General features: G+C 42.1%; 36 protein-coding genes (1 of these 36 cut by a window edge). 19 read left to right on the plus strand and 17 right to left on the minus strand.

The window, feature by feature from the left end; all coding sequences use genetic code 11:
* Positions 1-1081, plus strand: the 3' portion of a protein-coding gene (locus F8N35_RS05485) for a DUF3078 domain-containing protein (protein WP_293050326.1). It extends 326 nt beyond the left edge of the window; the window shows 1081 of its 1407 coding nt (coding positions 327-1407); its start codon lies beyond the left edge, outside the window; its stop codon occupies positions 1079-1081.
* Here F8N35_RS05485 and F8N35_RS05490 read toward each other — a convergent pair.
* Positions 1060-1593, minus strand: a complete 534-nt coding sequence (locus F8N35_RS05490) for an HDIG domain-containing metalloprotein (RefSeq protein ID WP_293050327.1) — start codon at positions 1591-1593, stop codon at positions 1060-1062. The genes F8N35_RS05485 and F8N35_RS05490 overlap by 22 nt on opposite strands.
* Before the next feature lie 94 nt (positions 1594-1687).
* Between F8N35_RS05490 and F8N35_RS05495 the strand changes: the two genes are divergently transcribed.
* The 9 genes from F8N35_RS05495 to F8N35_RS05535 all read left to right on the plus strand — a co-directional run bounded on the left by F8N35_RS05495 (position 1688) and on the right by F8N35_RS05535 (position 14475).
* Positions 1688-2533, plus strand: coding sequence for a mechanosensitive ion channel family protein (locus F8N35_RS05495; RefSeq protein ID WP_293050328.1), 846 nt, complete (start codon positions 1688-1690; stop codon positions 2531-2533).
* 44 nt (positions 2534-2577) lie between these two features.
* Positions 2578-4353: a chloride channel protein gene (locus F8N35_RS05500; RefSeq protein WP_293050329.1), complete on the plus strand. Its 1776-nt coding sequence runs from the start codon at positions 2578-2580 to the stop codon at positions 4351-4353.
* 92 nt (positions 4354-4445) lie between these two features.
* Positions 4446-6569, plus strand: coding sequence for a Tex family protein (locus F8N35_RS05505; protein ID WP_293050330.1), 2124 nt, complete (start codon positions 4446-4448; stop codon positions 6567-6569).
* A 158-nt stretch (positions 6570-6727) separates the two neighbouring features.
* Entirely contained in the window at positions 6728-7156 is a 429-nt protein-coding gene (locus F8N35_RS05510) for a hypothetical protein (RefSeq protein ID WP_293050331.1), read from the plus strand.
* A 404-nt stretch (positions 7157-7560) separates the two neighbouring features.
* Positions 7561-8259, plus strand: a complete 699-nt coding sequence (locus F8N35_RS05515) for a hypothetical protein (protein ID WP_293050332.1) — start codon at positions 7561-7563, stop codon at positions 8257-8259.
* Positions 8260-8566: 307 nt separating this feature from the next.
* Positions 8567-11002 (plus strand): sodium-translocating pyrophosphatase, encoded by a 2436-nt coding sequence (locus F8N35_RS05520; protein WP_293050333.1) that lies wholly within the window; start codon positions 8567-8569, stop codon positions 11000-11002.
* 627 nt (positions 11003-11629) lie between these two features.
* Entirely contained in the window at positions 11630-12583 is a 954-nt protein-coding gene (locus tag F8N35_RS05525; protein ID WP_293050334.1) for a hypothetical protein, read from the plus strand.
* A gap of 418 nt (positions 12584-13001) precedes the next feature.
* A complete protein-coding gene (locus tag F8N35_RS05530; protein ID WP_293050335.1) occupies positions 13002-13355 on the plus strand; it encodes a hypothetical protein in 354 nt (117 codons plus the stop codon).
* Positions 13342-14475, plus strand: coding sequence for a TlpA disulfide reductase family protein (locus F8N35_RS05535; protein ID WP_293050336.1), 1134 nt, complete (start codon positions 13342-13344; stop codon positions 14473-14475). Before F8N35_RS05530 ends, F8N35_RS05535 begins: the two co-directional genes overlap by 14 nt.
* Before the next feature lie 203 nt (positions 14476-14678).
* Here F8N35_RS05535 and phoU read toward each other — a convergent pair whose 3' ends face one another.
* The 7 genes from phoU to F8N35_RS05570 form a co-directional block, all read right to left on the minus strand.
* Positions 14679-15362: a phosphate signaling complex protein PhoU gene (gene phoU, locus F8N35_RS05540; protein WP_293050337.1), complete on the minus strand. Its 684-nt coding sequence runs from the start codon at positions 15360-15362 to the stop codon at positions 14679-14681.
* Between the two features lie 60 nt (positions 15363-15422).
* On the minus strand, positions 15423-16172 hold the full coding sequence (gene pstB, locus F8N35_RS05545; RefSeq protein WP_293050338.1) for a phosphate ABC transporter ATP-binding protein PstB: 750 nt from the start codon (positions 16170-16172) through the stop codon (positions 15423-15425).
* A 42-nt stretch (positions 16173-16214) separates the two neighbouring features.
* Positions 16215-17072 (minus strand): phosphate ABC transporter permease PstA, encoded by an 858-nt coding sequence (pstA, locus tag F8N35_RS05550; RefSeq protein ID WP_293050339.1) that lies wholly within the window; start codon positions 17070-17072, stop codon positions 16215-16217.
* Between the two features lie 22 nt (positions 17073-17094).
* Positions 17095-18300 carry a phosphate ABC transporter permease subunit PstC gene (gene pstC, locus F8N35_RS05555; protein ID WP_293050340.1) on the minus strand — a complete coding sequence of 402 codons (1206 nt, stop codon included), beginning with the start codon at positions 18298-18300 and terminating at the stop codon, positions 17095-17097.
* 128 nt (positions 18301-18428) lie between these two features.
* Positions 18429-19241, minus strand: coding sequence for a phosphate ABC transporter substrate-binding protein (locus F8N35_RS05560; RefSeq protein WP_293050341.1), 813 nt, complete (start codon positions 19239-19241; stop codon positions 18429-18431).
* A gap of 437 nt (positions 19242-19678) precedes the next feature.
* On the minus strand, positions 19679-21022 hold the full coding sequence (locus F8N35_RS05565; RefSeq protein WP_293050342.1) for a hypothetical protein: 1344 nt from the start codon (positions 21020-21022) through the stop codon (positions 19679-19681).
* Positions 21023-21244: 222 nt separating this feature from the next.
* Positions 21245-23089 carry a von Willebrand factor type A domain-containing protein gene (locus tag F8N35_RS05570; RefSeq protein ID WP_293050343.1) on the minus strand — a complete coding sequence of 615 codons (1845 nt, stop codon included), beginning with the start codon at positions 23087-23089 and terminating at the stop codon, positions 21245-21247.
* Between the two features lie 121 nt (positions 23090-23210).
* On the opposite strand from F8N35_RS05570, the gene F8N35_RS05575 reads away from it, so the two are divergent.
* Together F8N35_RS05575 and F8N35_RS05580 are read left to right on the plus strand one after the other, a co-directional pair.
* Positions 23211-23780 (plus strand): sigma-70 family RNA polymerase sigma factor, encoded by a 570-nt coding sequence (locus F8N35_RS05575; RefSeq protein WP_293050344.1) that lies wholly within the window; start codon positions 23211-23213, stop codon positions 23778-23780.
* A gap of 1 nt (position 23781) precedes the next feature.
* Entirely contained in the window at positions 23782-24915 is a 1134-nt protein-coding gene (locus F8N35_RS05580) for a carboxypeptidase-like regulatory domain-containing protein (RefSeq protein ID WP_293050345.1), read from the plus strand.
* Positions 24916-24957: 42 nt separating this feature from the next.
* Here F8N35_RS05580 and F8N35_RS05585 read toward each other — a convergent pair whose 3' ends face one another.
* From F8N35_RS05585 to F8N35_RS05595, 3 genes are all read right to left on the minus strand, one after another.
* Complete coding sequence (locus F8N35_RS05585) at positions 24958-26649, minus strand: DEAD/DEAH box helicase (protein ID WP_293050346.1); 1692 nt, start codon at positions 26647-26649, stop codon at positions 24958-24960.
* A 278-nt stretch (positions 26650-26927) separates the two neighbouring features.
* A complete protein-coding gene (locus F8N35_RS05590; RefSeq protein WP_293050347.1) occupies positions 26928-28187 on the minus strand; it encodes an ATP-binding protein in 1260 nt (419 codons plus the stop codon).
* A 20-nt stretch (positions 28188-28207) separates the two neighbouring features.
* Entirely contained in the window at positions 28208-28891 is a 684-nt protein-coding gene (locus tag F8N35_RS05595; protein WP_293050348.1) for a response regulator transcription factor, read from the minus strand.
* Between the two features lie 290 nt (positions 28892-29181).
* Here F8N35_RS05595 and F8N35_RS05600 point away from each other — a divergent pair, with 290 nt between their 5' ends.
* Positions 29182-30975 (plus strand): AraC family transcriptional regulator, encoded by a 1794-nt coding sequence (locus F8N35_RS05600; protein ID WP_293050349.1) that lies wholly within the window; start codon positions 29182-29184, stop codon positions 30973-30975.
* Positions 30976-31302: 327 nt separating this feature from the next.
* On the opposite strand, the gene F8N35_RS05605 is transcribed toward F8N35_RS05600, so the two are convergent.
* The 4 genes from F8N35_RS05605 to F8N35_RS05620 all read right to left on the minus strand — a co-directional run bounded on the left by F8N35_RS05605 (position 31303) and on the right by F8N35_RS05620 (position 34137).
* Positions 31303-32715, minus strand: coding sequence for a M56 family metallopeptidase (locus F8N35_RS05605; RefSeq protein WP_293050350.1), 1413 nt, complete (start codon positions 32713-32715; stop codon positions 31303-31305).
* A gap of 13 nt (positions 32716-32728) precedes the next feature.
* On the minus strand, positions 32729-33094 hold the full coding sequence (locus F8N35_RS05610) for a BlaI/MecI/CopY family transcriptional regulator (RefSeq protein ID WP_293050351.1): 366 nt from the start codon (positions 33092-33094) through the stop codon (positions 32729-32731).
* Positions 33095-33238: 144 nt separating this feature from the next.
* Positions 33239-33922: a LysR substrate-binding domain-containing protein gene (locus F8N35_RS05615; protein ID WP_293050365.1), complete on the minus strand. Its 684-nt coding sequence runs from the start codon at positions 33920-33922 to the stop codon at positions 33239-33241.
* Positions 33886-34137, minus strand: a complete 252-nt coding sequence (locus F8N35_RS05620; RefSeq protein WP_293050352.1) for a LysR family transcriptional regulator — start codon at positions 34135-34137, stop codon at positions 33886-33888. Before F8N35_RS05620 ends, F8N35_RS05615 begins: the two co-directional genes overlap by 37 nt.
* A gap of 114 nt (positions 34138-34251) precedes the next feature.
* Between F8N35_RS05620 and F8N35_RS05625 the strand changes: the two genes are divergently transcribed.
* The 4 genes from F8N35_RS05625 to F8N35_RS05640 all read left to right on the plus strand — a co-directional run bounded on the left by F8N35_RS05625 (position 34252) and on the right by F8N35_RS05640 (position 38381).
* Positions 34252-35502 (plus strand): N-acetylmuramoyl-L-alanine amidase, encoded by a 1251-nt coding sequence (locus tag F8N35_RS05625; protein WP_293050353.1) that lies wholly within the window; start codon positions 34252-34254, stop codon positions 35500-35502.
* A gap of 39 nt (positions 35503-35541) precedes the next feature.
* Complete coding sequence (locus tag F8N35_RS05630) at positions 35542-36453, plus strand: MlaD family protein (RefSeq protein WP_293050354.1); 912 nt, start codon at positions 35542-35544, stop codon at positions 36451-36453.
* Between the two features lie 96 nt (positions 36454-36549).
* Positions 36550-37542, plus strand: coding sequence for a thioredoxin-disulfide reductase (trxB, locus tag F8N35_RS05635; RefSeq protein ID WP_293050355.1), 993 nt, complete (start codon positions 36550-36552; stop codon positions 37540-37542).
* A 62-nt stretch (positions 37543-37604) separates the two neighbouring features.
* The gene (locus F8N35_RS05640) at positions 37605-38381 is read left to right on the plus strand and encodes a patatin-like phospholipase family protein (protein ID WP_293050356.1); all 777 of its coding nucleotides are present in this window, start codon (positions 37605-37607) and stop codon (positions 38379-38381) included.
* Between the two features lie 111 nt (positions 38382-38492).
* Here the strand turns inward: F8N35_RS05640 and F8N35_RS05645 are convergent, their stop codons facing one another.
* A complete protein-coding gene (locus F8N35_RS05645) occupies positions 38493-40241 on the minus strand; it encodes a phospho-sugar mutase (protein WP_293050357.1) in 1749 nt (582 codons plus the stop codon).
* A gap of 302 nt (positions 40242-40543) precedes the next feature.
* Here F8N35_RS05645 and F8N35_RS05650 point away from each other — a divergent pair, with 302 nt between their 5' ends.
* Together F8N35_RS05650 and galE are read left to right on the plus strand one after the other, a co-directional pair.
* Positions 40544-41452, plus strand: coding sequence for a nucleotidyltransferase (locus F8N35_RS05650; protein WP_293050358.1), 909 nt, complete (start codon positions 40544-40546; stop codon positions 41450-41452).
* Positions 41453-41525: 73 nt separating this feature from the next.
* Complete coding sequence (galE, locus tag F8N35_RS05655; protein ID WP_293050359.1) at positions 41526-42554, plus strand: UDP-glucose 4-epimerase GalE; 1029 nt, start codon at positions 41526-41528, stop codon at positions 42552-42554.
* 105 nt (positions 42555-42659) lie between these two features.
* On the opposite strand, the gene F8N35_RS05660 is transcribed toward galE, so the two are convergent.
* The coding region (locus F8N35_RS05660) for a hypothetical protein (RefSeq protein ID WP_293050360.1) at positions 42660-42893 on the minus strand (234 nt) is incomplete at its 5' end.

The following is a 42893-nucleotide window of genomic DNA, read 5'->3' on the forward strand; positions in this document are numbered from 1 at the left end:
CGATAAGAACGTGTCCGGATATTTTTCCCCTGATTTCTACGTGATGAATTACATGGACAGTCTTCGAGAGCAGCAGAAAGAAAAAATAATAGCTACTGATCCACTGAAGATTAAGAATCATATGTGGAATCTTCCTGATCCGAATGAGTTCGTTATTACTAATATTGCATCTCCGGGGCATAAGGATATGTATATCAAAAGAAAGCTGGATCAATTCAGACCTAAAAAAATGAAGGTGAATGGTCTGGAAAAAGATCCATGGTCGACTAAAGGCAATCTGGCTTTGCAGTTATCTCAAAATTACACGTCTTCCAACTGGTATCAGGGCGGGAAAAGCAATCTGGCAACCTTGGGTGTATTAGAAGCCAGTGCTAACTATGATAATCAGAAGGATATTCAGTGGGATAATTCAGTCTCGATAAAAATGGGGCTTCAGAGTGAGAGCGCGGACACTGTACGTCATTATTCGGTTACAGAAAACCAGATTCGTCTGTCAAGTAAATTTGGGTTGAAAGCGTTTGAAAACTGGTATTATAGCTTGTCAGGTGAGTTTACAACCTATTCTTTGACGGCTTACTCAGCGCTGAATTCGAAAACGAAAGTGAATGGCTTTTTGAAACCTTTTCGTTTAGATCTTGGTATTGGTATGGACTATAAATACAAGCAGCAGCTTTCTGTTTTGGTGACTCCGTTGTCGTTCAAGTATGTTTGCTTTACCGATACAATGAATTACAACAAGGCAAACTTTGGGATTTTGCCGGGTAAAAATTCGTTACATGAGTTCGGTAGCATGATCAAGGTGGAATACAACAAGAAACTCTCCAGTACCGTGGATTTGTCGACACGGTTCTCTTATTATACCAACTACAAAAAGATAGAAGTAGATTGGGAAACTACCACCAACTTTATCCTAACCCGTTACCTGTCGTTCCGTCTGTCATTGCATCCGAGGTATGATACAGCTATGATTGCAGCAGGTGATAAGCATGCCAAGATTCAGATGAAAGAATTGATGAGCTTTGGGTTTGCCTATAAGTTCAATAACATTAAAGCCAAGCCTCAAAACAGATTGTTCCATTGATCAAACTTAGCTAATACAGATTCGCCGTATTTGCGCAATGATTCCCGTACGGTTTCTAAGGGCAATTCAATGTTGTGTTTTGATTTGGAAAAAAATTTGTCAGCATAGCAAATGATTTGTTCTTCGATGCTGACGGGTCTCAGATCCCGAAGCGGGAGCGGTAAATTGTTTTCCCTGATGTATTCCACGCTCAGGCCGGTGCCCGTATGTCGCTCGCATACCAGCGCATGTCGGGGAAGGCCCTCGGTTCGCAGAATATCGGCTCCTAAATATCCGTGTTCAATATATTGATGCTTGCCGTAGCATTCAATTTGCGGCGCATTGGTGAGGAAAATACCGATGTCGTGCAACATGGCCGCTTCTGCAATAAATTCGGTGTCGGCATTTAATTCCGGATGTTTGAGTGAAATTTCTACTGCTTTGTGCGTTACGGACTGACTGTGCTGTAGTAAAATGGTGTATAGACGACTGTCGGTATCATAATATTTGGAGAGAATGGACAATGGGCTCATTTTTTTGTTGTATTTTTGATGTTCAAATATACACAGAAAACTCTTTTGAAAGGAAATTAACGTCAAACTCTTTAATATAAACTGCAAAAATAATATGGGACACGGCGCAATGAATCTGATGGAAGAGGCTATTTGGATTGGCGGAGCCATCATTATTACTTTTTTTGCTGTCAAAACATCTTCATGGTTGCTGAGAAGGGCATTTAAGCGTGCAGCCGTAAAGATGAAAATGGATCCGACCAACTATTCTTTTCTGAAAAATACAATCAATTTTTTCGTAGTTGTTATAGGCGCTCTGTTTTTATTCAATAAAATTCCGGAGTTCAAGGCAATCGGGAAAACCATGCTGGCGGGAGCGGCTATTTTGACAGCAGCTATCGGGTTTGCGGCTCAACAATCAGTAGCCAACATTATTAGCGGTATTTTTATCATTCTTTTCAAACCGTTTAGAGTCGGTGATACGGTTATTCTGCCGGATACAAATCGGGGTACTGTTGAGGATATTACGTTGCGACATACTATTATACGCGATCCCGAGAACAGGAGTATCATTGTTCCTAATACCACCATCAACTCATCTACTATTATCAATTCTACTTTTGCCGACCAACCGGTATGCGCTTTCGTGGAAGTGGGAATTGGCTATTCCGCCGACATTGACAAAGCTATTAATCTGATTCGTGAAGAGGCGATGCAACATCCTTTGTTGGTTGACAACAGGACGAAAGAACAAAAAGAAGCGGACGCGCCGATAGTGAATGTAAGAGTACTTGAACTTGGCGATTCTGCCATTAAACTGAGAGCATGGGCATGGGCTTCAAACACGGGGAATGCGTTTGTTATGAAATGTGATTTGCTGAAGTCTGTAAAGGAACGGTTTGATAAAGAGGGGGTAGATATTCCTTACCCAACGCGGAATATTTTAATTAAGAATCAATAGCGGATAGCTTCTGATTTGAAAAGAAGAAAGGTTTTGAATTATATATGACATCAAAAAGCAGATATCTCGAATTGATTGCCTGGCGGGAGCAACACATAAAAGAGCGCCAATTTGTGTTGTTCCTAAGCTTTTTGGTTGGGTTATTTACCGGATTGGCTGCTTTTGTTCTGAAAATGTCAATCCATGGAATTCAAACTTTGCTTACTCATCGTTTTGCATTGGATTCTGCAAACTATTGGTACTTGATTTTGCCGGTTGTTGGTATTTTTATAGCAGGGTGGTTTGTCCGGAATATAGTACGTGATGATATTGGTCACGGAGTAACTAAAATTCTGTATGCCATTTCTCAGCGGAAAGCGATTATAAAATTGCATAATGTCTGGAGCTCGGTAGTCGGTAGTGCCATTACTATTGGTTTTGGGGGGTCTGTTGGAGCTGAGGCTCCAGCCGTTTTGACCGGATCTGCCATCGGATCCAATCTTGGAAAATTTTTCAAGATGAACCAAAAAACACTGATGTTGCTCGTGGGGTGCGGTGCTGCCGGAGCTATCAGTGGTATTTTTAAGGCTCCGATTGCCGGCGTGTTGTTCACTTTGGAAGTGCTGATGGTCGATATGACCATGGCTTCAGTCGTGCCATTGATGATCTCTTCTATCACAGCAGCCTCTCTCACCTATTTCCTGATGGGCGACCAGATTATGTTTCATTTTACTGTTTCCTCCCCATTCTCGATTGACAGAATTCCTTATTTGATTATTCTTGGTATTGTTTGTGGATTTGTCTCTCTCTATTTCACTAGAGGAATGAATGCCCTCGAAAATGTCTTTCGGAAACTGAATACTCCTTATCGCAAACTGGCATTCGGAGGTGTTATGCTTAGCCTGCTGATATTTCTGTTTCCCCCATTGTATGGAGAAGGTTATGAGGTTATCAGTTCTCTTTTAGCCGGAAATTCGGAGACATTATTCGAAAAGAGCCTGTTTTATAATCTGAGATTCAACGCCTGGGCAATTATTCTTTATCTGGCGGCTGTTATTTTCTTTAAGATTTTTGCCAGTACCGCAACCAACGGAGGTGGTGGCGTCGGAGGGGTGTTTGCTCCCAGTTTGTTTGTGGGGTGTGTTACGGGTTACCTCGTCGCTTTTGTGATGAACCATTTTCTTGGATTTAAGCTTCCGGTCGAGAATTTTGCTTTTGCCGGAATGGCAGGCGTGATGTCGGCTGTAATGCACTCACCGTTAACGGCTATCTTCCTCATTGCCGAACTGACGGGTGGATATTCCTTGTTTATGACTTTGATGATCACTTCTGTCATCGCCTTTTTGACGATTATGGTGTTTGAGCCACACAGCATCTATGCAATGCGTTTGGCAAAAAAAGGCGAGCTTATTACGCACAATAAGGATAAGGCGGTGCTGACACTGCTTAAAATGGAGAATGTGATTGAGACCGACATGGACATTGTGCGGCCTGATAATACTTTGGGAGATTTGGTCAAGGTGATTTCCAATTCTAACCGTAATATCTATCCGGTGGTTGATTATAGCGGAAAGTTATTGGGAGTAATGCCTTTAAGCGAAGTCCGGAATATCATGTTCCGGCCTGAGCTGTACAATCGTTTTAAAGTTAGTCAGTTAATGATCTCTCCCCCGGCATTACTATCGTCAAAAGATTCCATGGAAACGGTCATGAATGTTTTCGAAAGCACTCAGGCCTGGAATCTTCCGGTAGTCGACAATGGAAAATATATGGGTTTTGTTTCTAAAGCCAAAATATTCAACGCTTACCGGCGTGTGCTCGTTCATTTTTCCGATGAATAGAGAATGCCGGATTGCATATCTTTCTCTTTAATTATTACTTGATATTCTGCAACAGACCGCTGCAGAATTAGTTGCATCTTCAAACTCTTTTTATGCTTTCATTCAGTGTTATCGTTAGCGGAGAACTTCAGCTCCGTGAACAGCAGGTAAAAAACACCATCGATTTGCTCGAAGAAGGAGCTACCATCCCGTTTATCAGCCGTTACCGTAAAGAACGTACCGGTTCTCTGGACGAAGTTCAGATTGCGGCCATTAAAGAACGTTACGAAAAATTGTGCGAACTGGAAAAACGCAAACAGACAGTCCTGAATTCTATTGAAGAACAAGGTAAACTGACTGACGATCTACGCGATAGGATAGATAAATGTTTGTCGATGACCGAGCTGGAAGATATTTATCTGCCTTATAAACCAAAACGTCGTACAAAAGCCGAAATTGCACGGGAAAAGGGTTTGGAGCCTTTGGCAAAAATACTGATGAGGCAGGTTGACAATGACGTTGAAAGTAAGGCATTGTCGTTTGTAAAAGGTGATGTAAAGGATGCTGATGATGCTCTGAAGGGAGCTCGTGATATTATTGCCGAATGGGTGAATGAAAATGAAGTGGCACGAAATTCAATACGTACGATTTTTTCAAGAGAGGCAATTATCTCTTCCCGTGTGATCAAAGGGAAAGAGGTTGACGGAGATAAATATCGCGATTATTTTGAACTGGAAGAGCCTTTGCGGCGTTGTTCGTCGCATCGCTTACTGGCAATGCGTCGCGGTGAGTCGGAAGGTATTCTGAGGGTTGCCATTCAGCCGGAGGAAGAACGCTGTCTGGAGCGGTTGGATAAACTGTTTGTAAAAGCTCGTAATGCAGCTTCAGATCAGGTTTCAATGGCAATTGGCGATAGTTATAAACGCTTGTTGAAACCCAGTATAGAAACCGAATTTGCCGCAGCAAGCAAAGAAAAGGCAGATGCGGAGGCCATCCGTGTGTTTGCTGAAAACCTGAAACAATTGTTGCTGGCTGCTCCGCTTGGTCAAAAGCGGGTGATGGGAGTAGATCCCGGTTTCCGTACAGGTTGTAAAATTGTTTGTCTCAACGAGCAGGGAGTCTTGTTGCATCACGATGTGATTTATCCGCATCCACCCCAAAGTGACGTTTCCAAAGCTTCTGACAAAATAATCCGATTGATTGCCCAGTTTCAGATCCAGGCCGTGGCTATTGGAAACGGAACCGCCAGTCGTGAAACCGAACAATTCTTTCAAAATTATATTCCGCAGCACGACTTGCAGGTGTTTGTCGTGAGTGAAAACGGAGCATCCGTATATTCGGCGTCCAAAATTGCCCGCGAAGAGTTCCCGGATGAGGATGTTACTGTGCGTGGCGCGGTATCTATTGGTCGACGTTTGATGGATCCGCTTTCCGAATTGGTAAAGATAGATCCTAAGTCTATAGGGGTAGGACAATATCAGCACGATGTTAATCAGACCGAGCTGAAGACAGCCCTCGATCAGACAGTTGAGAATTGCGTGAACAAAGTGGGCGTGCAGGTAAATACTGCGAGCAAATATTTATTGACGTATATTTCAGGGTTAGGACCGCAGCTTGCACAAAATATTGTAGACTACCGTACAGCAAATGGAGCATTCAAATCGAGAAAGGAGTTGATGAAAGTGCCTAAGATGGGGGCAAAGACATTCGAGCAGGCTGCCGGTTTTTTGCGCGTGGAGAATGTTGGCAATCCATTGGATAATTCGGCAGTGCATCCTGAAAGTTATCCAGTGGTAGAGCAGATGGCAAAGGATTTGCAGTGTACAGTTGCTGATCTTATTGGTAGTGAAGAACTGCGTAAAAAGGTGGATGTAAAAAAGTACGTAACAGAGAAAATCGGGTTGCCTACTTTGGTTGATATTATGGAGGAATTGGCGAAACCGGGGCGCGATCCACGCCAGCAACTGGAAGCTTTCGCTTTTGATCCGACCATTAAAGATATTCAGGATCTTAAAATCGGACAGGTTTTACCGGGAGTTGTTACAAATATTACCAATTTTGGAGCTTTTGTTGATATCGGAATTCATGAAAACGGTCTGGTGCATGTTTCTCAAATAGCTGATAGATTCGTTAGTAATCCGGCTGAAGTTTTGTCACTGCATCAACATGTTACCGTCAGAGTACTTGATGTGGATTTGGTACGTAAGCGGGTGTCTCTTTCAATGAAACAAGCCTGAAATTGACGGCTTACTGAAGCTTATAAACGGGTTGGTTTATCAGAAAAATAAGGATTTAAATTTCTGTTTGACGAAATAAAATGGTCATTATTTCGTTTAGTTTTTGCTGATACACGCGATTCGTGTAGTATCTTTGAAAGTTATTAAATGTAATAATTATGAAGAAAACAATTGTTATTTTTTTAGTTTCATTTTTTGTGGCTGCATTCGCAAATGCTCAGGATAATGCCCTTGGTGTTCGCCTGACGAGTGGTGCAGAAGTTTCTTATCAACGTTCGCTGAATGATATCAATCGCTTGGAGTTTAACCTTGGTTGGGGTTGGAATACAACATCTCTTACAGGTTTCTACCAGTGGGTTAATCCGATTACAGAGGGATTCAAGTGGTATATTGGACCCGGAGCAGGATTGGGATTGTTTAATTCCAGTACTATAATTGGTATTGGGGGAACTGTAGGTATTGAATATAATTTTGCAATTCCACTTCAATTGTCATTGGACTGGCGTCCGATGTTTAATTTTGGGAGTTCCCATGATAGTAACTACGGATCAGCAAATGTTGGTCTTGGTATCCGTTACAAATTTTAGCAATAAAAAACAAATTAGCGGGAGAAATTGTTAAATAAATAATTTCTCCCGTTTTTTTATGCGCTTTCATCCGGCAATGTTCATTCGCTTGTTTTTAGTGTTAAGAAGTTTGTATTTAGTGCTTTAATTTGAAGTTGAAATTAAAACGGCGACATCTAAAAGCTAATCAAAAATCGTTAAATGTGTGTAAATTTTGCGATTTGAAAATTTAACATAACCATGATGGTGTATTCCTGTTTTACAAGTAACTTTGTTAGACTTGTTGTAGTGTGCAAAATTGGCAGGATATCAACCCTGATTTGCTTGCTCAGGCAAGTTTTCTGAAGTAATTTATTTCTGCTCTTTTTATACTCAATAATTGGTTTTGAGAAAAATAACGTGATGTTTATAGCATGAAAAGGTATATGCTTGCATATAAATTCGTAGCATTGGGATTAGCGTTATCCTTATCAGGAACGACTATCTCCGGTGCTGAATATCGGGGCGACCAGTCACGATCACCTTTTATGCGTTTTCTTCATAATCTTTTTTGGGGAGGATCAGGTACGGCCAGTACTTTTAACCACCAATCACAGGGACAAACTTACCGCTTTTCTGCCTTGTCGCTAGGATCAAGTAAAACCGGAGCAAGCGTTGCTTCCGGATCATCTACTCAACAAGATATATGGGCTGATTATGGCAAGGATAATTCTTCCGTTGTAACTAGCCGAAAACCGGTTTCTGGTCGTGTGGGAATTTCTGGTAGAGTTGCTGTCAATGGTGCTGTCTCTGCAACGGCTCAATCTGATGGATATATCAGTCCTTTGGCTTCAGCGGCCGCAGTATCTTCAGCGACATCTTCCTCAGGCTCTGTGTCTTCTTCTTTTGCCGAAGCAACTTCCGTAGGAATGCCCTCTTTATTGGCCTTTCAAACTACAAAGCAAACTTTGGCAACAACATCTGTAAGCAAAGCATCTCAAGCTACAACCAACGGTGACGGTTGGGGCGATGATCCGGCAGAACCAATGCCCGTTGGTGACGGAACGATGACCATGATAATTCTTGCTGCTTTGTATGTATATTTTAACCGAAAGCGATTGGTTCTGCAGGTAAATCCAATTTGAAAGGTTGCCAGATCTCTTCATTCTTCTCCTTGTGTTTTCTCCTTTTTTGAATAATCGGTGTATTTTTATGCTCTGGTTGATTTTTCGTGTTTTTTCATTAAGAATTTTTGTGCTAAACCCCGACAAAAGCAACATTTTTAATGGAATCTAATCATAAAATAAGATGGGAATTCCGTATTTTAGCGGTATTAATCCAAGAAGGTTTTTTTTGAAATATAACGGTTTTGAAATGAGTTTCTTGGATGTTGTCTTGCAAGAATATGCATCTCAATATTATTAACCAATTTAATTCTTTATTTACCATCTTATGAAAAAACTGTTTTTGTTGGCTGCTTCATTGGCGTTTCCCATGTTGACATGGGCCAGCGAAGCTGACCTGAAGATCCCGAACCTCTCACCGGAACAAAATCATTTGTTGGTGTGGGGTTTTATTATTTGTATTCTGGGGTTGGTATTCGGTTTGTACCAGTTCCTGAAAGTAAAGAAACTGAACGCTCACAAATCGATGCTGGACGTTTCCAGTGTAATTTTCGAAACCTGTAAAACCTATCTTTTACAACAGGGAAAATTCCTTATCTGGCTGTTTTTGATTATTGCCGCGTGTGTCACATTTTACTTTGGATTCCTGCAAGATAAAGGATTTGGCGGAGTTGCCCTGATTCTCACATGGACGGTCATTGGTATTCTTGGTTCTTACGGTGTGGCATGGTTTGGTATTCGCATGAATACGTTGGCTAACAGCCGTATGGCCTTTGCATCACTTGAACGTAAGCCTCTGAAACTACTCAATATCCCTCTACATGCCGGTATGAGCATCGGTGTGGTACTCGTTTGTGTTGAGCTTATCATGATGTTGATTATTCTGATGTTGATGCCACGTGCATTGGCAGGTGCCTGCTTTATCGGTTTTGCTATCGGCGAGTCGCTGGGTGCCTCTGCATTGCGTATTGCCGGAGGTATCTTTACCAAAATTGCAGATATCGGTTCCGACCTGATGAAGGTGGTGTTCAAAATCGGAGAAGATGATCCCCGTAACCCGGGTGTGATTGCCGACTGTACAGGTGATAATGCGGGTGACAGCGTTGGTCCAACCGCCGATGGCTTTGAAACATACGGCGTAACCGGTGTTGCTTTGGTTTCGTTTATCGTACTTGCGGTAGGTTCACTTTCCGGTAATAAATTCCTTGCTAATCCTGACTGGCAGGCGACTTTCCTGACATGGATTTTTGCAATGCGTATTTTAATGATTATTACTTCAGTGGTTTCGTTCTGGATTAATGGAGCCTTAAATAAAGTATTGTACAGCCAAAAAGAAGATCTTGACTTTGAGAAGCCTTTGACGAACCTCGTTTGGATTACCTCTATTTTAAGTATCATCGTAACGTTTGCGGCAAGTTATTTCCTTGTAGGTCCTGCTTCAAATGTAGGTGCTATCAATCCTAACCTTTGGGTAGTTTTGTCGGTAATTATCAGTTGCGGTACTCTGGGTGGCGCGTTGATTCCTGAATTTACCAAACTATTTACCAGTCCGAAGTCGTCTCACGTTCAAGAAGTGGTAAAATCCAGCAACGAAGGTGGCGCGTCATTGACAATTCTTTCCGGTTTTGTTGCCGGTAACTTCTCTGCTTTCTGGATGGGTATGGTATTTGTTCTGCTTATGCTGATTGCTTATCTGGCCAGCACTTTTGGTCTGGATCAATTTATGGTTTACTCTTCAATCTTTGCATTCGGTTTGGTGGCATTCGGTTTGCTCGGAATGGGTCCTGTTACCATTGCTGTAGATAGTTATGGCCCTGTAACGGATAATGCACAGTCTGTTTACGAACTTTCGTTGATCGAAGACGTTCCTAATGTAGCTGAAGAAATTGAAAAAGATTTTGGCTTCAAACCCGATTTTGAAAAAGCAAAACATTTCCTCGAAGCAAATGATGGTGCCGGAAATACCTTCAAAGCTACAGCTAAGCCTGTGTTGATTGGTACTGCCGTAGTTGGAGCCACTACGATGATTTTCTCGTTGATTCTGGTTATCAAGAACGTATTAGGAGTTGCTCCCGAAACTATTCTGAATATACTTAACCCCTGGACAATCCTCGGATTCCTTTGTGGTGGTGCTGTGATTTACTGGTTTACCGGTGCATCAACTCAGGCTGTAACTACAGGAGCTTACCGTGCTGTAGAATATATCAAACGCAACATAAACCTTGACCCGGGTGCAGAAAAGAAAGCTTCTGTCGGAAAATCGAAAGAAGTGGTAAAAATCTGTACTCAATACGCTCAACACGGGATGTGGAATATTTTCCCCGCAGTGTTCTGCTTTGCTTTGGCGTTTGCCTTCATTTCTGGTACAGAATCGAGCGGTTCGGGTCAATTTGCAGCAGCTTCGTTCTTTGTAAGCTACCTAATTGCTATTGCCGTATTTGGCTTGTATCAGGCAGTGTTTATGGCTAATGCCGGTGGTTGCTGGGATAATGGCAAGAAAGTGGTGGAAGTGGATCTGAAAGCTAAAGGAACACCGTTGCACGATGCTACTATCGTTGGTGATACTGTGGGCGATCCGTTCAAAGATACCTCTTCGGTGGCTATGAACCCGATTATCAAATTTACCACCCTGTTTGGTTTGCTGGCTATGGAAATTGCCATTTCAGAGGCTTTCCGTCCGGTAGCGCCTTATGTTGGTGGAGTATTTTTGGTGGTTGCTCTCTATTTTGTATGGCGTTCGTTCTACAAAATGAGAATTAAATAAGTTCTCCGAAAAACGATTATCGACGGGCTGTTTCCTACGGGGGACAGCCCGTTTTTTATTGGCAAAAAAAGAGACCTTACGTTTTTCAATCAATCGGATCTTATTTAAATGAAGTCAACGAAATTTGAGTATTATCCCTTGTATTGTTAAACATAAGTAAATATTTGGCTTTTTAGCTTTTCAAAATGAGGCATTTAGAAGAATTGCTCTATCTTTGGTTTGATATTTTATTGTTAGTTCATATAAAAAATACTTTCACTAATTAAAATCAAATAGACTTTTGCCACAAAGGAAAAATGCACGGCTATACATGTGAATTTACTATAATGTTTCATCTTAAGACAGTGTGTCTGTGTCAAATTTGATTTCTGCCGCGTTTTCGGAAGAAGACAAAAAGAAGTAATGGAGTGATTGTCCAAACTCAAAGCAAAATTTCCGTGCGGCAGCCAGAGCGGGTTTCTGACAGGCTGCAGGATGTAACGTTGAATGTAACGTTGATGCCCATCAGATTTTACGATATGTACGGCATAACTTTTATTCAAAATAAATCTTTCCTGAGAGTCTTTTGTTTTCTGTAGCACAAGATTATCAGGATGGGTTTATTATTACTTAAAATAATATTCCAAGATGATAAAGCCAACAAGAGTCCATATATGCATTGTCTGTTTACTCATTGCGGTGAGTTCTGGGCTTGCACAGAAAATGAGTATTCCATTCTATTTTTCTGCCCAAAAGATTATTTTACAATATGCAATTAAAGGGCAAAGCATAAAACTGTTTTTTGACACAGGGTGGAGTAGAGATGTTATTGATATCAATAGGGCAAACAAACTCAATTTATTGCCGCATCAGAAATACAAACAAGTTACCCAAACAACTATCAACGGTACCGTAATTGACACATTCTTTCCGGAGGGATCATGCAACTATTTTGATAGTCTTTTTTTTAGAGGCTATTGTCTCTCCGATATGAAACAGATGAGGCAAAAACTACATCTGGATAATGATATTGATGGAATTGTGGGGTTTGATTTTAAACACAGTAAATATGTGATGGAGCTTGATTTCAAACATAATCAGTTGTGTTTTTGGGATTCACTTCCACAAAATTTTTCAAGAGATAAGGGCGTTTTAAAAGTAGATTTACTGCCAACCGATTATAGGAATGAAACAAAAACGTCTAAGTTTTTTGCAAGATATCCAGCCATGAAGGGTTCATTGCTGGTAACGGATACAGTTCAATTATGTCCTCTCTTTTTCTTCGATACCGGCAATACAGCGGCATATTTACAAGTCGTGGTAGCTGATAGTCTGTTATTCAATAGAATGTTAACCTACAAGAAAAAGATAAGTCAAAAATATGGCAACACTTACCCGACCACACACTTACAATTACCTGAATTGGGCATCGATTCTTTATATGTGAACTTATCAATGCTGCCTGTCAATAACGGAAACAGTAGCCGTATGGGAGGGAAAAATAAAGTCATAGGATTTTTAGGGATGGACTTTTTCTTGCAGTATGAAAGAGTCTTGTTCGATTGCAAAAACAAAATCGGATATTTTGTTGAAAAAGAGTAATTGACCCTTCTCCAACTTTATGCCGTACCCTGCGATCCTATTGTCAAAATAACAAACAGTAAAGATATTATCTCATGTAATGTAAACCATTAACCATCAGGAAATGAAAACAGCAAAAACAGCCTTGATAATTTGCAAGGCACACTCAGCCGGGCCGAGATAAAGAACATGCAGGCAGGGGAAGCGGTTACGATCAGACCATCTGTCCTCAGGATGGATCATGCACAGGAACTTGTGTTAAAAGCGTAGAGGTTTCAAACACGGGACAAACAACGACTAACTGGGGCATTTGCACATGTGAATCATATACGAGCAATGGCCGCATTCTGGATTTTTGTGCTTGTAAAGTATAACTAAATAATCATTTATCTTGTTCAATGCAAGTTGAACAAGATAAATCAAATACACCTAAAAGACTATGAATAACAGATTGCTATTAATTATTTGCCTGCTCAGCGTTACTCTGATTACGGGGTATGGCTTACAGCGAGACAGTAAAGTTTTGAAGCCGAAACAGCAGATGGATTCGCCTCAAAAAACACAAGAGAAACCCCAAAATCCTCATTCTTTTACAGGTGACACAACCATGGTTGTCTTGCTAAACGATACAATAATTCCATCCAGAATCTGGAGAAAACTGTATGAAGCAAAAGCCATACGAATTGTGAATATTGTATTACCTAAAGATGCCTTGCAATATTATGGCGAGATAGCACGCGGGGGACTCTATATCTGTGTAACAACTAATAACCAAAACAATGCGCAACATTAAATTATATCAGACAGTATTGTTCTTGCTCTTATTGATTGCATCTAAAGCGTTGGCAATCGATAATCAATATCATATCAATGGTTCGGCTGGGACCTCGCTAAACGGGAAAAAGGTGATGTTGTTTAAATTTCGTGGAGAACATGTGTCTCATGTAGATACCACTATCATTCGGAATGGTTCTTTCTGCTTTCAGGGGCTTGTAGATACTGCGGTGTTTGCTGTTTTAACCTGTGGTAATTATCCGGACAGCGTAAGGTCGGCAAAATTGATGATAGAATCGGGACAAATAAACATTCTCTTACAGAAACGATCGCATATCGGAGGAACACTTCTCAATAACCTCTTTCAATCTTACATTGACAAACAAGCTATACTTAAAGATAGTATTGATAAAATAGCCGATCCCCCGGCCTCTGACAGCCTTTCGCTCGCTTTGAAAAACAACAACATGAAACAGTTATACAACCGTTTGAAGCAACAAGAATTGGATTTTATACTAAATAATAGTGGCAATATGTTGGGGCTAACATTGTTTCGGGAAAAATGCCTGCATGCCGATCCGAACATGTTTTTTGAGATATACAACCATTGCGATAGTTTATCGAAAAATGATCCCTATATAAAGCGTTGCGCTTACTGGTACGAAACTGTGGCGAAAGAAGATAGTGAAAGATTGGCAAAAAGAGAAAAACTACAGGGACAACCGTATAAAAATCTCACATTGCTAGCAACGACAGGAAAGAAGGCAAACCTCTCAGAATTTATATCCAATCAGAAATATACCTTAGTTGTTTTTTGGGCTTCTTGGTGTTCTCCCTGTATGGCAGAGCAACCCACCATCAAGGATGTTTATGATCGCTACAAGGAAAAGGGATTAGAGGTTATCGGCATTTCATTAGATTCGGATGATGTAGCTTGGAAATCTGCCATAAAAAAGATAAAGTCAAACTGGACTCAATTACGAGATATTGAAACGGGAAATGCCGGATTGAGATCTGTTTATGGCATTTATAGCATTCCTTTCAATATTCTAATCGACCGCACGGGAAAAATAGTCTCATCGGGTATGCAGGCGGTTATATTACCGCAATATATCAAGTCGTTGTTTGAAAGCAACTAATGACAGAGCTGCATTTCTTTTCAGCGTGGTGTGTAAAGCAGATTGGAGGTAGGACTATGTCTCCGACCTACGTTGAATAGGAAAGCAAAACTATGGCTTTTGTTCTAACAGACTACACCCAACTATTTGGATTGAAGAACAGAGGATAAAAAAAGGCAAGCCCGGTTCCGGACTTGCCTTTGTCGTACTGAGATTCTAAAGTTTTATTCGGTATCTTTATCCTGTGCTGTTTTTTGATGTTTAAGCACCTTGGCGTCCAGATAAAACACGAGTTCTTCCATAATGTTGTTGCAGTGGTCACCGATGCGTTCGATCTTGCGGAGCAGCGTTACCACATTCAGACTGTACAGAACATCTTCTGGGTGTGCGGTAATATGTTTTGCCAAAACCAGAATAGCATCTGAATAGCAGTCGTCTACTTTGTTGTCGATGGTAAAAACGACACCTGCCATTGCAGTATTCTCTTCTTCGAGAGCCAGTTTGTCTTTCTCAAGCATTTCAAGTACACAGTCGAACATGTCTTCTATTTTCAGCTCTTTGAGTAATTGCAGGTGCTGATTGTGTCCGTCGGTTTCAAGCACAAAACGGGCAATGCCGTCGGCAAAGTCACCGATGCGCTCGAGGGTTTTGTTGATTTTGAGAACGGAGAGTACAAAACGAAGGTCGATAGCTACCGGGCTGTAAAGCGCAATGTAGTTTTCGCAATCGCTGTCGATTTTCAGCTCGAAAGCATTGACTCTTTTCTCTCGGCTCATTACCACGCGGGCTAACTCTTCGTCGCCGGTGAGCAAGGATGTTTTTGCTTTCTCCAATTGCGAATGAACCAAGCTCCACATATCGGAGATCGCTTTCTTGAGTTCCAGTAATTCTGTTTCTGTATGTTTCATGTTTGTTCGTTTAATTGTTGAATTGTTTGATTCGGGGTGATGGAATCTTGAAATTCAGGATCATCCAAAACGACCGGTGATATAATTCTGAGTTTGCTCTTTATCGGGACTGAGGAATATCTTTTTTGTGTCGTTGAATTCGATCAGTTCGCCCAGCATAAAGAATCCTGTTTTGTCGCTTACGCGTGCAGCCTGCTGCATGTTGTGTGTAACAATCACCACCGTGTAGTCGTGTTTCAGTTCAAAAATCAATTCTTCAATCTTAGAAGTCGAGATCGGGTCGAGTGCCGAAGCCGGTTCGTCCATCAACAATACCGAAGGTGAAATGGCTAATGCGCGGGCAATGCAAAGACGCTGTTGCTGGCCACCGGAAAGTTCGAAGGCTGATTTTTTCAACTTATCTTTTACCTCTTCCCAGAGAGCGGCCTGTTTGAGAGATTTTTCAACGGTTTCGGCAATTATCTTTTTATCTTTTACCCCATTGACACGCAATCCGTAGGCAACATTCTCGAAAATCGATTTTGGAAATGGATTGGGCTTTTGAAACACCATACCGACAGTCTTGCGTAATTCGTCTACGGATACGCTTTTGTCGTAGATATTTTGACCGCCCACAATACATTCGCCATCGAGATGTGTTCCGTCAATCAGGTCGTTCATACGGTTGAAAAGACGGAGAAAAGTTGATTTGCCACAGCCCGAAGGACCGATAAATGCAGTGACCGAGTTGGAGTCGATTTGCATATTGATGTCTTTCAACGCGTGAAAATCTCCGTAGAAAAAGTTTACATTCTTAGCTTCAAGTTTCATTCTTTTGTATCTTGTAACGGTTGTTATTCTTTGATTTGGTTGTTATTTGCTGAATCTCCGTCTCAGAAGATTTGCCAGCAAATTCATAATTAGTACGATGGCAATCAGGACTATTGCCGTACCGTAGGCCATCGGTCGGGTTGCTTCCAGATCGGTTCCGCTGGTAGCGATCACATACAAGTGGTAAGGCAGAGCCATTACCTGATCAAACACCGAAGTCGGAAGATGCGGCAGGAAATAAGCTGCTGCAGTGAACAGGATCGGCGCAGTTTCACCCGATACGCGGCCGATAGAGAGGATCAATCCTGTCATCACATTTGGAAATGCCGCCGGAAGAATTACCCTGCGAATTGTTGTGAGTTTGGTAGCACCGAGCGCCAGACTTCCCTGACGATAGGTGTCCGGTATAGCCTTGAGTGCCTCTTCGGTTACCCGGATGATAAGCGGTAATGCCAGTAGTCCCAGTGTAAACGAACCGGCCAGCAACGAATCTCCGAAGTGTAGTTTGTTCACGAAAAGTGACATACCGAACAGACCGAATACGATGGAAGGAATGCCTCCCAGGTTGTTGGTCATTACGCGGATCACTCTCACGATATGTTTGTTTGTTGCGTACTCGTTCATATAAATTCCCGACATTACGCCAATGGGGAAAGCTACCAGCATACTGCCGATAACCAGATAAAAAGTACCGATGATGGCCGGGAAGATTCCGCCTTTCGTCATTCCGTCTTTTGGAGCTGAGGTGAGGAATTCCCAGTTGATTACGCCGATTCCACGGATGACAATAAATCCGATGATGCAGAATAGGATTCCCACAACCAGATAGCTCATCAAACGGAAAAGAGAAAAGAAGATCGCCTGATTGGCCCGTTTTCCTGTAAATTTATTCTTTTGCATAACTCTATATTCTTTTCCGTGGTTACTGAACTTTGGGTTCTTTACGAATGATTTCGGCCCAGATGCTGATGCCAAGTGTCAGCACAAAGAGGATAGCACCAAGCATAAACAGCGCCTGATATTGTACGCTTCCCATGGCCGATTCGCCCAGTTCGGCGGCGATGGTGGCCGGGATGGTACGCACCGGTTCTGTCAGTGAGTGTGGAATCACGGCCGCGTTTCCGGTAACCATCAGCACTGCCATGGTTTCGCCGATAGCCCGACCGATGCCCAACACAATTGCGGCCATTATACCCGATGATGCATACGGAATTACGACCCGGTAGATGGTTTGCCAGTGGGTAGCTCCGAGAGCCAAACTAGATTCTTTCATCGCCAATGGCGTGGTGCGCATGGCATCTTCAGCTACAGTAATGATGGTAGGCAAGGCCATGATGGCTAAAACGATTGCGCCTGCCAGTGCTGTTTCGCCTACCGGTAGGTGAAAAATGCTACGTATGAGCGGGACAATTACGATTAGTCCAAAAAAACCGTAAACCACAGATGGAATACCGGCCAAAAGTTCGATTAGCGGTTTCAGTATTTTTCTGACGCGGTTGCTGGCTATCTCTGCGAGATAAATTGCGACAGCCATTCCAAAAGGCAAGGCAATAAGTATTGCTGCAATACTCACCCAAAGCGTTCCCAGAATAAGAGGAAGAACGCCGAACTGTGCTGCCGGTGTAGCGGTGGGAAACCACTCTTTACCTCCGAAATATTCTTTCAGGGTGATGGTTTCGGCAGGAAGGACGCGCCCCTGAAAGTTGATATTGATAAATTGTTCGGGGAAAAATGCCAAAGCGCCCGGCTTTGCTGCAATCGCCTCACTTAATTTCTGGGGCAAATGCTCAAAGTTAGCGCCGATTTCCTCTTCGGTATATTGAGAAGCAATATCGTCCATACGCAGCGGTTCGATAGGAATGTCGTCGCCGCCGACTTGTTTCCAGGACGTGATGTTGCCATCGAAAATTTCTTTTACTTGTTTGGGAGTAAGGTTTTGGATTTTATTGGAACGGTTTACACAAAGCACATAACCCTTCTCAACGGTTGATGACTTGAACAACCCCCAACCCTCAGTGAAAAGAAAAATACTGATCAGTACAATGACCAGAGTGGTGGTGCCGCCACTGAGGCGCAGCGTCCATTCTATAAGGGTTTCTCCAAAACGGTTTCTTTTTTTATTGAACACAGGATAAAATTTTGAAATTTATATCGTACAAACAAATCCTATTGAGGAAAGATAAAAAAGAGTCCAACGTTGCTCCAAGGTTAAAATCCTTGATCAGAACAACATCGAACTCACACACAACGAAATTTTTATTTTAATTCCAGATAACCAACTTTATCAACGATTGCCTGACCTTCTGCTGAGAGAATGTAATTGATGAAGGGTTTTACTTTCGCTTCCGATTTAGCTTCGTAGTAGAGGAACAACGGGCGAACGATCGGATATTTGCCACTCTTGGCATTTGCTTTTGTCGGTTGAACAAATGTTTTGCCTCCGTCATACGAAACGTGGATTTCTTTTACGCTACTGTTTGCATAAGCCATTCCAACATAACCGATAGCGCCTTTTGTCTGGCTAACCGATTGAATGATAGCTCCTGTGGCAGGCATACTCAGAATTCCCGATTTGTAGTTCTTGTTTTTCAAAACATGTTCTTTGAAGAATTCGTAAGTTCCGGAAGTCGTTTCGCGAGAGTAAGCAACGATCGGCATATCAGCACCACCAACCTGTTTCCAGTTTGTGATTTTACCTGTGAAAATACCTTCCAACTGTTCGCGGGTAAGGTTAGTTACCTTATTTGACGGATTAACCACAATCGAGAGTGCATCTTTTGCCATTACTACCGATTTTACAGCCTTGCCTCCGTTTTGCATTTTCATCTTTTCGTCGAATTTGATGCTACGTGATGCCATTGCCAAATCGGTTGTGCCTTCGATCAGAGCGGCAAAGCCGATACCAGATCCACCACCGGTTACTGTTACTTTGGTACCCGATTTTTTCATATACGATTCAGCCTCTTTCTGTACGAGAGGTAGACATGTATCAGAACCTTTTACTTTTTGTGCGCTTACCATTGAAGCAAACATCGCTACAAGAGCGAATGAAATAAGAATGCGTTTCATCTTAGAAATAATTTATAATTAAGCGTTTATAATGTACTATTGAAATATAACTCTCCGCAGAAACCAGGATAACCGATATGTCATTTCAAAACTTAAAGAATCGATCAACCTTTCGATATTTCCCGGAATACTAACAATAAATTCACCAATGTTTTTCGGAGCAGCAAGCTTTTTTTCAGCTTCGAATCTCCATGTAACTACCTGATTTTGCTGCAATACAAGTTCCATAATGTCGTAGTATCTTGTTAAACTATAAATCTTTTTTGCCTTGCGTCTTACCTTAATCAGCGATAACTTTTTCTATTGCAAAAGTAGAGTTGTGATGTTACGAAAATATTACAGAGGAGTAAAGATATTGTTGCCGGAAGAAAGCGCTGGAGAGTTTGTTTTCAGAGCGAAAAACTTAATTTCTAAATCTCTCGCTCTGATATTTGGTGTTAGAACTTGAATTGCAGGCGAACGGTAAACAAATTGTCAAGAATGTCTTTTGAGAAATCTGTTTTAAGATCAGCTGAAGCAAGATTTATTGATTTTTCGTTTTTTACATTTTCATAATATACCTGCAAGCGGAGAGCAGGGTTAATGCGCCAGAGAGCTCCGATTCCAAGTGTATTGTAAGCAATATCAGCGGATGTGGTTTTTACGTTATAAGAGGTCGCGGCTCCTATCTCGTTACCACTCACTTTGGTGTTCGGATCATAACGGTCGTACTTCAATACTAATGAAAAAGGCGATTGGCCAAGGTCCTGGATAAGAATGGCATACCAACCACTTGTATTTCGAATATAGGTGTCGCCTGACGGATTGGTAAATGAGTTTGGACTGGAACTGCTGGATGATGTTCCGGGTTGAGTTCCCCACAAATATTCGGCACGTAACTGCGTCATACCTAATGATGATTCAACACTGAATTGACCATCAAAACCATAGTATACACGTTTGGCGAATTGACTCTTGTTTGATGCGGAGTTATCTAATACAAACCCATTCCCTGTTGAGGTGTAAACGTTAACCGTACCTTGATAAAGGCCACCATTATAATAAGAAGCACCAAGTCCCCATTTTGCAGTAGAACCTATTGATTTTGAGGCAATAATTTGGCCAATGAAGTCCATATTGCTTTTGGTCTGAACGTTAATTGAGTTCCCCCCGAATAAACCACCCTGAATTTTGATGAAATTAAGTGGGGAGGTAGCTGCTGGTTGTAACACAATCATAGCTCCTAAATCCTGTTCGTCAGGGAACAGATTTTGTACTATGCGTGAACGTTCGGGAGATTCGAGAAGAGATGATGAATAAGCAACTTCATTACCAAAGGGACGGTCGAATACCCCTGCACGAAGAGCACTTGTACCGAACCATGGATCTTTAACGTTCAAAAAAGCTTTTTTTATCGAAACGGAGGAAATTCCGGTCGCCTTTGTGGTACTACCATTAGCTGATTCGCCAATATTTAGTTCGAATGTTCCGGAAGCAAGACCGCCATTATCATAAGTGAAATTGATGCGGCCACGACGAATTCCGAAACGGTTGAAGGATGACAAATTCCCGTTTTCAACAGTATTACTACCCCCAACCTTAGCTCCGGCATAAGCCTGTCCCCATTGCCATTGCGGTTGTATATAACCGGATATCTTCAGTGCATTTAATTTATCTACCGTACTACTTAAAGTTTCAACTTTTTGTTGAACCTGTTCAAGCGGAGTTGCTTCTTCTTCCTGAGCAAATGTAGTAAACGAAGCAGCAGCAAAAGCTGCAATCAAGAGAATCTGTTTCTTCATAAGAATTTAGTATTGGTTTCTTTTCAAGCGCAAAGGTCGTATACGGGTGTTACAAAACTATTACAACCGTATGAAGAAAAGGATAAACAACTTGCGTGTAAAGATAGTTCGACTTAGAGCAGAGTGTCTTTGTATCTTATTAATTAACAGAATAAAAAAGAGCCGAAACTCTCCTGTGAAAAGAAAGATCCGGCTCTTTGAAAATATCTGTAAGGTTGATTTCTACAGTTGCTTGGCTACTTCTGCCAGACGTATAAATTCGTGGCGGTAGCCTTGTGGATCGTTGCCCAATCCTTTGCGGGCAAGTTCTGTTACTTTGTCGTAAGTGGCGTCGCCTTTGAAGTCGGAGTCGCGGAGCAGTTGCGAAAACATGGCAACGGCTGAGGCAAAAGCAAAATCTTCACTCATTTTCTTGTCCCGATCGCTGGCCATTACGGGAACTTCCATTTTGATACTGGTATCGCTGTCAATTGGTTTGTAGCGCAGTTTTACTGTCATCAGTTCATTACTGTTGTTGGCGGTAGCTGTCGAAGCATTTGTCTTTTGATATTTGAGATCGTCCACGCCACCGTAATTATTTTTTACGCCTACAGGAATGATTTCGTAGAAAGCGGTAACGGTGTGGCCGGCTCCCAGTTCTCCGGCATCTTTTTTGTCGTCATTAAAATCCTCTTTGTTGAGTAGGCGGCTTTCGTAACCGATCAAACGATAGGCACTCACGTATTTTGGATTAAATTCCACCTGAAGTTTTACATCTTTGGCAACAGCATACATGGTGGATCCAAATTCACTGACAAGTACTTTGTTGGCTTCCTGCAGGTTGTCGATGTAAGAGTGATTCCCATTTCCTTTTTCTGCAAGAGTTTGCAATTTAGCATCCTTGTAATTGCCCATTCCATAACCCAAAACTGTGAGATAAACGCCGGTTTTACGTTTTTCTGTAATCAGACTTTCCAAATCATCGGTTGATGAAACGCCAACATTAAAATCGCCGTCGGTGCAGAGGATGATGCGGTTGTTGCCTCCTTTGATAAAATTCTTTTCGGCAATTTTATATGCCAGCTGAATACCGGCTCCACCGGCAGTCGAACCGCCCGCTTGGAGGTTATTCAGAGCTTCTGTAATTTTTTGTTTGTCGCTTCCCGGGGTGGAAGGCAATGCTTCACCAGCTGCTCCGGCATAGGTCACAATAGCCACGCGGTCTTTGTCGCGGAGGTTATTTACGAGCAACTTTATGGAAGCAATAACCAATGGTAAACGGTTGGCACTGCCCATCGATCCCGAAACATCGATCAGGAAAACAAAATTGGAAGCCGGAAGGTTTTCCGAAGGAATCTCTTTTGCTTTCACTCCAATGCGAACCAAAAGATGATCTTTGGCCCAGGGACAACTCTGTGTTTCAGTCAGAATATTAACAGGATGCTTACCCGTAGGATTCGGATAGTTGTACGAAAAATAGTTGATGCACTCTTCGGTACGGATCGAATTCTTTTCGGGCTTCTGTCCGAGATTGATCATCCGGCGTATATTGCTGTAGGAGGCAGCATCCACATCCAGCGAAAAAGTTGAAAGAGGATCGGCTTTCGCATCTTTGAATCGGTTTTCAGCAAACGATTTGTACTCTTCATTCTTTTCGGAGTTGTAGTCGTAAGCCGGGGCTGGCGAAGGATAATATCCGCTTTGTACCTGAACACCGGCTACACTGCCACACATTGACTTCATCTTTTGAACGCCATAACCAACCACCATTACCTCACTAAGCGTCTTGGTGTCGGGTTGCAAAGCCACATCGATTCGGATTTTGGTTGCTTTAATTTCTTGCTTTATATATCCGATATAGGAAAATTCGAGTTTCTTGCCTTTTTCAACATTGATAGAATATTGACCGTTGGTATCGGTAAGTGTACCGACATTGGTTCCTTTTATTGTAACGGAGACTCCTATCAAAGGTGAATTATCGCTGGCATCGGTTACTTTGCCGGTAACGGTTAGAACTTCGGCATTGGCAAATCCGAAAGAGATGAGGAATAAGGCGAAACAAATGGCCTTCGTGCAGGTTGTTTTCATAGTTGTATGTTTTAATGGGGTGAGAAAATAGTTTTCTTTTCCCTATAGATGCTCCTGCATCCGAAATTCCATAAAAGATTTTCTATTTTTGTGTAACTTTTTTTGAAGCACCCGGAATCCATTGAAAATTAAGCAGACATATAAAGATTGGAGTGACGAGGAGTTGCTTGGGCAATTTGGAAACACTTCGCGACAGGAATTTCTGGGTGCGCTTTATGCCCGTTATATTCCGTTGGTGTACGGATTGTGCCTGAAATACCTCCGTCAACAGGAGGATGCCGAAGATGCCGTGATGCATATTTACGAAGAACTGCAACGGAAAGTGGCTAACTTTGAAATTGATAACTTCCGAACCTGGCTCTACAGCGTAGCAAAAAATCATTGTCTGCAAATCCTGCGACGCACGCAGGGACAATTATTTCAGGAAATCGACGAGCGCGTTATGGAATCGGATGAATTTGAGCATCTATTAGATACGGACGAAGATATTGAAAAAGATAAAGCGTTGAATTATTGCCTGGACACCCTTTCAGTAGAACAAAAAGCCTGCGTCGTACACTTCTTTTTCGACGATTGGTCGTATGCCGATATTGTAGAGAAAACAGGCTTTGCGCTAACGAAGGTGAAGAGTTATATTCAGAACGGCAAACGCAACCTGAAACTCTGCATGGTAAAAATTCTGGATTGCTGATATGACATTCAAAGAGTACATACAAGGTCGTAGGAAAGGAAAAGAAGCCAACCGGATTGAACGGCAGGCTATGAACGATCCATTCCTGAACGATGCTATCGAGGGGTTCGATAGCGTTGAGGGAGACCATGTCTCAGCTCTTGAACGACTCGAAGGCAAGGTGCTTCGGAGTCAAAATCACCATCGGCGTGTCATTGTCTATTGGGCGATGGCGGCTTCTGTTTTGTTGTTGATAGGTTTCGGATCGCTGTTCCTGTTGCAGCAAAAGCCCGAAACACGCTTGCCGGAAATAGCTACAGTTTTACCGAAAAAAGTAACTCCGTCTGCTGAGGAACAAAAAAGTGCGGTTCCTGAGTCAATTTCCCGAACGACAACTTCTTCCAAATCTAAAACCTTAGCGGTTGCCTCTCCTCCGGTTTCTCCGGAAACAATAACCAATAAAGCTCAGGCGGAATCGATTCCGGAACCAGCAATGACTCCTGTACAATCAGAAGTTTCGGCGGCTAGTCCGGTGAGGATGTCAAGAATGTTGGAAGGCAAAGTGGCCGGATTGCAGCTTGAATCGGCTGAACTGCCAATTAACAGGCTTCAGGGGAAAGTGGTGGATGAGAAAGGAGAGCCGCTAATAGGAGCGTCGGTAAAGGTAAAAGGTACAAACGTCGGTGCTGTTACCGATACGAATGGATATTTTCAGCTGCCTCAAAACGTTTCCGATTCGGCTAAATTAATTGCAGGTTATCTCGGATATGAAAACAAAGAAGTCAACATTGCCGACAAGCCGGTTTCTATTCAGTTGCAACCCGACCAAAAAACATTGAGTGAAGTGGTGGTGGTTGGTTCTGTACCTCAAAAGAAAAAAAATGTCGTAGGATCAATTGTAAAGATTGCCTCGGGCGAATTCGGAGAAAAAGAGTTTTTGGAGTATTGTAAAAATGTCGGAGCAAAAAATCTTTGTGGAGAACTGAAGACAAAGGTGAAAGTTTCTTTCAATATTTCTAAAGAAGGGTTCTCTGTCAATGTAACGATTAAGAAAACTACATGTATGGCAGCCTCTCGCGAAGCGGAACGATTACTCAGCTCTTCACCAGTTTGGTCGAAAAAGAATCGAAAAGTAACATTAACCATAGAGTGGTAAAACAAAAACGGATGACATATTGCCATCCGTTTTTTGTATCTGTTAGCGATTCTTTTTCCAACCGCCCCTTTCTTTCTTCTCGTGTTGGAACTTGCGTTTTTTTGCACCCTGATAACCTTCGGGTTGAGCACGTTCTACTACCATCTTGCGATCAAGTCCTTTGATCTTATTTAGAGAATTGATCACGATCTCGGCCGATTGTTCTTCTACTTCGATAAATGAGAAGTTTTGCAGAATATCTATCTTGCCGATTTCTACACGGCGAGGTACGTTTTCGTTGATGATGTCTATGAAATGAGCAGGGAAAACGCCATCGGTTTTGCCATAGTTGACAAACAAACGGGCAAATCCTGCACCGCCGGAACGTCTGTCGCCGCGTTCTCCTCTTTCGCGTTTTCCACCTCTTTCATCCGGGATGTCCAGTTCTGTTGCATCGCGGTAATATTCGAACATGCGGTTGAATTCCAGCGAAACCAGGCGTTTGATCAAATCTTCTTTTGTCAACCAGTCGAGTTTGCGGAAAACGGAAGGAAGTAGTTCTGCAATCTCTTCTTCGTTTACCTTTACTTTTTCAAGTTTATCAGCCAGATTGATGATCTGTTTTTCGCAGATGGCTTTACCGGTAGGAACGGTACCTGCTTCAAACTGTTTCCCGATTTTCCGTTCGATATCGCGCAGACGGTTTCTCTCTTTGATATGGATAATTGCAATGGAGATTCCTGTTTTGCCCGCACGTCCCGTACGTCCGCTACGGTGATTGTATATATCGCTGTCTTCCGGCAGCCCGTAGTTGATTACGTGAGTCAGATCATTTACGTCCAGTCCGCGAGCAGCCACGTCGGTAGCCACCAAAATCTGGAGGTTGCGGATGCGAAATTTTTGCATCACAAGGTCACGCTGTGGTTGCGACAGGTCTCCGTGAAGAGAGTCTGCATTGTATCCGTCACGAATCAGAGCATCGGCAATTTCCTGTGTCTCTTTACGGGTACGACAGAAAACAATTCCGTAAATATTTGGATAGAAGTCCGCTATTCGTTTCAATGCCAGATATTTATCTTTGGCATGAACCATATAAAAACGATGTTTTACGTTGTTGGTGCTCTCGTTACGGTTGCCCACCACAATCTCCTGTGGATTGTTCATGTAGTTTTTGGCAATGCGGGCAATTTCGGGCGGCATGGTTGCCGAAAAAAGCAGGGTATTACGGTCTTTGGGGATTTCGGCCAAAATAGCATTGATGCTTTCGGTAAAGCCCATGTTGAGCATTTCGTCAGCTTCATCCATCACCACGTTGCGGATGGCTTCCAGTTTGACGGTTCCACGCTTCATCAGGTCGAGCAGACGACCCGGTGTGGCAACGACGATGTGTACGCCTTTGCGCAGAGAGCGGATCTGGCTTTCGATGCTGGAGCCTCCATACACCGGAAGCACCTTCAAATCATTTATATATTTGGAGTATTCCAATAAATCGTCGGCAATTTGTAAGCAAAGCTCACGGGTAGGGCAGAGGATCAACGTTTGGGGTTGTCGTAACTTAACGTCGGTCTTTTGAAGTACCGGAAGCCCGAATGCAGCTGTTTTGCCCGTTCCGGTTTGAGCCAAGCCGACGACGTCGTGCTCGTTGTTGAGTAAAACCGGAATTACTTTTTCCTGAATGGGCATCGGTTGCTCATAACCTAATTCGCTGATAGCTTTCAGTATGTCCTCTCTTATCCCTAATTCTTCAAATGTCATTTGTTGTAAATTAAAATTCATGCAAAGGTACGCATATTATTCCAGATGGCAAGTGAGTGAGAAAGTTAGCAAACTCACTACCTAACCACCTCACTTTCTCACTATCTCGCTCTCTAAAAAAATATCCCCGACGAGTACTCCAACCGGTCGGGGATCCAAGACCCAAAAAGTGAAAAAGAAAAAAGAGAATTTACCTATTAGCTGAAGCAAAGGTAGATTCTCTTTATTGCGAAAAGATAAAGACCCGATAAAGATACTGTTTCGTCTGCTGTCTTTATTTATTTGTGAAGCGAAAATACAAATTCCAGTCCTCCTCCGTTTTTGTTTTTTACCGTGATGGTTCCTCGGTGAAGTTCGACGGCATTTTTTACGATAGATAAACCCAAACCGGTGCCACCGGTCTTACGCGAACGTCCTTTATCAACACGGTAGAAACGGTCGAAAAGGAAAGGAAGATGTTCCGGTGCTACGCCGATGCCGTTATCGGAGAAGGAGAAATGGTAGCATTTGGCATCTTCTCCGGTGAGCGTGAGATTGATTTTTATATTTTCGCCGGCATAGGCAATTGCATTGTCAATCAGGTTCCTGAAAATAGAATACAGTAGAATGGAGTTGGCTTTGAGCCAGATATCTCCCCCGAATGAGGTGTAGACTTCAATATTCTTTTCTTGTAGTTTGAGTTCCACATCGTCTAACACCGTCTGGACTATCTTGTTTAAATGAACCGGTTCCATCTGTACCGATTGAGGAGCTTCATTTATTTGATTGAGCATCAGAATGTCTTGCAAAAGAGAATTTAAACGTTCGGCCTGAGCATGGCTGCGTTCGATGAAGAAACGTTGGCGTTCCGGAGCAATATCCGGATTATCGTGCAGCGTTTCCATATAACCGATGATGCTGCTGAGCGGAGTTTTCAGCTCATGAGCCACCTGGTGCGTCAAGCGACGGCGTACCATGGCGTCATGTTCTATTTGTTCTCTGTTCAGTTTGATGGAAAATTTATTCGAGATGTAAAACAAAACGGCAGCGATGATAAAGGTCAGTGCCAGCCAAAAATAGAGGAAAAGATTGTCAGGACGCAATAAGGAAGAGATGTTTACATCATACGGTAAGGAAGAACGCACGTAGCAATTACCAAACTTTGTAGCATGATAATAATAACGTCTCTGATTGGTATGTGATGTACGGATATCCGATCCGGCTCCATTTTGCAGCGCCAGTTTTACCTCTTTGCGCGAAAGATGGTTTTCCATGTGAATGACATCCTGAATGGCATTATCGTAAACAACATGTCCTTTGAGGTCGATGATCGTTACCCTTACATCGCTGTGCGGAAAAATTGCAATGAGAGAATCTATATGAGCCAATGATCCGTTTTTACTTTCAAAATAATTGTACACCATATCATTGGTATCCCCCAATAAGGTGTTCAGCATGTCGGCCTTGTATTGCTTCTCCCGGTTGTATTGGAACGCGAGCACCGCAAACGAGAATATAAAAAACAGTGGAATATAATATTTGAAAAGTAATTTCTTCATAACCGATAGATTGATAAATTCTATAAAAAGCAATATCCGTATCCGGAACGTGTTACTATGTTTTTGCCATAAGGCTCAATCTTCTTTCTCAATCGCGTAATATGCACATCAACCGTACGATCGGTTACATATACGTCTTCGGTCCACACCTGTGTTAAAATGCTTTCTCTGGAAAATACCTTGGTGGGATTCTGCACGAAAAGTGCCAGTAACTCAAACTCGGTTTTTGTCAGTTCAATGGATTTGCCGGCAATGTTCACCTGTTTGGCGTTGAGGTCAATTTCCATCGTTTCAAACCGAACAATTTCATTAGTCTGAGCATTACCTGAACGTGTTCTGCTAAGTACCGCTTTGATGCGGGCTGCTACAACCTTAATGGAAAATGGTTTGAGAATGTAATCGTCAGCTCCTGTGTTGAATCCCGTTAATATATCATTTTCGGTTACCCGAGCCGTCAGGAAAATTATCGGAATATGTTTTGTTTCCGGTTTGGATTTTAGCAACTGAGCCAGCTTGAAACCGCTCATTTGTCCCATCATCACATCCAGTAAGAGTAAATCGTACTGTGCCAGGTTTTTCGTCAGGGCTTCTTCTGCCGAGTTGGCAATATCTACTGTGTATCCTTCACTTTCGAGGTTAAACTGTAGAATTTCGCAAAGATCGGGCTCGTCTTCAACGATTAATAATTTATAGCTTTTTTCCATTCACTTATAAGATAATTATCGTTGCAAAAGTAAGGATAAATCTTTCGCTTGGTGTTAAGAAATGATGAAGAAATGACTTTTTTGTTGATTATGATGTGGTTATGGATGGCTTATGCTCGCCCGTATTATCTGTTCTGCCCGACATTCTGATATGAGGCCGGATATTCTTAGTCTGTGGTAATTTGTTTATATTTGTGAAATACATATTTATACCACTTATGTTACATTTTTCGGAAATAAAGAAGCCTCTTTTTGTCACATCCTTTGTCTTCAGGTTGCGGCAACTGAAAATGCAAAATCTTCTTGTGGTGATTTTTGTGTTTATTTTGATAAGCGGCTTTGGCATTTATAAACTGTTGATTAATTCCGAAAGTGTATTCTCCCCCGCAATCGATAAGTCAATAGCGCTTTTTTATAAAGAGAATCAGAATCAGCAGGTATTAGAAGAACTCAAAAAAGTTGAACATGAGAAGCCGGATAAAACGAATATGATCATGTGTCAGATTCTGAAAGCTGCGGCTTATTGTGAAATGAAAGAGCTAGAGAATGCTTCACACATTCTCAATAGCATTGATATAAAAGAAATCAAGGATGACCCTCGGCTGCAATTTTGGTATACCAGTGTCAGGGGGCTCATTTTATTTCGGATGGAAAAGTATTCGGCTGCATATAAGGAACTTACTCAAACACTCCATGGGCCTTTTTCAGAAGAGAGAGGTCTTGCTCTGAATAAGCGCATTCTGGGGCGTCTATGCTTTGAATCGAAAGCTTACAAGCAGGCAATAGACTGGTTGGTACAGTCGTCACAGCATTTTCTCCGTGCCGGATTAATCAAAGGCATTGGTATCAACGAGCGTATTATTGCCCGATATTATTTTCGGAATGGCAACCTTCCGGAGGCTTTTATTCATTTTACACGATCAGAAACAGAATTGAAAAAATCGGATGATAAGGAGGAATTGTTCTATTTGTACATTGATTGGATTGATTTCTATGTAAAGAAACAGGATTTTGATGAAGCACTACGATATGCATCTCTTGCTTTCCAAAATAGCCTGAAACTGAAGAACAATAGTCTGGTTGCTTTGGCTCTTAATAATTATGGTGAAATTGAAATTCATCGGAACCGGTTTGACAATGCGATCGGTTATCTCCGAAAAGCATTGGTCTACTATCCGGATTATCGGTCGCAACGAGGACGTATTATCGCATCGTTGGATTTGTCTCAGGCACACGCAGGGTTGAGCCAGATGAACGAGGCATTGAAGTATGCTCAACAGGCAGTTTATTTTGTTGCTAATAGCGGGCAGATGCAGCTTCAGGAAAATGCCTTTGAAGCTCTGGCTCATTTGCATGAAAAACTACATAACGATCATCTGGCTTTTTGCTATCTTGATTCAGCCATGCAGTTAAAAGATTGTTCCAATTCGTATGTGTCAGACTTAAATAAAGCATATCAATACTCTAAGGCAGGATTGGATAGTATGACTTTTAAAGTGATGACACTTCAGCAAAGTCGTAAAAAGCAGCTGATGATTGAGTTGCAGATATTGGCGGTTCTTCTGATCATTATTACATTGTTATTCGTAACTTTCCGTTTGGTGAAGAAAAAGAATGCAGCTTTGGTAAAGAAGAATATGGAACTGCTGGAAGAACGGAAGCATTATTCTGCTCTTTTGCAACAGAATATGGCGATTAAGAAAAAGAACAGAAATGAAACTGATTGCGAGAAATTGGATCTTCTTTACGGGAATCTCATAAAATGGTTGGAAGAGGACAAAAGATTCACGCAAAGTGACATTTCATTGGATGTAGCTTCGAAAGAACTGAATACAAACAGGGATTATCTTTCCAAAGCCATTAATGAGCGCTTTGGCAGGTTTACCGATTTGGTAAATAAATATCGTATAGAAGAAGCAATTTCGTTGTTGTCTGATTCTCAAAAAAAGACATCGCAGTACAAACTCTCAATCATAGCCGCTCAAGTCGGATTCAACTCCAGTTCAGCTTTTATTGAAGCATTCAAGAAGCAAACACACCTCACTCCGGTGCAGTTTAGGAAAAATATTACTCAGTCTTTGTAGATTTTTGAAGCAAATTGATTTGCTGAATATCAGTTTGTTATAATTTTTGATTGATAAAATCAAAATTGTAATATTTGCTACAATTTTCTTTTATTCTTATTTTTGTCCGCTCAGCAATTTATAATCTTCATAAGAGGTAAATTCTGAGTATACAGTGCGGTCTTAGTACGGAGTTTAGTTGTGTATACCCCGTTCATAGTTAATAAGACTGTATTGTGTCGATTTTGGTTAGTGGAATTAGTGACGACGCGATGTCGCTTCTTTTTTCAGCACAAAAAAGGTTGCCCATGGGCAACCTTTTTCTTTGTCATGGATATGATAAATTTATTATTTGAGAGCAAATGAAATTGGAAGTGTGTATTTGACGCGTACCACCTGACCTCTTTGCTTTCCCGGTATCCATTTGGGCATCGAGTATAATACTCGGCATGCTTCGGCATCGAGCAAAGGGTCGATACTTCTGACAACTTGTACGCTACTGATTGACCCGTCAGTTTCTACTATGAACTGGCAGATTACACGACCCTGGATGCCCTTTTTCTGAGCTTCCACCGGATAGCGTATGTTTTTTCTCAGAAACTCCTGAACAGGACCATCTGCAAATTTCGGCATATCTTCTACTACAGTAAATACTTCTGCGGGTCTTTTGCTTGTCTGTTGATCGTTGGTTTGAGGTGCTCCGTATCCAACCACCACTACTTCGTCAACATTATTCGCATTTTGTTTATCTTGCCCTGCCGGCTGTGCCTCGTTAGTATTTTGAGCAGAGGCTTTTCCTTGGTCTGCTTGTTGCGCCGGAGACTTTGATTGTGTGTCAGTTTGTTGCGTTTTTGCTTTAGGTGTCGCTACTAGATTTTCTTTTTTTTGTTTAGTCACCGTTTGGGTCTCAACAATTTTGGTTTGGGCAAAACCAACCATAATAAGACATGCCAATGGAACGACCATTAGGCTTTTCAGACTCGCGAGTTTGTTGGATTGTTTTTGTTTCATGATTTTAATGCGTTTAAAGATTAATGGAAAAGAAAAGTGTAATGCGATCGGGTTTAGGTGATGTCCTACACTGTATTTTATGAGAAGTTGGAGATACTCGTCCTTCAATGTCGTGTTTCGGAATGTTTGATGATCGGCAATGAATTCGCAGTTTTCCTGTACGGCTTTTGCATAAAGCCATGCAATCGGATTGAAAAACTGGAGAATACAAACAGCCTTTGTCAGCCATAAATCCAAATAGTGTAATTCATTGGTATGCGTATATTCATGAGCAAGAATCAGTTCGCGTTCCTGGTTTGAAAGACTTTCGGGGATAAAGATATATTTGCCAAACGAAAAAGGAGAGTGAAATGTCTGTGTATGAATCAATACGTCACTTCCTCGGTGCTTCCTGATCTCTTTCAGAATGGGAGCAAGATTGATTGTAGTCCTGATTATGAAAAAGGCAAGACAGATTCCGTACAACAGGATCGCTGTATTTTGAATAATTTCCCGGAACGACATCGTTGGCTCGGCCTGTATCGTCGGAATTGTTGCAATAACCGGCACTGAATCCTCTACACTGGCGATTGTGTAAACGGTATGATAGACGACTATCAATGGCATTATTATCGATGCAAATACGCCGGTCAGTAAAAAGAATCGGTTGAATTTGCAGAAGGTTTCTTTGCGGAGAAGAAAATGGTACACCACATAGAAAGAGCACAGCCAAAGCACTGATTTGAGTAAATAATCGAATAGTGGGTTCATGGTAAGATATGTTTTAGTGATCGATGTCTTTTTTAATTTGGCTCAGCAATTCGTCAAGTTCAGTCATCGACAAATCATTTTCTTTCACAAAGAAAGAGGCCATGGAAGCAAATGACCCGTTAAAATAGTTGTGGATCATGGCAAACATCTGCTTCTTCGTATATTCTGCTTTCGCTATTTTTGGAAAATACAGGTATGTTCTGCCATAGGCCTTGTGAGCAACGAATCCCTTTTGCTCCAGAATGCGTATAACGGTGGACACCGTATTCCTTGATGGCTTCGGGTCAGGAAATGCCTGTCTGACATCCTGCACAATTCCTTCTCCCAGGTTCCAAAGGATTTGCATCACTTGTTCTTCTGCTTTCGTTAGTTGCGTCATAGTAGATTTATTTTTTACAAACATACGACTAAAAATATAGTCATGTCAAGTTTCGGGAGTTAAAAATGACTAAAAATATAGTCAATATCAATCAGAGCTATTTCTTTTGTCTGATATTCAACTGTTTAATTGAGAATTGCGGATTTATATTCCGACCTTGATATTGTTCTTAAACAGAAAATCGATAAACAAAGACTGAGGAGTTAGTTGGGGACCCATCCGTTCTGCAATGCGGAATTGTCGGAGAATGGATAGACCCGGAATCTGGAGGATTTTTAAGGATCTTGCTTTTACCTCTTTTCGTATGGCAAATCTAGATACGAAGGCAATGCTGTCGTAGTAATCCAGAAAGTGCTTAATAGCTTCTGTGGCTCCCAGATGTGCCGCGGCATGCAGCAACGAAGCATCAATGTTGTTTTGAGAAAAAGCCTGCATCAGGGTTTCAAGGGTGCCGGAACCCTCTTCGCGCAGGATGATGGGGGCCGAAATTAATTCGGCTACGCTTATGGTGTCTTTTTGAGCATAGACACTTTTTGCGCCTGTAACTGCCACAATTTCGTCTTTTGCAAATGCCGTATACCTCAATTCCTGTATGCCGGAACTATTTTCGACCAAAGCGACATCAATTTCGTTGTTAATTAAAAGGGATTCAACTTGTTTCGAGTTTCCGGCAACCATTGAAAGCGTGACTTTGGGATAGCGTTTGTGGAATTTTGCCAAAAGTTCAGGTATGACATATTGAGCAATGGTAGAACTGGCGCCCAAACGAAGCGATCCTTCACTTTCACCCTTTAGAGAACTAAGTTCAAAATCGAGTTCGTTATACAGATTTTAATTGTCCCTAACCGATTGTATAAGATTTCTCCTGCCGGAGTTAAAAAAATCTTGTTCCCTTTTCTGACAAACAAGGCTATGCCCGTTTTTTGCTCCAGTTCATGAATGTGTTTTGTCACTGCCGGTTGGGATATGTAAAGGCTTTCGGCAGCCTTGGTAATGTTAAGTCGTTCGGCCACTGCCATGAATACTTTTTCTCGGTAATCCATACTGAATAAGTCTGTTTGAATCTTGCGTACAATCGCAGGAATTGAGGACAAAAATACAACTTTTGTATCAGGATTTTATTTGTTATTTTTGTAGCTTAAAACTGATGTGCAAAAATGAGAAAGCTACACATAGTATTTGTCGGTCTGTTATCTTTTGTATTGTCCTTTGGCACAGTGTTTGCTGCTGGTTTTACGGTCACCATTGATGCTGGTCATGGAGGAAAAGACCCCGGTGCTATCGGCTCTTTTGCGAAGGAAAAGAATATTAATCTGGCTGTTGCGTTGAGAGTCGGTAAGATTATCGAAAGCCGGTATCCGGATGTCAGGGTTGTTTATACCAGAAAAACGGATGTGTTTATTCCTTTGGAAGAAAGGGCCGCGATTGCAAATAATGCTCATTCAAATTTATTTCTTTGCATCCACACCAATTCATCTCCGAGTCCGGCAGCTTCAGGATCAGAAACATACACGCTTGGATTGGCAAAAACTCAGGCAAACATGAACGTCGCGCGTCGTGAGAATGCTGTGATCTTGTTGGAAGATAACTACAAGCAACGTTATCAGGGATTTAACCCGAATTCGACAGACTCTTACATCATGTTTGAATACATGCAGGACAAATATATCGACCGCAGTGTTCAATTTGCATCTGACATTCAAACTCAATTTGCACAAAAGGCCAGCCGATCTGATAGGGGAGTGCGTCAGGCGGGTTTTTGGGTATTGCACCGTACAGCAATGCCCGCGGTTCTCGTCGAAGTTGGGTATGTTTCAAATAAAAACGAGGAGGAATTCATTTCGTCTGAAGCAGGACAGGAACGTTTGGCAGAGTCAATAGTTGCTGCTTTCGGAAAGTTCAAACATGAGAACGACCGTCGTTCCGGTAAACTGCAAGTGGCGGCAGATAGAGAAGATACCGTTTCTGCAGCAAGACTCGATCGGCCGGCTAAACAAGATTCAACGCGACAAGAGTCGGAAGATAAACGAACAACGAAAAAGAAGAAGAAAAAGAACACCCAACAGGTTGTAGAAGAAGCTCCGAAACAGGAAATAATACCTGCTCAAAAAGAAGCACAAGAGACTGTCGGGGCTGACGCTTTGGTATTCAAAGTACAGTTTTTTACCTCACCGACTAAGGTGCGTAAAAATAGTTCGAAGCTCAAAGGAGTGAAGGATGTGGATTTTTATCAGGAAAAGGGGGCTTATAAGTATACGACAGCAGAATCGGAAGATTATAACCAGGTCGTGAATTCTTTCAAACAATTGCTGAAGACTTTTCCGGATGCGTTTATTGTGGCATTTAAAGGAGGACAGAAAGTTCCTTTGCAGGATGCCATCAAACAATGGAAAAAGCAGAAAAAATAACAACGGTAGTATGCCGATAACAAGGATAATATACATTTTATGAACAAAGAATTTTTATCAAAAAGCCGGGAGATACGTATCGGAGTGATCGTAATTATTGCTATCGGCTTGCTCTTTTTTGGATTGAACTACCTTAAAGGAGTAAATATTTTCTCCCCAACAAACTACTATGTTGCCATCTACAAAAATGTTGACGGACTTGTACCTTCCAACGCGGTTTACATTAAAGGCTATAAGGTAGGTCAGATCGATAAGATAGTCTACGATTTCAATCGCGACAGCTCGTTTATGGTGTACATGACAATCAATAAAGACTTGAAGCTTCCTAAAGGAACAAGGGCAGAACTGGCTGACGAAGGGTTAGTTGGAGGTAAGCAGGTCAACCTGGTTTTGGGGCCGGCTTCCGAAACGTACTATCATTCGGGCGATATTATTGAATCATCAGTTCCGGTTACATTGATGGAGACCCTGAAAACTGGGATTGTTCCTAATCTGGAAAAGATTGTACCCAAACTCGATTCTCTCGTTACCAACTTAAACAAGGTGGCATCCGATCCTGCAATCGGAAAAAGCTTGGCTTCGATACAACGTACAACTGCCAATCTGGATGAAACATCTGCCCAGTTAAAATCTATGATGCATAAAGATGTTCCTCAGATTATTACCAAGGTTAACAAGATTACCGATAATTTTGCTTCTGTGAGCGATAATTTGCGGAATGCCAACTTCGCAGCTACAATTGCCAGCATTAATCATACATTGGCCAATCTGGAGTCGGCAACCGGTAAACTGAACAGTAAAGATGGAACTTTAGGATTGTTGCTTAACGACAAGACCTTATACGTCAACCTGTCGAATATGACCGGCAGTGCCAACGATCTGATGGTTGACCTGAAAGCTCACCCAAAACGTTATGTTCATTTCTCTGTTTTTGGGAAGAAAGATAAATAAACCCTATTTGACAATGCGATAATTTGAAAATGTGCCAATTTTACGGCAGATATCATTTTCAAATTTTCAAATCCTCAAATTTTCAAATTGAACAACATGGATTTTCAAACATTAAATCTCAATAATCCGGCTCCGGCACAGAGTGTGACTGGAGCAGCCGAACAAGTACGATGCCTTATTATCGGTTCGGGACCTGCCGGATACACGGCAGCTATTTATGCCGGTCGCGCCAATCTGGCTCCTGTTTTGTATGAAGGAATGCAACCCGGTGGCCAGTTGACAACTACCACTGACGTGGAAAATTTTCCTGGTTATCCTTCCGGAGTGGACGGCAATCAGCTGATGGCAGACCTTCGCGAACAGGCTGCTCGTTTTGGAGCTGATCTTCGTTATGGTGCTGCTACGGCTGCTGATCTTTCATCTTCTCCTTACAAAATAACTATCGATGGAGAAAAGCTGATTGAAGCAGAATCGGTGATTATTGCTACCGGAGCTTCGGCAAAATATCTTGGTTTGCCCGACGAACAAAAATACGCTGGCTCGGGTGTGTCGGCTTGCGCAACCTGCGATGGATTTTTCTATCGCAAAAAAACGGTTGCTGTGGTCGGGGGTGGCGATACAGCCTGCGAAGAAGCGTTGTATCTTTCTCACCTTGCATCAAAAGTGTACCTGATTGTTCGCAAACCTTTCCTTCGTGCTTCCGTTATCATGCGTGAACGGGTGATGAATGCCCCGAATATTGAGGTGTTGTTCGAGCATGTTACCAAAGGCTTGTTTGGTGAAGGTGTAGTGCAGGGTGCTACTTTGGTGAAAAAGCCAGGCACAGCCGAAGAGGAAGAAGTGAAAATTGCCATCGATGGCTTTTTCCTTGGTATCGGTCACCAGCCAAATACCGGTATTTTCAAAGAGTATCTCGAATTGGACGAAAACGGATATATAGTTACCTTGCCAGATTCTCCCGCAACTAAGATCCCGGGTGTGTTTGCTGCCGGCGACGTGGCAGATCCGGTTTACAAGCAGGCGATCACTGCTGCGGGTAGCGGTTGCAAGGCTGCGATTGAAGCTGAACGATATCTCTCCTGTAAATAATTTACAAACGCCGGTTGATTTTCATCCGGCGTTTTTTTATATCTTTGCTCAAACGGTATGGTATGAAACACAAAATGCACGAAATCGGGATGGCGCTGAGTGGTGGTGGTATAAAGGCCATTGCCCATTTGGGGGTACTTCAGGCAATGGAGGAACATGGCCTGAAGCCCGGGATTATGGCGGGAGTAAGTGCCGGAGCCATAGTGGGGGCACTTTATGCCGATGGACATTCTCCCCGCGATATTGCGCTCTTTTTTCAGGAATCGAAATTTCTTCAATTGGCCAAGGTGGCGGTTCCCCGGAAAGGTTTTATATCGTCAACCCGTTTCTATAGGGCTATAGGTGGGATGCTTCGGGCACAGACTTTTGAGGAGTTACCAATGCCGTTGGTGATTAATGCCACTGATTTTTCGGATGGCAAGCCGGCTTACTTCAGTTCCGGGCCACTCCTGAAGGTGATCATTGCCTCGTCGAGTATTCCTGTTGTGATGAATCCGGTGGAGATGAACGGGAAACAGTATGTCGACGGAGGAATCTTTTGCAACCTGCCGGCACGAGCTATCCGAACTCATTGCCACAAACTGATAGGAGTACATGTAAATCCTATTACAACAGTCAAACCACTCACTTCTATTATCGAAATTGCAGAACGAACTTATCATCTGACCGTGCAATCGAATACAGTAGAAGAAAAACAGGTGTGTGATCTGGTGATAGAACCGGCAAAAGCCCGTGAATTCGGAATGTTTGATACCTCCAAGAGTCTCCATATTTTTGATATTGGTTACGAGGCCGGAATGCGGGCTCTCGACAAACACAGGAAAAAACTCGAGAAATAGGCATTTGATAAAATACAAACCGGCCGGTACAAAATCAATTCGTACCGGCCGGTTTAGTTTATCGAGCTATCAGATTGTCTTGGTTCTTGGCTCTTGGTTCTTTTGTCTGTATCAGATTCCCAACGATTTTTTCACCGCGTCTACCTTTGCTTCTGCAGCGGCATTAACGGCGTCGTATTCGTCGCGACTGTTCAGTGTACCGCGTACTTCGACGTAGAATTTGATTTTCGGCTCGGTTCCCGAGGGGCGTACCGAAATTTTGGTGCCGTCGGCTGTGAAGTATTGCAGTACGTCGCTGGTAGTTGGCATCACCAGATCAGTAATCGTTCCAGCGGCAACGTCGGTTTGCTTCAACGCTTTGTAATCTTTGATGAAGGCAACAGGCGATCCGGCAATCTCTTTCGGTGGGTTGGTGCGGAAATCGCTCATCATCTGCTTAATTTCGTCAGCTCCCGATTTGCCTTTACGAACAATAGAGATTCCTTTTTCCTTGCCAAAACCATATTCGAGGTAGATGTCCTGAATCATTTCGTAGAGCGTTTTGCCATTGTCTTTAGCCCAAGCTGCAATTTCGGCCATTAACGAGCAGGCAGAAATGGCGTCTTTGTCGCGTACAAAATCCTGTGCAAGGAATCCATAACTTTCTTCTCCGCCTCCGATGTATTGGCGTTTACCCTCGAATTCACGAATCACGGCCGCAATCCATTTAAATCCTGTGTAACAATCAAAGCATTCAACACCATTTTTCTCTGCGAGTTCTTTGATGATTTCGGTTGTTACAATTGTCTTCACTGCAAATTCACTACCTGTGATTTTACCCAATTCTTTCCAACGACGGATCAGGTAATACATGAAAATAAGAGCCGTTTGGTTTCCATTTACCAAGATCCATTCTCCTTTGTCATTTTTTACAGCGATGCCAAGACGATCAGCATCAGGGTCGGAAGCCATCACAATGTCGGCATCCACCGCTTTTGCCTTGTGAATCGCCATGTCGAGCGCAGCCGGTTCTTCGGGATTAGGAGAAACAACGGTCGGAAAATCGCCACTTACCACATCTTGTTCGGGAACATGAATTACGTTAGTAAATCCAAGTTTGCCAAGCATGCGCGGAATTAACTGCCCGCCGGTACCATGAATAGGAGTATAAACAATTTTCAAATCTTTGTTGCGGGCGATAGATTCCGGAGACAAAGAGATCGTTTTGATTTTGTCGAGGTAAATACTATCAATTTCTTCTCCGATAATTTCGATCAGGGCAGGGTTTCCTTTGAATTTTATTTCGTCGACGTTTTTGATATTTTCTACCTCTTTAATCACATTCACATCGTGCGGAGCAATCATTTGTGCACCGTCGTTCCAATAAGCCTTGTAGCCATTGTATTCTTTCGGGTTGTGAGAGGCAGTGATTATAATTCCGCTCTGGCAACCCAGGTGACGAATGGCAAAAGATGCTTCCGGGGTAGGGCGAAGATCTTCAAACAGATACACTTTGATGCCATTGGCAGAAAATATATCGGCAGATATTTCGGCAAACTTGCGGCTGTTGTTACGGCAGTCGTGCCCAATCACTACTTTAATTTCGGGTAAAGAACCGAATTCTTTTTTCAGGTAGTTTGACAAACCTTGTGTTGCTGCACCCACCGTATATATGTTCATGCGGTTAGTGCCAACACCCATTATTCCGCGAAGTCCACCAGTTCCAAACTCAAGGTCTTTATAAAAGGCTTCGATAAGGTCTGTTTTGTCAGAAGAGGCTAACATTTTTCCTACTTCCTGTTTGGTAACTTCGTCATAGTTGCCGGTGAGCCACTGTTGAGCTTTTTTCTCAACTATCGCGAGTAATTCTTTGTCTTCCATTTACATATTTGTTTTGAAAATTTCGGGTTAAATATACAACAAACAACTAATTCTCACAATATTCGCTTTTGATTTTTATGATTAAAAAATTGTGCAGAAGTCTCGGGTTCTGTTACAATTTTGTATATTTGCAATAACAACCCTTGAGGCATATTAGAGACGAACAAATCTATAACTGCTTTGAAATGTGGGAGAAGCTTAAAACGGTAAAAATTCATATTTAGTAAAATGTAATATAAACCCGATTTTGGTCTCCTTGCTTGGTTGCTCTGGTTGACAATTAAAAAACAAATTATATTCACATGAAACCAACATTGTTTTTACTGGCTGCAGGTATGGGTAGCCGCTACGGAGGTCTGAAACAATTAGACGGATTAGGACCTAATGGCGAAACTATCATGGATTATTCGGTTTTTGATGCCGTGCGTGCCGGTTTTGGGAAAATTGTTTTCGTTATTCGTCATAGTTTCGAAAAAGACTTTACAGAACAAATTATTGCTAAGTATCGCGATATCGTTCCTGTTGAAGTTGTATTCCAGGAAATCGATTATGTTCCCGAGGGAATGGACTATAACAAGGATCGCGAAAAGCCATGGGGAACCAACCACGCTCTCCTGATGGGAAAGGATGCGATTAAAGAACCTTTTGCGGTAATCAATGCTGATGACTTTTATGGAAAGGAATCGTTTGAGATTTTGTATCAATTCCTGATGAGTGTTGAAAACAAGCAGAACGAATACTGTATGGTTGGCTATCGTGTGGGAAACACTCTTTCAGAAAGTGGTTCTGTTAGTCGGGGTGTTTGTACTACCGATGCCGACGGATACCTTACTTCAGTGGTGGAAAGAACCAGTATCGAAGAAAAAGGAGGTACAATTGTTTTTGTCGACGAAAAGGGTTTGGAAAACAAACTGGAATTCAATACTCCAGTATCGATGAATATGTGGGGTTTTACGCCAGACTATTTCAACTATTCGGAAGAGAGTTTTAAAAACTTTCTACAGACAAAAGGTCAGGAGCTAAAATCTGAATTTTATATTCCCACAGTAGTAAATGAACTGATAGTTGCAGGCAAGGCCACATGTAAGGTATTGGATACTCCTTCGAAGTGGTTTGGAGTTACCTATGCGAACGATCGCCCACAGGTGGTTCTCAAAATTAATCAGCTGATTAAAGAAGGTGTTTATCCTCAATCTTTGTGGAAGAAATAAGAATATACAATATTATATATAAGAAGGCATAAAAACCAATTGTGTTTATATGCCTTTTTCAATTCAAATATAAATGGGAAAAGTAATTGTAACGGGAGGAACCGGGTATATCGGTTCACATACGGTGGTTGAACTGCAGCAAGCCGGCTACGAGGTGTTGATAATTGATAATCTGTCCAACTCTAACGTAGAAGTTCTGAACGGAATCGAAATTATCACCGGAATACGTCCTCAGTTCGAGAATCTTGATTGTCTCGACTATGTTGGCCTCGATCGTTTATTGTCAAAAAACGAGGGCGTAGAAGCGATTATTCATTTTGCAGCAAGCAAAGCTGTCGGCGAATCAGTGGAAAAACCACTCCTTTATTATAGGAATAACTTGGTTTCCCTGATGAATCTTCTCGAATTGATGCCGCTTCATGGAATTAAGAATATTGTATTCTCTTCTTCATGCACCGTTTATGGGCAACCGGATAAACTGCCGGTAAGCGAAACCGCTCCGATTAAGCCGGCATTATCTCCTTATGGCAATACGAAACAGATCTGTGAAGAGATTATTCGCGATACACTTCATGCCAATACAGGGCTTCGGAGTATCTTGTTAAGATATTTCAACCCGATAGGTGCGCATCCATCAGCGTTGATTGGAGAATTGCCCAATGGAGTTCCGAATAATCTTATTCCTTTTGTTACACAAACGGCCATCGGGTTGCGAAAGCAATTAAGTGTTTTCGGCGATGATTACAATACACCGGACGGATCTTGCATTCGTGACTATATAAATGTAGTAGACCTGGCAAAAGCACACGTTGTGGCAATGAAGCGCATGATCGAGCAAAAAAGCAAGACTCGTCTCGAAACTTTTAATCTCGGAACAGGACGTGGATTGTCCGTTTTGGAGCTTCTGAAAATATTTCAGGAAGTAAATCAGGTGGAAGTGCCTTATAAAATAGTTAATCGTCGAGATGGAGATATTGAACAAGTATGGGCAAATCCCGACAAAGCAAACAATGTTTTGGGGTGGAAAGCGCAGGAAACTGTCGAAGATACGCTAAAATCAGCTTGGAATTGGGAAAAACATTTGGCCGAAAAGCGGAAATAGCAACTATATTCTGTCTTCATATTGGGAGTAAATGACTAAAAAGCCTCTTGCTTTACAAAAAGAAGGAGGCTTTTGTTGTTTTTGCACGTGCAAATTCCTTTTTTCTTACCCTTTTTTGATGTCCGAACATGAAAAATTTCGGATATTTTTGGCTGCATTGCGAAAAACACGACCAATTTCGGATATATTTCCGGGAAATAATAGGATTAAAAGACAGCAAAAATGGGGGGATTCTTCGCTGGGAATGATAAAGGATCGTAAAACCTCCGTTTTTTCTCGACTTATAACTGAACACATATCAAACGGATAAGGGTGAGGAGTTCTTTTTATATCAAAAAG

This window comes from Paludibacter sp. (genome assembly GCF_009712605.1).
In the GTDB taxonomy this organism is placed as follows: Bacteria; Bacteroidota; Bacteroidia; order Bacteroidales; family Paludibacteraceae; genus Microbacter.

Excerpts from the sequence above, each read along its gene's own strand:
- F8N35_RS05600 (WP_293050349.1), top strand. The coding sequence starts at position 29,182 with ATGCAAAATCTTCTTGTGGTGATTTTTGTGTTTATTTTGATAAGCGGC.
- F8N35_RS05530 (WP_293050335.1), top strand. The coding sequence starts at position 13,002 with ATGAATAACAGATTGCTATTAATTATTTGCCTGCTCAGCGTTACTCTG.
- F8N35_RS05630 (WP_293050354.1), top strand. The coding sequence starts at position 35,542 with ATGAACAAAGAATTTTTATCAAAAAGCCGGGAGATACGTATCGGAGTG.
- F8N35_RS05595 (WP_293050348.1), bottom strand. The coding sequence starts at position 28,891 with ATGGAAAAAAGCTATAAATTATTAATCGTTGAAGACGAGCCCGATCTT.
- F8N35_RS05490 (WP_293050327.1), bottom strand. The coding sequence starts at position 1,593 with ATGAGCCCATTGTCCATTCTCTCCAAATATTATGATACCGACAGTCGT.
- F8N35_RS05500 (WP_293050329.1), top strand. The coding sequence starts at position 2,578 with ATGACATCAAAAAGCAGATATCTCGAATTGATTGCCTGGCGGGAGCAA.
- F8N35_RS05525 (WP_293050334.1), top strand. The coding sequence starts at position 11,630 with ATGATAAAGCCAACAAGAGTCCATATATGCATTGTCTGTTTACTCATT.
- F8N35_RS05645 (WP_293050357.1), bottom strand. The coding sequence starts at position 40,241 with ATGGAAGACAAAGAATTACTCGCGATAGTTGAGAAAAAAGCTCAACAG.
- F8N35_RS05560 (WP_293050341.1), bottom strand. The coding sequence starts at position 19,241 with ATGAAACGCATTCTTATTTCATTCGCTCTTGTAGCGATGTTTGCTTCA.
- F8N35_RS05495 (WP_293050328.1), top strand. The coding sequence starts at position 1,688 with ATGGGACACGGCGCAATGAATCTGATGGAAGAGGCTATTTGGATTGGC.
- F8N35_RS05535 (WP_293050336.1), top strand. The coding sequence starts at position 13,342 with ATGCGCAACATTAAATTATATCAGACAGTATTGTTCTTGCTCTTATTG.
- phoU (WP_293050337.1), bottom strand. The coding sequence starts at position 15,362 with ATGAAACATACAGAAACAGAATTACTGGAACTCAAGAAAGCGATCTCC.
- F8N35_RS05605 (WP_293050350.1), bottom strand. The coding sequence starts at position 32,715 with ATGAACCCACTATTCGATTATTTACTCAAATCAGTGCTTTGGCTGTGC.
- F8N35_RS05565 (WP_293050342.1), bottom strand. The coding sequence starts at position 21,022 with ATGAAGAAACAGATTCTCTTGATTGCAGCTTTTGCTGCTGCTTCGTTT.
- pstA (WP_293050339.1), bottom strand. The coding sequence starts at position 17,072 with ATGCAAAAGAATAAATTTACAGGAAAACGGGCCAATCAGGCGATCTTC.
- F8N35_RS05625 (WP_293050353.1), top strand. The coding sequence starts at position 34,252 with ATGAGAAAGCTACACATAGTATTTGTCGGTCTGTTATCTTTTGTATTG.
- F8N35_RS05650 (WP_293050358.1), top strand. The coding sequence starts at position 40,544 with ATGAAACCAACATTGTTTTTACTGGCTGCAGGTATGGGTAGCCGCTAC.
- pstB (WP_293050338.1), bottom strand. The coding sequence starts at position 16,172 with ATGAAACTTGAAGCTAAGAATGTAAACTTTTTCTACGGAGATTTTCAC.
- F8N35_RS05520 (WP_293050333.1), top strand. The coding sequence starts at position 8,567 with ATGAAAAAACTGTTTTTGTTGGCTGCTTCATTGGCGTTTCCCATGTTG.
- F8N35_RS05620 (WP_293050352.1), bottom strand. The coding sequence starts at position 34,137 with ATGGATTACCGAGAAAAAGTATTCATGGCAGTGGCCGAACGACTTAAC.
- F8N35_RS05515 (WP_293050332.1), top strand. The coding sequence starts at position 7,561 with ATGCTTGCATATAAATTCGTAGCATTGGGATTAGCGTTATCCTTATCA.
- trxB (WP_293050355.1), top strand. The coding sequence starts at position 36,550 with ATGGATTTTCAAACATTAAATCTCAATAATCCGGCTCCGGCACAGAGT.
- F8N35_RS05510 (WP_293050331.1), top strand. The coding sequence starts at position 6,728 with ATGAAGAAAACAATTGTTATTTTTTTAGTTTCATTTTTTGTGGCTGCA.
- F8N35_RS05610 (WP_293050351.1), bottom strand. The coding sequence starts at position 33,094 with ATGACGCAACTAACGAAAGCAGAAGAACAAGTGATGCAAATCCTTTGG.
- F8N35_RS05505 (WP_293050330.1), top strand. The coding sequence starts at position 4,446 with ATGCTTTCATTCAGTGTTATCGTTAGCGGAGAACTTCAGCTCCGTGAA.
- F8N35_RS05640 (WP_293050356.1), top strand. The coding sequence starts at position 37,605 with ATGAAACACAAAATGCACGAAATCGGGATGGCGCTGAGTGGTGGTGGT.
- galE (WP_293050359.1), top strand. The coding sequence starts at position 41,526 with ATGGGAAAAGTAATTGTAACGGGAGGAACCGGGTATATCGGTTCACAT.
- F8N35_RS05585 (WP_293050346.1), bottom strand. The coding sequence starts at position 26,649 with ATGACATTTGAAGAATTAGGGATAAGAGAGGACATACTGAAAGCTATC.
- F8N35_RS05590 (WP_293050347.1), bottom strand. The coding sequence starts at position 28,187 with ATGAAGAAATTACTTTTCAAATATTATATTCCACTGTTTTTTATATTC.
- F8N35_RS05580 (WP_293050345.1), top strand. The coding sequence starts at position 23,782 with ATGACATTCAAAGAGTACATACAAGGTCGTAGGAAAGGAAAAGAAGCC.
- F8N35_RS05570 (WP_293050343.1), bottom strand. The coding sequence starts at position 23,089 with ATGAAAACAACCTGCACGAAGGCCATTTGTTTCGCCTTATTCCTCATC.